Source organism: Paenibacillus sp. LjRoot56 (assembly GCF_964253335.1).
Taxonomy (GTDB): Bacteria; Bacillota; Bacilli; order Paenibacillales; family NBRC-103111; genus Paenibacillus_E; species Paenibacillus_E allorhizoplanae.
The window spans coordinates 1,440,686-1,482,195 of sequence record NZ_CAXURV020000003.1 but is presented as its reverse complement, the minus strand read 5'-3'; the positions used below and the strand labels follow the sequence as shown (position 1 = coordinate 1,482,195).

Below are 41,510 nucleotides of genomic sequence, written 5' to 3'. Positions count from 1 at the left end.
TATCTTTTCAGAAGAAAGTTAGGATGTCTTGGATTTTCTCTGGGAATATTAAATATCATGCTTGTATTGTCGCGGGGTGGAGCAGCCCGGTAGCTCGTCGGGCTCATAACCCGAAGGCCGCAGGTTCAAATCCTGCCCCCGCAACCAACCTCTTACCAAGAGGAGAATTACATAGTGTGGAGCTGTGGTGTAGTGGCCCAACATGCCTGCCTGTCACGCAGGAGACCGCGGGTTCGAATCCCGTCAGCTCCGCCATTTTTTATCTATACAATATGAGTCATTAGCTCAGTTGGTAGAGCACCTGACTTTTAATCAGGGTGTCGTAGGTTCGAATCCTACATGACTCACCATTTGCCTTATTTACAGCATGCGCGTATGGCGGAATTGGCAGACGCACTAGACTTAGGATCTAGCGGGCGACCGTGGGGGTTCAAGTCCCTCTACGCGCATCCAAACAAAAAGAGCTTTCTTGTATCCTTTAACGGGGATCGAAGAAAGCTCTTTTTTTGCGTACAAGCTTTTATAAAATCTGGTTGACATTGATTATTATTATCATTAATATCAAGAGTAGTGATTGACGCGAAATGGCGGGAGGAGATCGCATTTGAAAACGATTAAATACTGCTGCAGAAATGAGAAATTCGGATCGAAACAAATATATAAGTCGTTGAAGCACGAGTACCCAGACTTGAAGCAGAAGAAGAAGGACTGTTTAGGCAATTGCCGGCATTGTAAGAAAGAATGTATCGCCATGATAGGGAAGAAGAAGCTGCTTTGCGCGGAGTCACCAGACCATTTATATGCTCAGATCAAAGAAATCATATCGGCGTCTAAGGCCAAAAGTGTGACGGCTTGAACTTAAATCTGCTGAAATTGTTACTTCCGTTTGTATTTGTATGCACAATTCTGTTAATCTTGTATGTATGGGGAACACGCAAGAGATAACCATACAGAAAGGTGTGTGCACAGATGCTAAACGATACACTAACAGAAGCGCTCAATGAGCAGATGAATTATGAGTTTTATTCCGCGCACGTCTACTTAGCTATTGCTGGTTATTGCGCTGCGGAAAGCTTGGATGGATTTTCGAACTTTTTTAAAGTACAAGCAGAAGAAGAGAAGTTCCATGCCATGAAGATTTTTAAATTTATTAATGACCGTGGGAAAAAAGTCAGCTTTGCTGGTATGAACACGCCTGTGAATCAGTACGAATCGATTTTGGATGCTTTTGAACATGCTTACCTGCATGAGCAAGAAGTAACGAAACGGATTTATCACCTATCCGATTTGGCATTGAATGATAGAGAGCATGCGACGATGCAGTTCTTGAAATGGTTCATTGACGAGCAGGTTGAAGAAGAAGCCATGTTCGATAGCATTATCAACAAGTTGAAACGTATCGATAAAGATAGCAATGCGTTCTATATGTTGGATGCGGAATTTGCACAACGTTCCTTCACGCCGCCAGCTGCGGAATAATTACATACCCTATTCATGAGACAAAAACTTACTTGTTTCGCAATTATGCGAAAGAGGTAAGTTTTTTCTGTTTGTTGACATAAGGTTGTCAGGGTTTATTTTATATAGTAATAGAAAAAGAAAGGAAGTGCATCATGGATAAATTAGATCTAGCCAAGGCCTATAAAGCTTATTACACAGCTCCAACGAAGCCAGAACTCGTTGTTTTTGAACCTATTTCTTATGTAACCATTGTAGGCAAAGGAGATCCCGATGGTGCCACCTTTGCTAACGCCACAGAAGCGCTGTATACGGTCGCGTACGGCGTTAAAGGACATTACAAGAAGCTGGAGAAAGATTTCACAGTAGCGAAGCTGGAAGGGCAATGGTGGGTTGATGGAGATCCCCGAACTGCCTTGGAGGTACCGAGGGAAGAATGGCATTGGAAGTTATTGATTCGCATGCCGACATATGTGTCAGCTGAGATTGTGGAAGAAGCGCGTACAACTGCAATGGCTAAGAAAAAGGAGCTGAAGGTGATATCTGATGTTGGCTATGAATCCTTGAATGAGGGAACCTGTGTCCAAATGCTGCATGTAGGTCCGTATGCAACAGAACCAGAGACACTTGCTCGAATGGAGCAATTCTTAGAGGACAATCAGCTAAGGTACTGTGGTCTTCATCATGAGATTTACTTATCAGATCCGAGGAAGATAGAGTCTGCCAAAATGAAAACGATTTTGCGCTATCCTGTTGAAGCGGTAGAAGTGGTGATGGGGTGAATTTTGCTGTAAAATAGAACATAATGTCGAGCAGCCAACCATGGGGAGGGATAGCGGGTGCGAATACGTAGTATATCTAGGATTGGACGGGCTATTGGTGTCTTTATCATCATCGTCGGGTTCATGTATCCAACGCCCGCTGCCCACGCTTCTTGGTTGGATCGGGTAAAAGATATCTATCAATTGCCAAGCAATGTAGAACAAATCCAGAAGGATTATGAGGCTACGAAGCAGCAATTAGAAGAGCAAAAGGACAAGTTGTCGGAAGCCGTCAGGCAGTCGCAAGAAATCGAGGATCGTCTCCTCAGTCAGAATGAGGCACTTAAGAAGGACAACGAGCAGTTACAAGAACGGTTGAAGGCGATGGAACAAGTAGCGCTGGATAAGGATAAACGAAATCGCAAAATAACCTACATGGTGATTACGGCTGCCGCGTTGGTTGTAGGCTATTTCTTGCTTGGACGTGTGTTTCGCTTCTTCGTTTGGCGTAGACAGAAACGCGGGCTGCGTTAGCAGGCTAGTGTGAGGAGGTTGTGTCATGGAGGTCATCTTTGAAAATGCGAGTTTGCAAGCTAGGATGGCTACGCTTCAGCTTGACTATGGCGAAGCCGTTTATGTCCTTCATCCCAACCAAATTGTAGCGTTTCAAGGGATGCCAGAGCTGCGCGAGGATGCTTTGATGAAGCTTCCTGGTATGTATAGGAAAAAGCGCTTGATCCAATCACGGGTGAGAGGGCCAGGCCAATTACTTATGGGACTGCCTGAAGCGTATAGTTTGGCTGTAGTACCTTTAGAAGCGGAAGATGACCTCTTGTTTGAGTTTCGTCATGTTCTCTTCTATACGGAAGGCGTGACCTTTACAACGCACCTCCAGAGCGTCAAGAATACATTGATCACGCAGGATCTTGTCAAAATGCAATTTCATGGCCCCGGAACGCTAGGTTTATTAACAGCGGGTCCTTTGCATCAGATGGCTTTAGATCCGAAGCAGCCTTTGTTTATAGATGTTAGCTGTCTGGTGGCGTATCCGCGGCAGGCGAATCTACGGCTATGTGTGTATGGCAATACAATAGCAAGCCAGCACATGAATTATCATTGGGAGATTACGGGGCATGGTCATGTACTCATGCAGCCTTGTAAGCCGGATCCTAAGTTGGACGAGCACATGAAATCGGATAGCTTGCTGCGCCGCATAGCTCGGGAAGTTCTGCCATTTGGCGGCGTTTTCATAAAATAATAAAAAAATTTAAAAAAAAGTTGCATTTGTTTTGAATACCTGATATATTATTCCTTGTCGCCTCAGAGAAACACTTGCTGAGCGAAAGAGAAATTACACCGTGCGGAAGTGGCTCAGCGGTAGAGCATCGCCTTGCCAAGGCGAGGGTCGCGGGTTCGATCCCCGTCTTCCGCTCCAATATTTGCGCCCTTAGCTCAGCTGGATAGAGTATTTGACTACGAATCAAAAGGTCGGGAGTTCGAATCTCTCAGGGCGCGCCATTTACACTTTATATTCACTACGGGACGTAGCTCAGCTTGGTAGAGCACCTGCTTTGGGAGCAGGGGGTCGCATGTTCAAATCGTGTCGTCCCGACCATTTTAGAATTTTTTATATGCGGGCGTAGTTTAATGGTAGAACTTCAGCCTTCCAAGCTGATCGCGCGGGTTCGATTCCCGCCGCCCGCTTAAGAAAGAAAGAAAGAAAGAGACCACCTTCGGGTGGTCTCTTTCTTCATAATTAGGGAATTGAACCCCTTAGGGTTCGACCGTCCCAATATACCATCTTCCCGCCGCCCGCTTACACAAGAAAGAGCCTGTCTCAAAAGTCAATTTATGAAACAGGCTCTTTTTCTTTTTTTGTTAATGACCGATGAGTAATAACCTACTTCCCACTTCCTGCAATTTAACTGGATTTTCTCCATCTATTTGAAGCGGATTTCTCGAATTCGAAAGATTAACTGTATTTCCTGTAGTTAAATTCCTTAGATTTGTTCGATTCTTTAAACTTCATACAAATTAAATGTACTTTCTCCACCTAATCACGAAAATACGTCAGATTCGAGCAAATTAGCTGTAATTTATACATCTAAACACGAATCGGCAGACTCATCGATATGGAGCATCGACGTTCCGTCTCATATTCATATTTTTCAATAGTCATACACGTGTATCTAGGTTAAAATGGGAAAAACATGCAAAGGGGACTTACCGAAATGAACGCTATTGAAAATCGTATTCATGGGTTACATCAGTATCATTCGGAGTTAACGGCGCCTGCTGATCTGGCTGCATTCTGGGAGCGCACATACGCGGAAGCTACGCAAGCAGCTTCTTATACAAGAGAGACGGTGGCATCACCTTTTGTACAAGCGGAAGTGAATAAGATCGTCTTGCAGGGCGCTGCGGAAACACCAATTCATGCTTGGTTGTTACTGCCTAATGCGGAGAGCAAGTCTAAGGTACCTTGTATTGTTACATTCCCAGGCTATACGGGCTCCAAAGGAAGACCTGAGGATCATGCAGCTTGGTTGCTTATGGGGTATGCGGTACTTGCAGTTGATGTACGCGGGCAAGGTGGCGATAGCGGTAATCTGCTGCCACAGGAGACTGGCATGACGAGGGGCTGGATTACACAGGGGATTCTCAATGCGGAGACAAGCTATTATCGAGCAGTTGCGATCGATTCTTTGCGTGCTGTGCAATGCGCGTTAGAGCAGCCAGAGATCGACAGTCAGCGTGTATTCGTATACGGTGGAAGCCAAGGCGGAGGGCTCGCCCTACTCGTAACTGCGTTAGAGAAGCGCATTCGGGCAACCATTGCCCATGTACCGAATCTTTGCCACATGGATTTAGGCCTGTTGAATTCGGTTAGTTCGCTTAGTGAGGCAGCGGATTTGGTTACCCGGTTCCCAGAATATCTGCCTGACGTACTGCGAACGGTTTCTTATTTTGATATTATGAACCTAGGTGATCGTATTCAGCAGCCTGTTCACGTTACGGTAGGATTGAAGGATACGTGTTGCTTACCAGAAGCCATTTTTGCTGCGTATAACCGAATCGAATCTTCACACAAATCTATTGAAGTGTACCCCTTCATGGGACATGCGACACCTCCTGGCTCCCATGCTGCGGCACATGCCTTTTTCTCAAAATGGTAGGGACTGAAGTAAGAAGCTTCCCGGTTGGATAACCTATAGCTAACTTGAAGGGAGGTGCTGACAGATGGAAAAAGTGGATTCATTTGAAGAGGTATTCGAGCTGATGGAAGCGGCTTTTCCTGTAACCGAAATAAGGACATATGAAGGTCAGCGGGCGCTGTTATCTCATCCTAATTACAGCATCGATGTCGAGAGAGATGCACAAGGGCAACTGCTTGGCTTCCTGGCCAGTTGGAGCTTTAGCACGTTTCGATTCGTGGAACATATCGCAGTGGGTGCTGCCACAAGAGGCGGTGGGATTGGCAAGCGAATGCTGACGACGTATATGAGCAGTGCAAGCACGCCTATCGTACTTGAAGTCGAGCCTCCGACTGCCTCAGATGCTACGCGGAGAATTGAATTCTATAAGCGCTGCGGTTTCCATTTGAACCTATTCCCTTATGCGCAGCCTCCCCTCAGAGAAGGGCAACTCACATTGCCTCTCAACATCATGAGTTATCCTAGTCCGATGACGGAAAAAGAGTTTAATCCCTGTAAGCATATCCTGTTTACCGAAGTGTATAAGCAGCTGCTCTGAGAAGAGTGGCTGTTTTTGTGTGCTTTTACATAGAAAAGGAAACACTTACCATCTCGCAAAAGTTGTCAAGGCAAAACGAACTATGCTAGTCTAACATAGACAAAAAATGCCGAATCTCAGAGCATCGAAAGCTCTGGTACGGGGGACTTCTTTACTTGGGGTGAATGAATGCTCAGTTAGCCATAGGCTAATGGGGCGTACTAGGGAAAACCTCTTCCCGAACCCGTCAACTAACCTCGGAGGCTTCAAGGAGGCACAACGTTTTGAAACTTTTTACCAAAAGCTTTATTTGTTCATGCGCTCTTGTAGGCGCAGCCATTTCTCTGTTCGCCGCTCCATCCACGCATGCTGCTGCCCCAGACACTTCTTCAGTGAAGGTTCAAGTCAATGATGAATTGGTGCAGTTCCCGGAAGTTCAGCCGTTTATTGATACGGAAGGTACACTTCAGGTGCCACTGCGTGTGTTGTCGGAGAAATTAGGTTATCAAGTGGGATGGGCAAAGCAAGGCGATGAAGTCGTCGTCACGCTTAAGAACAAGGAACAGGCAATTCAACTCACAACGGACGATGAGCAAGCGATCGTAAACAGTAAGTTAGTTGAGTTAGAGAGCAGCCCAACTTTGGTTAAGGGGAGTACTTATGTCCCTCTACGCTTCGTTACAGAGACGTTTGGATCTGCGATTGCGTGGAACGATGCGAATAAAATCGCCATCGTGGAAGAGGACGGCAAGACTCATAAGCCAGCCTGGATTGCACCGCCACCTGCAGTTCTAGCAGCCCCAGTGGCCAAGGTCGTTCAGTCATCCATTGCAGCTCAAATTATTCAAGCAGCAACGACATTTAAAGGGACACCTTACCGATGGGGAGGAACTACACCTAAGGGCTTCGATTGCTCAGGATTCGTTCGTTATGTATACGAGGCCAAAGGGATCGAGCTGCCACGCACTTCCGTGCAAATGTACGATCAAGCGGGGTCAAGAGTGACGGATTTGAAAGCGGGGGACCTCGTCTTCTTTGCTTCTGGTATCGTCAATCATGTAGGCATTTACATCGGAAATAATCAATTCATTTCCTCGACAACGTCCGTTGGTGTAACGGTTGATAGTCTCGCTAGCTCCTATTGGGGCTCAAGATATGTAGGTGCCAAACGGGTGTTATAAGATAGTTACGAAATCAAGTATAAGTACCGGTGTAAGAGCGTATGTTCGCTATGTCTTTCTGTATGGAAGGTAAAGCGGCAGATGCTCTTTTTTTTGCGCGAATTTGTGCGATTTTTATCGAATTTTTGAGAATTATAGCCTATAATGGAACAATGGTTGGAAGAAAGTAGGTGACGCGTACGACATGCAAGTCAGTGTCTGGAAAAGCTGGTTTCATAAAATTAAATTGTCGGGTCGAACAGATCGCATGTATAACGTGGAAACAGGTCCTGCCATACCGGAAGACATTCGGGTCGTAATTAAGCAATTTTTTCATACGTATAACCATTTCAAAGGGGCTAGGGAATACCAAACAGATACGTTTATTAAAGAAGTATTTTACGCAACAAAACAAGATCCAAGGGATCAGCGCTCCATAGATGAGATGGAAACTTATATTCAGAGCAAGAATGTGAATCGGTTACGACTGAAATCTTATGTCGTTGATGAATATTTACGTGTTGGTGAGAAGGTGTGTATGATCGGTGTGACGCGGGAGTTTAGCAATGCGCATCGCAATCGTGTGCTTTATTTTATCATACAAGAAGAAGGCACTTGGCGGTTCCATCATATCGTGAGATCACATCATGGCAAAATTCTTGAGAAATTTCAGGTGAAGGAACAGGTAGGATTTGTGGTTGGGGATGATAAAGTAGCACTGCTCTTTCTAACACATGCCGATTCGGCGGATGCTTCCACGTTTATGTTAGGGGATTATGTTCACTCTGAAGGCTATCTGGAAGTGGAGCAAGAGGTCAGCGGTCAGCTCTATTATCGCATTGTTCGAATGAATCGCGTACATTAAGATGGTTAATAGTCAGATCTATAAGCGGCATGAATAGGCTTTGCTCGGTCGTCGAGTAACGCTTATTTGGTGTATGTGAATACGGAAGTATGCAAGTGGACACAGCCCACCTCCATATGAAAGAATGGAACTATCATGCATGAGGTGAAAGGTTAGGTGTACATGCCTGAAAGGGAGGCAAAGATGGAGAAAGAACCGATGGAGCTGGAGGAGCAGTTTTGGAAAAAAGTAGATGGCGAGCAGTTAGGTCAGCTTCTACACATGATTACCTTGAGTAAGGGGCTGGAGCCTAGTCGGGTTGCTTTTGTATGTATAGGGACAGATCGCTCAACAGGCGATTCACTAGGTCCACTTGTGGGAAGTAGGCTTGCAGAGCTAGGCTATCCTTATGTCATTGGTACGCTTGCAGCACCGTGTGATGCTACTAATTTGGCCTTGCGCTTGCAGGAAATTCCACCGAGTGTTGTCGTTATTGCGATAGATGCGTGTTTAGGTCGGAAATTGAGTGTGGGATTGTACCAATTGTCGAACCAGCCACTGGCTCCAGGAAAATCTGTAGGTAAAGATTTACCGCCTATTGGTGATTACACGATTGCGGCGATCGTGAACGTGGATGGACCTAGACAGTATAATGTCCTGCAAACGACTTCGTTATTTCGTGTTATGCAGATGGCAGAAGAAGTAATCCGTGCAATTGTTTATGCAATTCCTTTGTAGCTGAGGGGCAGCAAAGAGGAGAAAGATCGGAGTGATTAGTGAGTGATGGGACCAGGTGGGCCAGGAGGAATGGGGCGGCTTTCCGACCGGAATCGTCCAAAGGCCAAGTTGAAGGATGTATCGATACGAAGGATTTTGTTATTGTTCAAAAGATATTGGGGGCAGCTCTTGGTTATTATCGGCTTGGCACTGCTTGCGGCAGTGATGGGGTTGATCCCGCCTCTAGTCATGAAGGAAATTATTGATACCGCAATTCCGCAGGGACGTGTTCAGCTATTGTCCGTGATGGCGCTGCTGTTAATCGTGCTGCCTGTGTTGAGCGGAATGGTAGGCGTATGGCAGAACCATCTCAATACCAAAGTAACCCAAGGGGTTATTCGGGATTTGGGGCAGTCGTTGTTTCACAATCTGCAGCGGCAATCCATGTCGTTCTTCACGGACGCGCGATCTGGTGAAATTGTTCAGCGGATCACAGGGGACGTGCAGTCGGTACAGAGTGTGGTTACGTCCATTGTCGTCTCTTCGATCACGCAAATCGTCATTGTTTTCACAACAATAGGTATCTTGTTTGCGTTAGATTGGAAGCTGGCGATCATATCAGTGCTCATTCTGCCACTTTTCGTCTTGCCTGTGAAAAAGGTATCTAAGCTGCGGAAAGAGTTACGGATCGAAACGCAAAAGGTACGTTCAGACATCACCTCGCAGTTAAATGAGAATTTCGGCATTTCGGGTGCGTTGTTGACGCGGATTTTTGGCAGAGAGAAGCAGCAAGAGCAAGAATTCACAACGATGAATCAAAAGGTGATGGATCTCGAGCTGCGGCTCAATCTTGTCGGCCGTTGGTTCGGAATGGCAACGAGCACGTTAGGGCCGTTAGGCACGGCTATTATTTATATCTATGGCGGCTACTCCGTCATTCAAGGGGATATGACATTAGGCTCGATCGTCGCGTTTACGGCGTATTTGGGACGGTTGTATATGCCAGTAGGGACCTTGCTGAATCTACATGTCGAGGTAGCGACAGCGCTGGGGGTATTCCAGCGAATTTTTGAGTATCAGGACATGGTGCCTGATGTCATGGATGCTGAGGGCGCGCGCCAGTTAGGGCCTGTGGCGGGGCATGTGAGGTATAAGCAGGTGTCTTTTGCTTATAAGGTTGGGGAGCAAAGCAGAGCGAGGGAGAAAGTGAAGCAGGAGGAGCGAGGCGGAAAAGCTGAGAAGCCGTTGGAGGCAGGCCAGAAGCGAAGAACGGTGGAACAAAGCGAAAGAGAGAGACTGGTGGATCGAGGCGAAGGAGCTGAGAGAGGGAAGCTGATAGATCGAAGCGGGGAAAGGGAGAAGGTGCAGTATGCGCTGCGCGACATCACCTTCGAGGCGCAGCCAGGTGAGATGGTTGCGCTTGTTGGACCTAGCGGCGCCGGGAAGTCGACGCTGATTGGAATGATTGCGCGGCTGTACGACCCGACAGCCGGTGTTGTTGAGGTCGACGGCGTGAACGTCCGCGACGTGGAGTTAGCGTCGCTGCGCGCGCAGATCGCGTACGTGACGCAGGAGTCTTTTCTGTTCCACGCGACGATTGGCGACAACCTGCGCTTCGCGCGGGAGGACGCTACGCGTGAGGAGATGGAGGCCGCTTGTCGGCAGGCCTACATCCACGATTTCATCGTGTCGCTCCCCGATGGGTACGACACGATGGTCGGAGAGCGCGGCCACCGGCTCTCCGGTGGTGAGCGCCAGCGGATCGCGATTGCTCGCGCGATCCTGAAGCGCCCGCGCATCCTCATCCTCGATGAGGCGACGTCGCACTTGGACTCGGAATCCGAGTCCTATGTGCAGGCGGCGCTCGAGGAGCTGATGCAAGGGCGCACGACGCTCGTGATCGCGCACCGGCTCTCCACGGTGCTGGCCGCCGATCACATTCTGGTGATCGAAGCGGGCAGCGTCGTGGAGCGGGGGACGCACAGCGAGCTGCTCGCAATGGAAGGGCTGTACGCGCGGCTGTACAGCACGCAGTTCGCGAAGGTTGCCGAGGAGGCAGCGAAGGGCGGCGTAGGCTAGCAGCCGCTGAAATGCGGGCAATAAGGCCCTAAAAGGGTCTTATTGCAGAGCGGGACGTCCTCGGCGCAGCAAATAACGCCCCAAAAGGGCGTTAAATGTGAGTATTGCCACCGAATGGGCGGAAACGCAGGAAATAAGGCCCCAAAAGGGCCTTATTTCGTAGCGGGAAGCCCTCGGCGTAGTAAATAACGCCCCAAAAGGGCGTTAAATGTGAGTATTGCCACCGAATGGGTGGAAACGCAGGAAATAAGGCCCCAAAAGGGCCTTATTTCGTAGCGGGAAGCCCTCGGCGTAGTAAATAACGCCTTAAAAGGGCGCTAAATAGAGTATCGCCCACCGAATCGGCGACACAGCACAGGCAGATCGCTAACCCGCAAAATAAAAAGGGATATTCCTCAGGTCAATTGACCTAGGGAGTATCCCTTTCTTGTTAAGTTACTAATTTGTTTAAATGATCAAGTGTGTGAGTAAGAGGACGAATTTAGGAGTAGGAGTAGGAGTAGGAGTAGGAGTAGGAGTAGGAGTAGGAGTAGGAGTAAGCTGCCGGAGGCAGAGAAACGGAACGAAGATTCGCTATCTCCGAATCTACAGCCACAAATTGGCGTATCGATCTGAAATAGTGCCCTCACGTTCCGCAACTTTACTGGAATTGGCGGAATCCTCCATTTAGTGCCCTCACGTTCCGTTACTCTACCCGAACATTCACCTGCGGACTAGAAAGCCCGGTGTCGGGAGTTCCATGGCTCCCAATCACGACATCGTCGCTATCCGCCAATCCTGCTGGATCCAGTTTGGTTCCTTCGCGCAGCAAGTAGTTGAAAAACAAAACGTAGTACGACACGATGATGAAGAAAACACCTGCAGTGACGGGATCTTTGGTAAATTGTGAGAGTTCAGCAGGGCTGAAGGTAGTCGTTGGCTCCGTAGAAATAGCCACACTGGCGTAGCGATACGCGATGCGACCTAGGAAGAGAACAAGGACGGTGACCTCAATCCAAAGATGTGTGCGATAGTACCAGCCATCACTTCGATGCTCGAAGCGGGTATGGCGAATCGCAGTTCGCCCGAGCAAGGCACCGCCAGCAAGCCCGATCAAATAACCGATGAAATGGATGGGATGAACGAAGCCCAAGAGGAAGATGACCACTCCGAAGAGGCTGAACAGCGACAGACGAAAGATGAGTCTGCCACGGGAAAGCTTTTGAAAGCCAATGGTGCGCTTCACCCGTCGATAAATAAAAAAACCAAAGATAAGAATCGGAATTACATAATGCAAAGCGTCCTGCATGGGGAAGAACCTCCAAACCTGTTATTGTATTTCCTAATTGTAGCAAATTTGGACGGCCCATCGTGAGAAATGTTATTCCGTTTACAAAATTGTGTCATACACTTAATAGTAGTTCGATAAACTTACTATTACACACTCAAAGTGCCGCAAGGAGTTGACGGTAAATGGCTATGATCACTCATGTTAATGTATGTAACACAGTTAATGAAATTTACTGTTGTCTTCGTAATAAAATCGTAAAACTGGATGCGCAGCAAAAGGAGCAATTCTGCAATGGCTGTAAAATGTTCTCAGGTGGTGCAACGGGTTACGACCACGGTGTTTCTTGTACGTGGGAGGATTTGCGAACCGTAAGTAATCCGCATGTGGTCCTAGATCCAGCCCAAGAGTTTAAACATAACCAAGTTCGCCAAGTGCCGCCCGAGGGTCCGGCCTTATTTGTATATACGCCCAGATGGTAAAACACATCCTATTTGATTTTGACGGGACACTTGTCGATTCCAGGGCGCTCCTGGTTAAGCTTTATAATGAAATGGCCACCCAATATCGTTTCCGTCCCATCCGCGATCAGGACTTGGGTCCATTACGCTCGATGTCGATTTCTGAACGCGTAGATCGATTAGGGGTACCCGTGCTCCAAATCCCTAAGCTGATGGTGGCAGGGCGGCAGCTCTACCACGAGAACATTCGATCTCTACAAATTGTGCCTGGTATGAAAGAGGTTATTGCGAAGCTTTCCACACAAGGGGTTAAGAGTTCGATTCTTTCATCCAATTCAGAGGCGAATATTCGGCTTTTTTTAAGAAAAAATAAGCTGGAAGGCGCGTTTAAAGAGATCATTTCAGCGAAGCATATTTTCGGTAAACACCACTCGATCCGCAAAGTGATGAAGCAATGGGGAACCACGCCTACACGGATGATTTATGTCGGGGATGAGTTACGGGATATTGAATCCTGTAAAAAGTTAGGTGTGCCAATCGTAGCTGTGACATGGGGATATGATTCACCTCAGCTACTCCTCAGTGGAAATCCGGACCATATGGCCAATACGCCTAGTGAGTTATACCGAACACTAATAAACCTAAGTTGAGGACTGCAGCAGAGATAGTCAAGAGCCGCCACAGGGAGGACTGAGGGGGCTTTTTACCATGCAAGAAAATCGGAAATCGCAGAATTAACAGGTTGCCATCCGTTTCAAGTAAAATAAGAGTGAAGGTGAAGTTTGAGAGTTGATGGGAGTGGTAGTATGTTATTTTATTCAATCATTGTTGTGATTACAGCCATTGATCAGTTGTCTAAGTATTGGATACGCTCGGTGATGACGGTTGGTGAATCCATGCCCTTTTATAAAGATTTCATTTCATTCACGTATTATCAAAATAGCGGGGCAGCAGGAAGTTCGCTGCAGGGATGGGCTCCTATACTCGGTGTTCTAGCCGCTCTCATTGTCGCAGGCATTTGGTGGTACCGTAAAAAAGGAGGCTTTCCGGGGACTTTAAAACAAAGTGCAGCTGCACTCCTTGTTGGTGGGGCGATTGGGAACGGAATTGAAAGGCTTCTATTCGGGAAAGTCACCGATTTCATCGTCATTAACTCCGGGAATGGGATTATGAATCTAGCGGATATTGCCATTAATCTGGGTGTTGTACTGTATGTGGTGGACATGCTTGTATCGCAGAGAGGCAGATGGAAGGGAAATAGAAAGAATCCACAAATTAACTAGGTATTTAAGCCCTTAAATGGGATGCTTATATAGATCTAAAGAACTATTTGTGGTATCCTTCAAGTAGGAATACGTCATTGGAGGGATAGTCACATGAAAACGGATCGACAAGTGCTTGTTGATGAGTTTTTTGCGATGATTCGAAAATTGAACCGCACGGGATCGGATATTATGCATGTAAGGGAGTTTTTCTGGCGATCGTCTGAAATTCGCGGATTTGTCCCGCCAAATGTTGAGTTTATGACGGTTCTCAAAACTTATAATGCGGTGCTTTTTCACGAGTTTCGGAAATCACTAGTGCCTCATACAAGCATGCATATCCTAGCCAATGTTCACATGGAAGCAGGAGATGCACTGGTTAGCTTGGGAATCACAACGTTAGAAGATCTCGAATTAGCGGTTAAAGGCAGGATATTAACCAGAGCATAAAATGTCGTCATATATGTAAAAGCCCAAGCGAAGATTCATCGCTTGGGCTTTATTCTTGGTATTAGTCTTCCTTCTTCTGCTGAAGGGCAGCGAGCAGCTTGTCTGCGAGGGAGTTCCCAACCCCGGCAGAGTCAGAGAATTGCTCGATTAGTTGGCGGTTGATTTTGGCTGTAGCTTTGCGACCGCCGCCCCCTTTAGAATCGCCGTCGATTTTCTCAACGACATTGCAGGGACGGCATTGAAAATATTTGCCTGCTTTACCCGTGTGGATTTCCATCTTCTTATGGCACTGTGGGCATCTATGGTTCGTTAATTGCCCGTCAGCTTCACGTTTATAGGAGCATTCACGACTGGAACAAACCAGATAACGTCCTCGTTTGCCTTTGACTTCCTGAAGGAATTCGCCGCAATCGGGGCACTTACTGCCCGTTAAATTATGCGGTTTATACGCTGCAGAGCTGCGTTTGACCTCATCGACTAGCTCGGCAGCTTTCTTGCGAATGCCGCTGAGGAAAGCTTCCATGCTTCCTTTACCTTTGGAGATGCGCTCAAGTTCCTGCTCCCAGCGTGCTGTAAGCTCGGGTGAACGAAGCTCCTCGGAGGCAAGCTCGATGAGCTGTGTGCCCTTGCCGGTAGGGATGAGCAAGGAGCCTTGGCGCTCAATCGTGTCAGAGGACACAAGCTTCTCGATGATATCGGCACGAGTTGCTGGTGTGCCAAGACCGAATTTCTCCATCTGCGACAGCAACGAAGCCTCGTTATGGCGAGAAGGCGGCTTCGTTTGGCGGCTAACTTGCCGAACGTTGCGAGCGGTAACCGCGTCTTTCTCTGAAGCTTGTGGCAGCAGCTGCCCTGTATCTTCCTCGGATTCATTGTCTTCCCGATCGGGATCGGTGAAATCGGTGGCGCCATAGACTTCTTTCCAGCCGGCTTGCCTCACGACTTTCCCTGAAGCATAGAGCTTCTCACCAGCGATTTCAATCGTTAACTTCGTTTCATCGTAGCGGCAAGGACCGCTGAATAGAGCTAAGAAACGGCGAAGAATCAGATCATAGAGTCGACGTTCATCTGCGCTTAGCGTAGCGAGTGAGATGGCTTCACCTGTTGGGATGATGGCATGGTGATCGCTGACTTTGGAGTCGTCGACGATTCGTTTCGTTATCGTCAGTGGCTTGCGGATAAAAGGTGCCGCAAGCGCCGCATAAGGACCAATAGCAGCTCCTTTCAAACGGCCGAGCAAGGTTGGTACCATATCTGAGGTCAAATACCGCGAATCGGTTCGCGGGTAAGTGACCAATTTGTATTGCTCATAAAGCCGTTGCAGGACATTCGATGTCTGCTTCGCGGAGAAGCCGAATTTACGGTTCGCGTCGCGCTGCAGCTCTGTCAAATCATAAGCCAGCGGATGCGGGATCTGCTTCTCAGTCTTATTCACCTGCACGATGCGGCCGCTCTGGCCTTGCAGCTTGGCTTTCAAGCTATCGGCGCGCTCGCGGTCAAAGATACGCGAGTCGCCGGTCTTCGGGTCCCGCCACTGGGCGCGGAAGGACCCGAGCTCGGCTTCGATCAACCAGTAGTCGACGGACCGGAAATCACGGATTTCCGCCTCACGGTTGATCATCATCGCCAGCGTGGGCGTCTGCACGCGCCCAGCGGATAACGACGCGCCGAACTTGCTGGTCAGCGCGCGGGTTACATTGAGGCCGATGAGCCAATCGGCCTCGGAACGACAGACGGCTGCTTGATACAGCCGGTTGTAGTCGGTGCCAGGCTTCAGCTGCGCGAAGCCTTCGCGAATCGCCTGATCCGTCTGCGACGAGATCCAAAGCCGTTTGAACGGCTTCTTCCAGCGGATCAGCTCCATAATCCAGCGCGCGACGAGCTCGCCTTCGCGCCCCGCATCGGTTGCGATGACCAGCTCCGACAGGTCACCACGGCGGCTGAGATGCTCAATAGCACGAAACTGCTGCGAGGTTTCTTTCATGACTTTGAGCTTCATTTTGCCAGGGATAATGGGCAGATCTTCCAGGTTCCATGTCTTGAACTTGGGATCGTAATCATCGGGCTCAGCAAGCGTGACGAGGTGTCCAAGTGCCCAAGTGACGACATATTTGGCACCTTCGAAGTGGTGTTTTTGCTTCTGGTTACAGCCCAGTACGCGAGCAATTTCTTTGGCTACACTTGGTTTTTCAGTCAGTACGAGAATTTTCATGGGGACATTTACCTCTTTTCTACATACCAAATAGCATAAGCGAAAGGGTCCTACTTTTCAAACGGGTAATATCTCGAAATAGTTGTACGTTTATGCCGAAAATCAGCGAAATTTGTCTATTATCACCCTAATATAAGGTATAATGGAGGTATATAGAATAAAAAGGGGGGAAACCTCGATGGGGCATATGTTTTCTCTTTTTTCTGATCACACCATTAAAACAAGACTTCAACTCTGGATAAGCGCGATTATATTGGTACTGGCTTTTTCGATCATCGTTCCTTTTTACTTTATAGAGAAGAGCAATCGGTTAGAAGAGGCTAGGGTTCAACTCAAACAAGTGATTGCGTTACAGAGCTTATATATCGAACGCTGGAATCAGGAAAAATTGGACGCGATTAAACGTTTCGCACTTTCAGATAATGCCAAGTTCCACCGCATTGGTGATTTGAAACGGGAGTTTCAGGATTATGCAAAGGTGAATTCGGAATTTTACTCGATAACCTTCGTTGAACCGGATGGTAACATTCGGACTGATACGACTTCGATTTATGTGGGAGATCGTCAGTACTACAGGCTCGGGAAGGAAAAGAAAAGCTTTGTTTCGGGTGTCGTGATGTCGAAAGACAATGGGGCACCTGTTATTACATTTTCTTCTCCGGTACTTGGCGATCACGGTGAATTCAAGGGGATTGTGCTGGGGATTATTACACTTGAAATGTTGAATAAACTGATTGCTCAGCTTAGCTTCGGGGATACGGGGGAAGTCTATGTGCTGGATGCACAAGGCAATATTGTAACGGCATCTAACCGCTCGGAGAATGATGCAATTACTCAAAGTGTGGCATCGGAAATCTATCATCGCGCTGTGTCGAATAGTACGGATCATAGTGCGTATAATGGCTTCCGTGGGGAGATCGTGTATGGTCAATACCAATGGTCCCAGGGGAAAAACTGGCTTGTTGTTGGGGAAATTACCCAGAAAGAAATTTTTCGGAAATTAAATGAATTAAGTATGACGATTATTATCATTTCCTTGATCGCACTGCTCCTCAGTGTCGCGGCTGCGGTGATGATTGCCTCCAAGATCGAGAGGCCGATTCGCTACTTGCTGCGAGCCACGAAGATCATTCAGAAGGGGAATTACGATTACCAGATCAATGTGGATAAAATTAGAAAAGCTCCCGTGGAGCTGCGACAATTAGTGGCTACATTCAATCTGATGTCCGATCGCTTGAAATCTAACATTTCGTTGCTGGAGCATTCGGCATGGATGGATCAATTGACAGATGTTCATAATCGACGCTATATGATGCTAGAAGGCAATAAGCAATTGCAGTCGTGTATTTACTCCGGACAGACCTGCTCTGTCTTGATGATGGATATTGATCATTTTAAGAAAATTAATGACACGTATGGTCACTTGGTTGGTGATGGTGTTCTCCATCATGTCGCGGGTATCCTAAGACGGTATGCAGGAGAGGATGCGATTGTGGCAAGGTATGGCGGGGAAGAGTTCATTCTCTTATTACTGCGGAAGGATGCCGAAGAGAGTGCTGCAGTAGCTGAGGAATTACGAAATATTTTAATAGATGAACCTTTTAGCAAAGAGTCGTTAACGGTCAAAATAACCGCAAGCATCGGGGTCGCGGAATACTCACCGACGTTGGAATACGGAACGATGGTGCTGGAAGATATGGTTTCTAGGGCAGACCATGCGCTGTATCGTGCAAAGTCAGGTGGAAGAAATCGTGTCGAAGTTGATACCAAAAGGTTGTATGATGAAGATGATCATGTATAACTATGACGCGGAGGTGTGCTATGAAAGGGAGAACGGCGATTGTTGCGGGAGGATCGGGCTTAGTCGGCAAGGAACTGATCAAACAGCTAGTGAACGATCCGGACTATGATAAGATTATTGCGTTAGTTCGTAAGAAAATGGATCTAGAGCTGCCGAATGGACAGGGGAAACTCGAGCAGCGAGTAATTGATTTCGCTAAGCTGAGTGAGAGTCTGAAGTCCTCGGAATTCTCGCATGCTCATGTTTACTGTACCTTAGGAACAACGATCAAAAAAGCAGGTTCGAAACAGCAATTCCGCCGAGTAGACCGAGACTATCCCCTCATGTTAGCTGAAGTGGCGAGCAAGGGACAAGCAGATAGCTTCGCCATTGTAACAGCGATGGGAGCAGACCGCACATCCTCCTTTTTCTACAATCAGGTAAAGGGAGAAGTGGAAGACAAGCTGCGGGGGATGCGACTTCGCGCTCTTCACTTGCTTCGGCCTTCTCTCATTCTTGGTAACCGTGGGGAGTTCCGATTAGGTGAGAAACTGGGAGGCGTCGTATCGCGGGCCATTGCTCCGCTGATGACGGGTCGTCTTCGCAAGTATCGTCCCATTCATGCACGAACGATTGCTACAGGCTTAATAAGAGCAGCTAAGTCGGGGAAAACGGGAGTTCACGTATTAAGCTCCGATCGGATTGCCTCTATTGCAGGTAGATGATCGGCTAGTTCAGCCGCGTGTCTGCCTCAGCTCCACGAAAATGGGAGTGGTACTCGGTTTGCGTTTTTGATAAGATTAGTGTCGTTCATTATTAATGTCCTAAATGAGTATAGAAAGAAGGTTCACATCATGATTGATCATATCGTCCTTGTAAAATTTGCTGAAACAACTACGCAAGAGCAGCTGCAAGAAGTAGTTGACCGTTTCAAAGCGCTGCGTCCCCATCTGACTGGTATCGTTGATATCCAAGCCGGTCTTAATTTTTCCGAGAAAAATCAAGGCTTCCAAGTCGTACTTTCCGTTCGTTTTGAAGATAAAGCTGCATTGGCAGCTTATGGTCCGAACCCGGAGCATCAGGCAGTAGCCGCGTATATCCGTGAAGTCGGCCGTGTAGACAGCTTAATCGTGGATATTGAGATTTAGAGGAAATGTATTGGCGTTTCCGTGGAAAGACTTAAAATAAAGAGAAAATCCAGCTATCTTCCTATTTTCGATGAAATTAGGCAGTAATAGCTGGATTTTTTTGAGTTATACACTTCTAAGCTCTTTCCGATACACAGATGGTGCATAACCGCTCCACTTGTGAAATTGCTTCGAGAAGTATAGGGCATCATTGAAGCCGACGGAGGAGGCAACTTGATCAATGGTCATGGCGGTTGTCATCAGTAGCTGCTTGGCCCGTTCCATGCGGATGTTGAATAGATACTGCATCGGAGATAATCCGGTGGATTGTTTGAACATTTTGCACAAATAGGTGCGGTGATACCCTAAGCTGCGAGCGAGATGCTCGATGGAGACCGCTTGTGTGTACTGTAATTCTAAATAGCGAATAGCTTGTCCGATCTGGCGTTGGATATCGGTTTCAATCGCTGGCTTGGCAGAAATATGGTGCGTGTTCACCCGTCCAAGCTCGCGAATAAGCAGGCGCAGCCAACCTTCAGCTTCCAGCTCTTCTAACTGGGGGAAAGAGGTCTGGCTGAAGCATGCGCGCAAATGTCGGTAAAAGTGACGAATGGTGCGCGGATTATTCCCCGATACCACGGCTTGCTGTGGGGAAACCCCGATTTGTGAAAGTAGTGAATCGACGGATCGACCCGTGGAGGCAACCCAGACATAGTGCCAAGGTGTTGTACTATCTGCTGTATACGAAAATAACTCACCTGGGTAAATAATAAAGGTATCTCCTGTAGAGCAAGAATAGGTTCGCTGACCCATTTCGAAGGTGCCTTTCCCCGAGAGAACCGTATGCATCAAGTAATAATCGTGAACGGCAGGTCCCATTTTGTGCTGGGGATACGGCTTGCCTTCGCCACTGAAAAGGACAGATAAGTCTGGATTGCTATGTAAAGGATTAATGCTGATGTCGAAGTAAGTATGATCTGGTTGCATAGTAGCCTCACTTTGCTTTTAGATGTAGCGTAATCTAAAAAACTACAAATGTCCATATTAGAGTTGTTTCAATCCATATTTTTCAAATCGGGCTTGCGCTATAGTAAGGATATGTTAATAGATGAACTATTGGAGGAGAATCTCACATGTCCAAAATTACTTTTTTAGGTGCAGGAAGCACGGTTTTTGCAAAAAATGTACTAGGTGATTGTTTGCTTACCCCCGCGTTGCAAGGCTATGAAATCGCTCTCTTTGATATTGATCATGAACGGTTACAAGATTCTGCTAATATGCTGAATAACATCAAGAAAACGAGTGGAAGTACGTCCACTATTAAAGCTTATACAAACCGTAAAGAGGCTTTGACTGGCGCCAAATTTGTGGTAAATGCGATCCAAGTAGGTGGCTATGATCCATGTACGATTACAGATTTTGAAATTCCGAAAAAGTACGGTTTGCGTCAAACGATTGCAGATACGGTTGGGATTGGCGGTATTTTCAGAAACTTGAGAACGATTCCAGTTATGCTGGATTTCGCTGCGGATATACGTGAAGTGTGTCCAGATGCGCTATTCCTTAACTACACAAATCCGATGGCTGTTTTGACTAATGTAATGAATACGTATGGCGGTGTGAATACAGTTGGTTTGTGTCATAGCGTGCAAACTTGTGTACCGGAGCTATTTAAACACTTGGAAATAGATCAAACTGGGGTCAAAGCGAAAATCGCTGGGATCAATCATATGGCATGGCTGCTTGAAGTGTCCAAGGATGGTGTCGATCTCTATCCGGAGATTAAGAAACGCGCGGCTGAGAAGCAAAAAGAGAAGCACAAAGACATGGTTCGCTACGAAATGATGCTGAAATTCGGCCATTATATTACGGAATCCTCTGAGCATAATGCTGAGTATCACCCGTATTTCATCAAACGGAACTACCCAGAGTTGGTTGACCGCTTCAACATTCCGCTGGATGAGTATCCGCGTCGTTGTATTGATCAAATCAGCCGCTGGAAGCAAATGCGTGAGGATCTCGTGAACGATGCGAATTTGACGCATGTGCGTTCTCATGAGTATGCTTCGTACATTTTCGAAGCGATTGAGACAGATGTACCATTCAAAATTGGCGGCAACGTCATGAATACCGGCTTGATCACGAACTTGCCGCGCGAAGCTGTTGTGGAAGTGCCATGTTTGGTTGACCGTAACGGTGTAACACCTACTTACGTAGGGGATCTGCCACCACAGCTGGCGGCGTTGAACCGCACGAATATCAACACGCAGTTATTGACAATTGAAGCAGCAATTACAGGTAAGCGTGAGCATATTTATCACGCAGCTATGCTGGATCCGCATACATCAGCTGAGTTGTCGATGGACGATATCATCGCAATGTGCGATGAGTTGATTGAGGCTCATGGCAAGTGGTTGCCAGAGTATAAGTAAGAAATTTGGTCGTGGGGATGATGGTCCCCGCGGCCTTTTTTAATTTGAGCATTGTAGAAACCGCTTCTAAGTGCGTTCTGCGCATTTTGACAGAAGAGCATTAATAACTCGCCGGGGCTGGGCGCCACGTTTAACTGGAAAATCTACAGATAATTTCACGTTTCAAGGGTGAAAATCACGATTAGATGGAAAATAGGTAGTTATTTTCAGCTTATTCGGTTGTTCTGATGAAAATGGTTGGAATTAACTACATATTATCCAGTTATTTGATAATAAAGTGGGATTATCGAGGATTTAACTGTACTTTTTCCCACTATTTGGCTGATCGGGGACATTAGCAGCTATAACAGCTGGTGGAAGACGAGAGAAAGAGGCGGTGGCTTGGGAAATTAAGTGGGATAGAAGTAGTGAAGGTAAATCAGTAGGCTAGGAGCAGGATGGTAGCGGGAAGTGAGTGGGTGGTCTAGGAGTAGCTAGTAGTGGGAATTAAGTGGGATACGAGTAGTAAAGGAAATCAGTAGGCTAGGAACAGAATAGTAGCAGAATACATGGTCTAGGAGTAGCTTAGAGGGGGAGGAAATGAACTTCATCAACGCAAATAAGAGCGGGTTACCGCTCTTATCACGCATGGTCGAACTGGATCAACAGATCGCTCTAGCCACCAAACGCATCGCGAAATGCTTCTTTTAAGGTTTCCAGTTCGACGTTCCATATAGGAGCGATCTCGGGGCCTACGTGTTCGCCAAACCAATCAGCGAGCAATCGACGATTGCTGCCATTCTCGACGATGAAGGGGAGATTCAGCATCACTTTTTTCACGTAGATAGTTTCAGCGGACTTGAGCTGCTCGGGGGTGAGCCAAATCTTGAGCCGCTTCACTGTTCGATATAACTCCTTGTTGCATGCTCTCCGAATGGCACGAGCATTGGGAAGTTGCTGTTTATGTCGTTCACTTTGTTTCTGATACACCATACAGGGATCGACGCTCCTCTCTCTGTTATGTGTATGCACAGAGAGGGCGGAGAGCGACTCGAGACAAGGACCTACAGCGCCCAAGTTCGTGGCAGAAGTGGAGTTGCTCGCATGGAGTGATATAAGAGCAGGCAGTTATGCAGCATGGTGTCAGTTTACATGCAGGACTACTTCTCCAACACCACAGAATGCTTCACCTCACGCGGCCCCATAGTGGTCATCAGCGCCGGAAGCAGCATGCCTCGAACGAGGAAGGTGTCGATGAGAATACCAGCAGCCATCGCAAAACCAAACAGCAGGAGCTCCTGCAACGGCTGCGTCATTAAGACACAGAAGGTCGCCGCCAGTACGATGCCGGCGGAAGAGATGACGCCGCCCGTTAACGCCGCGCCGCGTTGCACAGCCTCTCGCCAAGGATGACGCCGCGCTTCCTCTTGCACCCTAGACACCAAAATGATGTTATAGTCTACGCCTAACGAGATGAGAAAGATAAAGGTATACACGGGCAGACGGTAGCTGAAGGCATCGTGTCCAAATCCGAAATGAAACACACTCCAGACCACTCCCATTGTAGCTGCGTAAGACAGCAACATGGTAGCCATCATGGTAAGCGCCAATCGTAGGGAGCGGGCTTGCCAGATCAGCATAACGGCAATCAATAACGTAATGAGTGAGAAAATAACCAACGTATCCCGCTTATTCAGGGTACGGACATCAAGCTGCTCCGCCGTTTGGCCTGCGTAATGCAGAGTGAACTGGCCCGCCTCGAAGCCACTCTGCCCAAGCAAGGCATTGCTATCCTTACGTAAGCCGGAGATCACCTCTAGCGCAGCTTGATCATAGGGATTCATCTTCAAAATCAATTGAAACTTCATCGTATGCTTAGGTAAATTGGCATTCGCAGGAGTGAACTCAACTTGATTGCCCCCCGGTGTTAGCGAACTAATCCCCTCATGCTCCCGGATAAGCCCGGTTAGTGTATTCATTTTGCTAATAAATGCCTCATCCCAAACGATTTCTTTCTTCGACTCCAAAAGAACAGTGACTGGCGCTAATTGCCCAGGAGGAAACTGCGCCTCTAACGTGTCAAAGCCTTGTCTAGAAGAAATATCGCTAGGGAAGGATTTCATGAGATTAAACGAGTAGCGCATACCTAACGTAGATAGAGCAGGTACCACCAGAACTATAATAAGCACGAGAGCGGTTATCCGCGACTTTGAGGTAACGTGAGTACTTACCCAAGCCCAGAAGCCGCGCGGCTCCTCATTCAGATGGGCCACTTCCGAACGTGGGATAAACGGCCAGAAAGCTCTTCGCCCAATTAAGGCAAACATAGCAGGAATTAACGTCAGTCCACCGAGCAAAATAACCACCATCGCAATTGAAAAGACAGGTGCAAAGTTATGATAGGGCTTGAACACAGCTGCGAATAACGTGAGCATGGCAATGAGTACGGTGCCGCCGCTGAAGAAAATCGGTTCAGCCACGTTGGAGAAAGCCTTCGACATCGCCTCGTACTTAGAATCCGTTGTCCGCAGGGCGGAACGATAGCGCGCAATAATAAATAAGCAGTAATCGGTCAATACAGCGAAAAGCAAGATCATCATGATGGAGAGGGACTGCTTCTCGACGAAAATCCAGCCCATCTTGCCTGCTAAGCCTATGACTCTATCGACAACTGCATACACCATGCCTGCGATAATCAAGGGTAACAAGGCCAACAGGGGTGATCGATAGATGACGATTAAAATGATAAGAATGATACCGAGTGTAGCGAGCATTAGCACAAAATCGGCCTTTTTGAAGAGCATAATGGTATCGGATGAGATGCCCGCGGGACCTGTGATGTCAAGCTTCATCGTCCCTAAGCCAATCTGATCCGACGTTTGACGAATCTGTTCGAGCGTATCATAGACAGGACCAGATGCCAGATCTTTCTGGAGGGAGAGCGTTAACAAGAGCGTTGTACGATCAGCGGAAAATAAGAGCTCTTGCTGCGCGGCGGGCATTTGATGGAAGGGTATAGAATGCGTGACGTATGGCGGCTTCTGATCAGAAGACAGCCACGCACTGATACTAGTTATAGCGCCACGTTCAGCATCCGTGATAGGGTGCTCGGAATGGAACACGAGGATGGCAGTTAAGCCGTCCGAGGAAGGATAGGCCTCTTGTAATAACTGTTTAGCTTCTTCCGATAGTGTATGGCCAGCTAAGCTGCCTTCACCGCCGCTTTGGGCGACTTCTTTGGAAGATGGCGCAAATGCGCTTAATAAAAGGATGGCAGCTAGCCAGCTGATGAGTACGATTTTGACACCTTTGGCACTGCTTACGAACTGAGCAAGACGTGTTAATGCATGTTTCATGGCAGGTTCAATCCCCTCTCCTAAATCTACTTCAAATAGTAGGAGAGGAATATGAACGGATGATGAATGCAAGATTACATTCGGGGCAGGTGTACGGTGAAAGTTGTCCCTTTGCCGAGCTCACTCTGCACATGAATACTGCCACCGTGCAGTTCGATAATTTTTTGAACAATCGATAAACCAAGGCCCGTGCCCGTACTGGCGCGGTTTCGGGAGCGATCCGCTTTGTAGAAGCGGGTGAAAATATGAGGCAGCTCCGACTCCGACATGCCAATCCCTGTGTCGCTCACCACGACGGTGACCTCCATCTCGGAGGACTGAATCGCAATGTGTAATGCGTCATGAGGAAGAGTGTATTTGATACCATTCGTAATAAGGTTAAGCCAAACCTGATGCATCAATTGGTGGTCGGCCGAGACGTCAGTTTCCGGTAGATCCAGTTCGATGTCGAGCGCCTTTTCGGACCATTGCCACTCCGTATGAATGAGAATTTGGCGGATTTGTTCATCCAGCCGGTACATAGTGCGCTTAACTACATGACTCTCTTTATCTAATGAGGCTAGCGTTAGCAGCTGTTTACTGAGGGAGGACAATCGTTTGCTTTCGTCTAAAATGATATGAAGATAGCGCTCCTTCTCCTCTTCGGAGGTCGTCTGATCCAATATGGATTGGGCGAAGCCTTGAATCGAGGTTAACGGAGACTGGATTTCATGGGAGACATTGCCCACGAATTCCTGTCGCATAGCCTCTACCTGTTTGAGCGATTGCGCCATGTAGGTGAAATCTCGCGCAAGCTCCCCGATTTCATCTTGACGGGAAACATCCATCGTCATCTCGTAACTGCCGCCAACGATTCGTCGTGTGGCTTCTCGCAATCTTTTGACAGGCTTCACGATGAATTGGGAGAAAATAATGATAAGAACGATGCTGAACAGGAAGGTAAGTCCGAGCAGAAAAGCCATCAGCACGCGCACGCCGCCAATCTGCTGTTCCAGATTAGGCCGAACAAATAAGGCATACGTTTTCCCCTGCACCTGAACAGGGACACCGATGCTGTTGCGGAGGCTATTTTCAAAATAGCCGATCACCATCAGAACATGCCGTTCCTGCAGCATCCCACGGTACGTTTCTCCCGCCAAAACACGCTGAATCTGTTCCGGATCGAACTGCGTATGTTTATATGGCGTCCCATAGAAGGTCCCTGTCATCTGGTCATTCACGACATACAGCTGGAACCCCATATTGGCGATATGAGTGAAATATGTGGCAGGCTCTACGTTGGGCATTTCTTCATAAAGAGAGCGGATTTCGGTCGTGATTTTCCAAATTTGTTCCTCGTTCTGATCCCTTAATTTCGTTAGATAATACCAATTCGAAAGAAAGAGTGCGAGTACCGAGCTGACCATGGCGATGAGAATAAACGTAACAACGATGCGAAAATATAATGTTTTCACCCTTCCGTCACCTCAAGCTTGTAACCAAGTCCTCTCACTGTCGTAATCATAAAGTCACTTGTTTTCTCATAAAAACGCTCCCGCAGTCGCTTGATATGAACATCGATGGTTCGGCTGTCACCTTCATAATCCGTGCCCCACAGCATGTGAATCAGCTGCTCACGCGTGAAAATGCGCCCTGGATGACTCGCCAATTGGGCGAGCAGCTGAAATTCTTTGAGCGGCAGCAATAGCGTTTCACCTGCGATCGTGACTTCATAGCTTTTGCGGTTGATGACCGTTTGACCTAGTGTAATCATTTCCGAAGAAACCAACTGGTATCGCCGCAATAAAGCACGCGTACGGAAGAGCAGCTCTTTCGGCTCGAACGGCTTGACCACATAATCATCGGTGCCTGAGGCGAAGCCTCGCTCTTTATCTTCAATCTCACCTTTGGCGGTCACAAGAAGAACCGGAATATCGTAGTGCGCGCGGATTTCCGCACATAGCTCCAAGCCGTCACGCAGCGGCATCATGACATCAACAACGGCGAGATGGATTTGTTCGGTTTCCAGCAGCCTCGAAGCTTGCTCACCGTCACTTGCTTCAAAGACCGCATACCCTTCTTTGGAAAAAAGGAAGCGCATCAGCTCGCGAATATGGGCATCGTCATCGGCGACGAGTATATGGGTTTTCATTGGGGAAGCACCTTCTTCATTGGGAATCAATTGAGCTTGGCCTCAGTGTAAACGAAAAAAAACCTTAATGCCACTTCTGATATCGAGTCGCCTGCTGGTGACGATTCGAAGGGCAGAAGGTAGCATAAGGTTTCGCTGGAATAAAACAGAACCAGGGAGGTTTCTAGTAGACCTCGATATAGCCGATCATCGGACCATTATGCGCCATATCGGTATGCGTCATACAGATGAGGCGATACGTCCCCGCTTGGCCCGCGGTAAAATGAACGATGGTTTCTTTGCCTTTTTTGATCTCACCGCTGATATTGAGTCCTTCGATGAAAAAGGGGTGACTCTCGCCATTGATGCCAAGGATGCTAAGCTTGATACGCTCGCCTTTCTTAACGGGAATGGTGCCGGGATCCCAGCGGTAAGCCTCGATGGTTTTGCCATCAGCTGTGGTGGATTTGAACTCCCCAACAACCATGTGAATGGTGCGTTCTGATGTGGGTTCACCTAAGGTTGGCAGGATGTTTTCCCGATTTAGATACACCCAACCGATAAGAATGAGTAGAAGTGCGGCTGATAGCTGATAGAAATGTTTGCGTTTGACAATCCATACTCGGGACATAGGGTCCGCCTCCTGTACAAGGGTCTTGTACATCTTATGCGGAGGCTTGTCAGCGCATGAATTGGAATTGCACGGACCGTTTCACCACCACTTCGTGGGGTAGTGGGCTTTGGTTGCCCGGTGATACCCGCAGGCAACGAGCACGATCAGCGCTGCTCCGAGCAGCACCGGCGTGAGCAGGAAGCTCCAGCCCGCGCCGGTGAGCATCACGAGCAGCGGGTCGGCGCCTGCGGGCGGATGCAGCGTGCGCGTCAGCTGCATGAGCGTGATGGCGGCGCCGACCGCGAGGGCGAGGCTCCACGCGTGCACGCCGAACGCGGTGAGGGCGCAGAGTCCGACGAGCGTACTCAGCACGTGGCCGCCGATGAGGCTGCGGGGCTGAGCGAGCGGGCTCTGCGGGAGCGCGAAGGCGATGACGCAGGAGGCGCCGAAGGGGGCCATCAACAGCGAGGTGCGAGCAAGGTCGCCGAGTAAGCTGCACAGCAGGATGGCGATGAAGCCGCCGATGCCGGGAATGAGTTTAATGAACATGGGAGAGAGTTGCAGTCGAAGACGAGTGAACATGTGGGGTGCCTCTTTTCTTTGTTATTTTTCCCATTTTCTTTAATGGTTTTCTCATTTTCATATGGTATCATGAGAATATGTATTTGAATAACGAATGATTGCGATAATTGGCATTTGATAATCCGATGGGTGGTGCGGGGACATGTTGGAACAACTGGATGGGCGAAGTATGAAAACCTTCGTTACGGTGATGGAGGAGAAGAGCTTCAGCAAAGCCGCGCTTAAGCTTGGTTATGTACAATCCACGGTGACGATGCATATTTTGCAGCTGGAGCAAACCTTAGGACAAGCTCTCTTTACACGGTTGCCGCGTGGCGTTGAATTGACAGCGGCGGGCCGAGAGGTGGCGCCTTTTGCCTATCGATTCTTGCAGTTGGGAGAATCCTTGCAGGAGAAACTAACGGGCTTGCAGGAGCCCAAAGGTGTGGTGCGCCTGCGCGCGCTGGAATCGTTCTGCGTGCCGCATCTACCGATGATGCTGCCGACGTTGTTCGAGCAGTTTCCGCACATACAGCTGCAGCTGGAAACGGGCTTTCAACGCGACATTATTCAGGAGGTGTCGGCGTACCGTGTGGATCTAGGCATTGTGCCGCGTGATCCTAAGGTGCGGAATCTCACTTTTATCCCGCTGCTCGCGGATGAATTGGTGTGGGTAGGGGCTCCAGCGCTAGTGAAGCGCATCGAGCTGGAAGGCTGGGAAGCGATCGCACAGACACAGGTCATCGGCTTTGGCAGCCGCTGTATTTATCAATCGTTGGCTTCCCAGGTACTGATGACGGACAAAGGGCTCGCTACGTTTACCGAAATGGCCTTCGACAGTACGGAAATGCTCAAACAGACGATGATGTGCGGCATGGGCCTCTCCTTGCTGCCGGTCACTTCTGTTCAGAAAGAGCTTGAAGCGGGTCAGTTGCTTCGCGTTGCGTCAGAGACAGCGATTCCGTTGGAACATGGGCTGGTTCACCGTGCAGGCAAAGACCTAAGCGCACCTGTGGAAGCTTGCAAATCGCATATCTTGGCGTATTTCAGCAATGAGTTGCATACAAGTAGAGGATAGCGGCATGTCTATGATAGAATGTGGATGAGATTAGAATGGGCAACACGTACAAGTTAGACCTCATAGGGGAAGTAATAGGCATTTAACAGGAAAAACTACAGCTAATTATGAGGATTCCAATGGCAGAATTAGAATACATGGAAAATATCCAGCTATTTTGCGGATTATAGGTGAATTTCGAGAGGCATGGAAGGATTTAGATGGTTATAATCCAGTTATTCTCGTTCTTTTGATCCTATGGGCCCAATTAGATGTACTTTTTCCAGCTAAGTATGTAGCAATGTAAGGGAAAGTGAAACGAAGAGAGGGTTACGCATGCATGATTTGATTCAAAGTGTTTTGGTGTATTTGGAAGGCTTGGGGTACTGGGGGATTTTCCTTGGACTTATGCTTGAGGTTATTCCAAACGAATTGCTTTTAGCTTATGCAGGATACCTCGTATCCAAAGGTCAAATTAACTTCGTAGGTGCCATGCTTTGCGCGGTCGTCGGGGGAACTTTGGCCCAAATCGTGCTCTATTGGATAGGGCGTTATGGCGGCAGGCCTTTTCTGGAGAGATACGGCAAATACCTGCTGATCAGCAAACATCACATCGATGTGGCGGAGAACTGGTTTAATCGGTATGGTACGGGGATGATTTTTACAGCGAGATTTATTCCGATTGTGCGTCATGCGATCTCATTGCCAGGCGGTATGGCGAAGATGCCTTTGGGGAAATTCTCCCTGTACACGGCGTTAGCTTTAGTTCCTTACTCATTCTTGTATATTTATTTGGGCATGAAATTGAAGGACAACTGGGAGACGATTGGCGAGTACGCGGGGCCTTATATTAAACCATTGATTATCGCTGCTGTCGTGCTGACGATCCTGTATGCGGGCTATCAATTTTATCTCAAAAGAAAAACGAGAGTCTAGTAAGGTTGATTTGGCGGTTTCGCCTTGCTTTTGATACAATGAATGAGAAATAGGATGATCCTGGGAGGATGACAACGATGGGTGCAAATCTTGCTAGTAAACTGGGTACAGGCTTGAAGCCGAAACAGTTTATCGAAAGTATGGAAAAAAATAAAGAGCAATTCTTAGCGTATTATGATGGCTTTGCTTGGGACAATGAAGAGGATAAGGAATATTTCGAATCCCTTAACAATCGCGATGATCTTCGCTGCTTGATTATTGCTGCTGACTGGTGTGGCGATGTTGTTCGCAACGTACCTGTGGTTTTCAAGGCTTTGGAAGATAGCGGCATTCCAACGGAAGTTCTTATCATTGAACAAAACTATGATGTCATTGATCAGTTCCTGACAGGCGGCGGACGTGGGATTCCAATCGTCGTATTCACGGATACTGGCGGCTTCTCACTTGGACACTGGGGACCTCGTCCGAAGAACGTGCAAGCGGTTATGACGCAATTCAAGAAAGAAAATCCAGATCGCGATGCGGCAGATTATAACGAAAAAATTCAAGTAGCCAGAGCCGAAATGGGTCGTCAATATGGCGAAGGTAACGGATATCATGCTGTTATTGTGAAGGAACTTCGTTCATTGATCGAGTCGTTCTAAAAGGTGAGGGTGGCATCACGATGATCAACATTCAATCCTTCGTCCTGGGTCCGGTTCAGACGAACGCGTACTTACTGTCGAATCCAGAGACGAATCAAGGTATTATTATCGATCCTGGTATGAATCCGAAGTCGCTGATTAAGAAAATTGCCGACATGGATATTGTGGCGATTCTGCTGACGCATGCGCATTTCGATCACATCGGTGGCGTTGACGAAATTCGTAAGCTCAAGGGCTGTCCGGTGTATATTCACGACCTGGAAGCCGATTGGCTGACGAATCCGAAGAAGAATGGCTCCGCTCGCTGGCCAGAACTTGGAACTTTAGTTGAGACGGATCCAGCAGAGTTCGCGCTGGATGAGGGGCAAGTGCTGGAGTTCCTGGGCATTCAGCTTAAAGTGTTCCACACCCCTGGTCATTCGCCAGGCAGTGTAAGTTTCCTGTATGACAAACACCTGTTCAGCGGTGATGTGCTGTTTAAACTATCGGTCGGTCGTACCGACCTGCTTGGTGGAGACAACAATACCCTGCTGGATTCCATCCAGGATAAGCTGTTCCTGCTGGATGACGACGTCATCGTCTATTCGGGGCATGGCGCCAAGACGACGATTGGCTTCGAACGTGAGAATAACCCATACGTGTAATTATTTGAAGGACTGCTCCCTCTGATGAGGGGGCAGTCCTTTTTTGCATATATGGAGGGGGAAGAGGAGTAAGTCGAAATAATCGAGTTACAGGATGAGTAAGTGGAGATGTAGCTGCTGTAAGTCGAAATAATCGAGTTGCAGGATGAGTAAGTGGAGATGTAGCTGCTGTAAGTCGAAATAATCGACTATCTCCTGATTATGCTCGTTCGCCCATGACACCCACCCAATTTATTTATAAACTGGGTATTTACCGTGTGCAACGTAGGTGCTTCCCCATAGACTGATGTTGTAAGCTATTCACCCAACTCCAACAATAACCTTTGAGTTAACCGTAAGCTTGTGAAAGTCCCTTTGGGGAAAATTTGAAGGAGGTGCTCTTCCATGGAATATGTTAAAGTCCCGAATTACCCAATGCAACCAATGCCAATGCCAACCCCGATGCCAATGCCAATGCCGACGCCTACACCGCTTCCAGCGCCAGCGCCAATTATGCAACAACCGATGCACAATAATATCCACCTGCACGCGTCCTACCAACAAACTGAATTTGTGTTCCCGAAACCGGTTCACACGCAAGCTGTTGCTTGTCCTCCGAAAAACAATTCAGCCGCTAGTATCCTAGTACTTTTCATTTTGCTAGTTATTATTACACGCAGCATTTGTAGATATTAATTTACGGATTGCTCGGGTAAGAAGAGAGGTAATCCCACGAGGCCTAGGGGTCTTGGTGGGGTTGCCTTTTTGGGTTTGTGAAAAAAAGGATTGTCTATTACGATGAAGTCATGTAAAATTCGTCATGATTACAAACAATTTCATAAACTAGCTTAATAGGTGCTTTCCGCTGAATCTAGCGGAAGCTTAATAGGGAAGTTCGGTTCAATTCCGATGCGGTCCCGCCACTGTAACGCTGAGCTAACAATCATAGCCACTCTCGATAACATGAGGGGAAGGAGATTGTATAAGCGATGAAGCGAAGCCAGGAGACCTGCCTGATAAGTATTTTATTTTTTTTCTCACGAGGATGGGAGGAAGATGTTTCTTTGAATTTGCCAAAAAGAGTGGTTAGTCGTTGGATTAACACGATTCTTACAAAGACATCTTTCCTCTAGAAATCGGGGAAAGGTGTTTTTTTCGTTTATCCACTATTTTAAGGAAGATGAAGGTGATTAGTTTGTTCCGTTTGATGAAAAAAGGGATTTCTGCTCTTCTAAGTTTGGCACTTATAACTTTATTGCTCGTTCCGCAAGCTGCTAGAGCCGTTGATTCAGATCCAAGTACGAAATTGGATACCATGATCTCGGATACCGTCTCATTTTATGAGCAAAATCGGTCTGATCTCAATTCATGGTGGCAGATGGTCGCGCTATGGGGAGCAGGGGAAGATCTGCATAATAGCAAATGGACGCTGCCTTCTTGGGAACAAAGTGATCCTGGTGATTTATTAGCTACTGACAGCAGTACATACCATATCAATTTAATATTTGGCTTGTTGGCTATGAATCTTGATCCTTCCCATGCATGGGAAACGGATCGTAATTTGTACGCAGAGTTAGCAGCTCAGCAAAATTCATCAACAGGTTCCTTTGGAGGTTCTAATCGACAGATTTGGACGATGCTTGCTCTGGATACAGGTAAGAAAAGGGGACATAACGTCGGGAGCTGGAACGATGCAGCCAAAGAGAAAGCGTTAAGCTACTTACTTAGCTTACAATTGTCTGATGGCGGGTTTGCTTTCTTTGGAAGTGAATCAGATACAGATATTACAGGGATGGCGCTGCTAGCTTTAGGGAATTATCAATCGAATAGTGCTGCTGTAACTGCGGCTAACCATGCTAAGGCTTTATTAAAGCAAAGACAATTAGCTAATGCTGGCTTTGATTCCCCAGGTCAATGGGGCAATGGGGACAACTCCAACAGCTGGGCAACGTCTGTATCAGGTCTGGTGGCTATTGGAGAAGACGTTTTGTCCCCAAACTGGGTCGTCAACAATCAAACAGTTGTAGATGCCGTTTATAACTTCGTGCTTCCAGATGGCACTTTTTCCTGGCAAGTGACCGATCTAAAACAGAACTTAATGGCAACAGAACAAGTGTTAATCGCACTAACAGATATTCAGCAGGGTAAATCAGTTTGGCAACGTTTGGCGGATAAGCCAAATCTAACTACCGTACAAATAAACGTTAATGGCATTAACAGCCCGATCCTACCACAGCAGTCGATAACTGCGGCAGTCTATGGCAGTCAGCCGACGGCCATGGATGCTTTGAAACAAGTACTTGAGAAGTCCAACATCAACTTTGTCATTCAAAACAGTAGTTATGGCCCCTATCTCTCCTCAATTGCAGGTCAAACTGCAGGAACTCTTGGCGGATACGACGGTTGGATGTACAAAGTTAACGGGGTATCACCGCAAGTCGGTGCAGCAAATTATATTTTAAATGACGATGATATCGTTACGTTTTATTATGGGCGTTGGCCTTCCATTGCGATCGCTTCGAATACGAACATCGGAATACTTAACCCTAGTTTGCAGATTAAGCTAGTCGGCGATACGTTCACTTCTGGTGCCAATACGGCAGCAAATTGGAGCTTCGATTCTGGCACTACAGGATTGACGATTGATCATATAACGCAAGAAAGCAATCAACAAGATCTTGTTATTACTTTTGCAGGTCAAGGTCAAACAGGAGCTCTTAAGCTCCAAGCATTGCCAGCAGCCTTGGTTAGTAACTCGGCAAGTAATAAGTTGACCATTCATAATGTGAGCACTTCGGGTGATCAGATTGTCAATGTTGGCGCAAATGAGTCCAATGTAACCTTCTCGACAGATGAAAATGATCCAGCGACGAACAAAATTACTCTTTCATTCACGACACCATTTTTGCCAGAGGTTATTGCTAAACGAGGCAGTACGGAGTTAGACATACCGGCTTATACAGAAGTTACATCAGTTGCGTGGAATAATAAGATTCAATTGCCAAGCATTCTGAGTACAACCGATAATTCTGTAACGAATAAAGTGAGCGGAGTACTTACCGGCAGCGGTAGTAGACTAGACAGTATCGATTCACGCATTAAAGTGGGTGGTGATAGCCGCATTCAGTTTAATCAACACGTTACACTGAAATTGAAGGGGATGGGTGATCGTAACGCCGGTTTCATAGATGAAAACGGTAATTTCACTGCAATACCTAAATATGACAACAGCAACTATCGAAACGATGATGTGTATGCTTACAGTGAGAATGGCGATTTAATTATTAAAACGAAGCATTTCACGGAGTTCTTAGCCTTTAAATCGACGTTAGTAACAGCGCCTGGTCCTGGTGGTGGATCTGGACCTAGTACTACACAAAAGGTTACACTTTCTGTTGAAAAACGCTCTCTGAATGAAGGAGATATCATTGCTCCAATAACGGTTAACTTGCAATCTGGCGATACAGCGTTTACGTTGCTACAACGGGTACTTGGTACCCAAAGTACAGCTCTGTCTTATACAGGTTCAGGTGCAAGCATCTATGTACAATCGATTGATCACTTAGGGGAGTTTGATAAAGGACAGCTAAGTGGTTGGATGTACTCCGTGAACGGGGTCTTTCCAAAATACAGCGCGGGTATCTACACATTACAGAATAACGACGTTCTTCGTTGGCAGTACACGAAAGATCTTGGGAAAGACATTGGTAATGCCTATACCCCGCCAGTAGGAGGGGGTAGTGGTAACGTTGTTAACCCTAATAACCCTGGTAAGCCTGCGGAACCAAACGAAGAAACCAAAATCACGCTGGAAGCAGAATATGAAGATGCTGGTGCTATTTCCAGTTGGGCACAGGATGCTGTAGCAAAAGTCACTACCTTGGGGTACATGGAAGGAACCGGAACTAATTTCGAGCCCAAACGTGAATTAACGAGAGCAGAGTTTGCTGCGCTCATCGTCCGTTATACAGGAAGCGAGTTAGTAAGCGGTGGGTCAGATTTTGAGGATGTTAGCACAGAAGATTGGTATTTTAAGTATATCGTAACCGCGAAATCGAAGGGATTGATCACAGGGATTTCAGCCCATGCCTTCGCACCGAATCAAACGATTTCCAGACAGGAAATGGCTGTAATTCTGGGTCGTTTACAAGGTGTTGCGATGGAGGGACAGATAGCGGTTGACCTTAAAGACCAATCATTTGTTGCTGACTGGGCATTACCATACGTTAATCAAGCTATTAAATCCGGATTATTGACAGAGGATAACGGATATTTCAACCCGTTGCTTCCTGTAACCAGAGAGATGGTCGCAGTGGTTATTACGAGACTGCACGAGCAGAAAAAGTAGAACAGGCTTTAACAAAGAAGGAGAGAAATCCTCTTCTTTCCCAGTCGGATGCAATTGCGCATTTGGACATAAAAAACAGCACCCCCATGGTTAGTTATTAACCAAGGAGGTGCTGTTTTTGTTTTACGAAACCAACCCATACTTTTCTTTTATTCGATCTAATTTTTCAAGCATAGGTCGTGCTAGGATATATAGGAATATGACAGATGCTATGGCATGAATCAAATCGAATGGAACTCCTCGGATACATGCAAGTGTAAGTGCGCCTATTGTGGGTTTTGATCCTGTCATTACGACGGAAGAAAAATTCATGATCATACCATAAATGAGAAATGTCGCTGATCCTCCAAACGTACAGAGAGCAATTCTGTTTCTGCGTAGAATACCTTTTTTGAACAGTGCTCCAGCAAGAAATCCAATGATCCCGAAAGCGAACATCTGCCAGGGTGTCCAAGGCCCTTGACCAAAAAAGTAATTCGATACAAAACCTGTGACTGCACCGACTAGGAAGCCGGTTTCAGCTCCTAATGCGATACCGGAAAGAATAACAATCGCAACAACGGGTTTAAATTGAGGAACCATGAAGAATGCCATTCTGCCAGTTACACCAATCGCACATAGCACCGCTATGACTACAAGCTCTCTTGCCTGCGGCTTTCGCCCCTCGAAAATCATCATGAAAGGTAGCAAGGTTTCCAAAATGATAAGCATGCTAATAAAATAGTATTTTCTATCGTCCAAATAATAAATGCCAAACCAAATAGTTAATGGAATTAATAAAAGAATCATGAGCATGGCGGTCAATGTGCGTTTGGAGAGACTTCTTTGTTCGACTGGTGTTTGCTCATTAGGGACTGATACGGTTGAGATAGTGCTATGTTTACGGAACGATGGAGGTAGTTGCACCTTTGGTTTTGTGTCCACATTATGCATTTCTTCATTGCCATTAAAGGCCTTAATGATGTCATTGGTTGTAATGGCTTTTGGAATCAAATCTCTGGCCATTCGGCTTGCAGAAGTGGTATAAAAGCTATTTCCAGCAAAAAAATCCTGTGGATTGCCCTCGGATACGATCGCCCCGTCAAAGAACATCGCACACCTGTCAGCAAAGCTAGCGCAAAACTCGATATCATGACTGACCATAACAATGGTCGTTCCTTGTTGTTTTAAATTGATTAAAATTTCGGCAAACATCAATTTGTAATGTGCGTCTAGACCTTTCGTCGGTTCGTCCAACAGAAGAATGGCTGGCTGAAGAAGTAAGATCTTAGCAAGAGCGGCACGTTGTTGCTCCCCTCCAGACAAATCATAAGGATGTCGGTCGAGAAGTTGCTGTAACATACATAACTCCGAAACTTCATCGATACATTGTTGCCTATATGCCATGTCCAGCTTGCTTCCGGATAGCATCTCCAAAAGATCAGCTTTCACTGTTTTTTGTACAAAAAGCGCTTGCGGATTCTGAGGGAGAACACCAAGAAGTCCATTGAATTTCTCACTGTCCGAATACTTGTCAATGGGTTTCCCATTCATCAGGACAGTTCCACGATAATGTTTGCGAAGTCCAGATATCAGAGAAAGGGTGGTTGTTTTACCCGATCCATTACCACCAACAATCGCATAAATTTCACCTGGAAATGCACGTAAGCTCAGGCCTTTCACCACATCAGGGGAACTTTTTTCATATTTAAACCATACTTCGTTTAGCTCGATCGCAGGTTCATCTTTACGCACTGGATGATCAGCTGGAAGGATGTCTTTCGTGAATTCTTGCTGATGTGCAAGTACATGTAAGAATTCTCTTCCCTCACGGACTGTAATGGGGCAAGGGAGCTGGTTCTCAATTCTTGCATACACACGCATGGGAGTAGGCATTGCAACAAACATGTCGTGCTGCATATCCCGAAGTTGTTCACCGACTTCCTTCGGTGTTCCAGCTATGAGTATTTCACCATTATCCATCACAATTGCACGATCTGACAGCGGAAGGACCTCTTCGAGTCGATGCTCGGATATGAGAATCGTGACCCCAAGTTCTCGGTTGATTTTCCCAATGGCGGCTAGAAATTCCGCTGCAGCAATAGGATCGAGTTGACTGGTAGGCTCATCCAATATCAATATTTTCGGCTGCATGGTCATAATGGAAGCAAGATTCAGCAGCTGTTTCTGACCGCCTGATAATTCGGTAACTGGTTTGTGAAACCATTCCTGTATGCCGAAGAAACTTGCCATTTCAGCAACACGTCGACGAATCTCGAGGGTGTCGTAACCAAGGCTTTCAAGACCAAAAGCAAGCTCATGCCAAACCTTGTCTGTTACAATCTGGTTGTCAGGAGACTGTAGGACATAGCCTATTTGAGCGACTTGTATACGTCGGTCTAGATGTTCAAGGGGCATCCCATCAAATAAAATTTCCCCACTTCGCGCTCCGTGCGGTGTAAGATCTGTTTTCAAATGTCGTAAGAGGGTTGATTTGCCGCATCCTGACTTACCACAGATGGTAATAAATTCACCTTGTTTTATAGTCAAAGTTACGTCACGTAACGCATTCCCATGGGATCCAGGATAGGAGAATGTTAGTTGTCGGATTGTAAAGACTTCCATTTGATATCCTCCGAAATATTTATAATAAGCGGTATTGCGCATAGGAATGCATAAGTCGTAAAGACACTGATACTGTAAAATGAAAGCCCTACACCTCGCATGGAAGGGAAGTATCGGAAATACATAGCCTTCGTTACAGCTCCTATTAGGATATAACCTCCGCTTACAACTAGAGTGATTAGTGCAGTTTTATCGCGGCTATCCAATGTAAATATGGAAAATGCGGTTCTTCCCTGTAATCCGTACCCTCGGCTTTTCATCGAATCTGCTGTTTCAATGGCATTCTCAAGCATCCAGGTCACCATGATAGATAGAATCCGAATACCATGCTTGATTCTATGAATGAGACTACCTGTGGATATATCCCGACCGATACATTTTTGGGCATTAGAAACGATGGTAATCTGAGCCTTTAAGCGGGGTACAAAACGCAGCACCATCGAAAAAATGAGCGATAAAGCAGGAATGACTTTTCCAAACAAATAAATAAATTTATCAGAAGTCATCACAGCGTTATAGCAAGAAAACCAACAGATAACGGAAATGAACATGGTTGCTGCTGCAAGACCATAGGTAATAGATTCTAGGGTTAGCGGATTTCCGTTATGCAAGTACATTAATATCGTAACGCCTTCGTGATTAAAGGCAGGATTGATTAGTGCAGTTATGACAAGAAAAGGGAGCATATAGAGAAAGTTGAACTTGATTGCTTTCTTTCCGTTCAGATAGATGGAATAGGCAAAGGCAAAGCTAAGAGAAATTACTAAGCTTACTGGATGCATGAAAATCATTGAGAACAAGATTACGCATGTAAAATACAAAAAATTGACTAGGGGGTGGAAGCTTGCAAAGGAATCCCTCATTGCTTCTTACCACCGCCTGCTGAATTATAGGTGTCACCGACGTCACGTCCCAAATCACAGGTGTATACCCATTCAATGACATCTCCTTGCTTCAGTTGATAACGACTTGCTCCATAATTAGGGAACCAACCATTTACTTTGTACATCCAACCGGATAGCTCTCCACAATCAAATTCATACAGATTATGGATACCTTCAATATAGGCAGAATTGTAAATAGGGGTGTTCACAAATTCCATATGAATTTTATTCTTCTTCATCTCTCTTTGTAGGACGTTAAATACGGATTCTCCCTCATAAAAAGTAACCTGTTGGGCTTTGAAAATAATGCCGTCTTTCGGCACAAGCTCAACTTTTTCAGGATCAAGTAATTTCATATTATTGAGAATCGTTAGACAGCTTACGGAAAGCGTCACTGTCATTTGCTTGTCAGAAATTTTCGCATTCTGCGGCTCAATGGGAAGTGGTTTTCCTTCAGGAACAGGTTCGGTAAGGTATTGGTCCTTGCCCGTCTTAGGATCAAGCTCCATCGCTTTAGTTGGCGTAGGTTTGGTTTCATCAGGCGTAGTTGATTTTAGCGTTTCCTTGTTCAACGATGCAGTATCCTGAGTCGCCATAGGCACCGGTTTTTCCGTCGCTACCGAAACAGGAGGAGATTCTTGGTCTTTCTCCGACTTGGGGTTATTTTCCACAGTAGGAGTTGAAGACGGTTGAGATAGGGCAGGAGTGCTTGACGTCGTCACGGCTATATCAGAAGAATTAGTATCTTTCTGTTCTACAGGAGGTGGGGTTAGCTCGATAGCTTCAGATAATGAAGGTGAGGATGTCGTTGTCTGCTGCCGCGGCATTCCGCTACTGAAGAAAGCTGCCACCAAGACGATCAATATGATCGTCGCGGCAATGAGTTTATTTTTCGTTAATCGCATTAGTTCGCCTCTTTAATAAGTTTAGCGGTAGAGAGTAAGCGGTAGAGCATCTCGGCTATTTCAGCTCGTGTGACTGCTGTAATCGGCTCAATATTCAGCATATCTTGGGATAGAATATGTTCTCGATAGCTAAAAGCTAGCGCATCCCTCGACCACTCGGCTGTTTGTGTGTAATCTCCAAATTGAGCTAACATATCTCTCGTTTCAACTGTGTTCAAATGGGTATCCATGCCAGTGAGCTTAGCTGCATTGGCGATCATGACAGCAGCTTCCTGCCTTGTAATCGTACTGTCCGGTGTAAAAGTGGTCTCTGACGTTCCGCTTACGATGCCATAAGAATAAGCTGTGCCTACATAGTCAGCATACCAGGCTGTAGGAGGGACATCATGGAATTTAGATTGCTTTTGCATAGGTAGGCCTAAACTTTTGGTTATAATGGTTGAAAATTCGGCACGCGTCATTGTTTGATTAGGTGCGAACTGAGTGTCGGTCATACCGTTAATAATTCCTCTAGATGCAAGGGATGTAATGGCTGCTTTATTTGTATGGTTAGCGATATCAGAGAAAGTCTTATTCGCATCGATAACAGGCATTACTTGTATATCCTTGTGTTTGTTCAGTAAGCCGTTATTGTAGTCAGTTGTTGCTGAGGTAGCTTGCTTGACATCGTTCATTCTATATAGGCTGCTCTTATCCGTGAGGATTCTTTGTACATTCACAAGCCCATAAAATGCTTGCTCTGTCGACATCCCCGTTACTCCACTGCCGTCAGAAGTATGCTTAAATCCCTGTCCTTTGGAATAAAAGGATAGCAAATCATCAACAATGGTATGACCATTCTTAATAAAACGACTATCTTCAATAGTGATACCAAGCTCACATAGCGCCATCAGTACTTGCACGGTGCTCTCCGAAGTTTTCGCGCCCCAACTTGCGTAGCCGCCTTCGTTGTCCTGTAATTTGGAAAGAAGGTTAATTGCCTTTTCCGTAGCTGTTTTTACTCTCGTATCATTTTGATATTTGGCTAGTGCCTGTAAGGCCATGCCCGTAATATCGGGATCTGCCGACACACCCGAAAGTGCAAATCCGCCATCCTGAAGCTGATTCGATAAGATTTCATCTATATACATGTCTCGGGTAGCCTGCGT

Annotated in this window: 38 protein-coding genes, 8 tRNA genes and 2 riboswitches (1 of these 48 cut by a window edge); of the genes, 33 read left to right on the top strand and 13 right to left on the bottom strand. The window is 46.8% G+C overall.

Annotated features, from left to right (window positions below):
• Positions 1 to 70 precede the first annotated feature (70 nt).
• The 19 genes from ACSQ8O_RS25630 (at position 71) to ACSQ8O_RS25540 (ending at position 10,751) form a co-directional block, all read left to right on the top strand.
• Positions 71 to 147 (top strand) — tRNA-Met (locus tag ACSQ8O_RS25630).
• Positions 148 to 178: 31 nt separating this feature from the next.
• Positions 179 to 255 (top strand) — tRNA-Asp (locus ACSQ8O_RS25625).
• A 19-nt stretch (positions 256 to 274) separates the two neighbouring features.
• Positions 275 to 350, top strand: a tRNA-Lys gene (locus tag ACSQ8O_RS25620).
• A gap of 19 nt (positions 351 to 369) precedes the next feature.
• Positions 370 to 449, top strand: a tRNA-Leu gene (locus tag ACSQ8O_RS25615).
• Positions 450 to 604: 155 nt separating this feature from the next.
• The gene (locus tag ACSQ8O_RS25610; protein WP_436243914.1) at positions 605 to 856 is read left to right on the top strand and encodes a DUF1450 domain-containing protein; all 252 of its coding nucleotides are present in this window, start codon (positions 605 to 607) and stop codon (positions 854 to 856) included.
• A gap of 113 nt (positions 857 to 969) precedes the next feature.
• Positions 970 to 1,479 carry a ferritin gene (locus ACSQ8O_RS25605; protein ID WP_056620645.1) on the top strand — a complete coding sequence of 170 codons (510 nt, stop codon included), beginning with the start codon at positions 970 to 972 and terminating at the stop codon, positions 1,477 to 1,479.
• A gap of 134 nt (positions 1,480 to 1,613) precedes the next feature.
• Positions 1,614 to 2,240, top strand: a complete 627-nt coding sequence (locus ACSQ8O_RS25600) for a GyrI-like domain-containing protein (protein ID WP_436243913.1) — start codon at positions 1,614 to 1,616, stop codon at positions 2,238 to 2,240.
• Positions 2,241 to 2,297: 57 nt separating this feature from the next.
• Complete coding sequence (locus tag ACSQ8O_RS25595; RefSeq protein WP_436243912.1) at positions 2,298 to 2,753, top strand: hypothetical protein; 456 nt, start codon at positions 2,298 to 2,300, stop codon at positions 2,751 to 2,753.
• A gap of 25 nt (positions 2,754 to 2,778) precedes the next feature.
• Positions 2,779 to 3,477, top strand: a complete 699-nt coding sequence (locus ACSQ8O_RS25590) for an AIM24 family protein (protein ID WP_436243911.1) — start codon at positions 2,779 to 2,781, stop codon at positions 3,475 to 3,477.
• A 102-nt stretch (positions 3,478 to 3,579) separates the two neighbouring features.
• Positions 3,580 to 3,654: transfer RNA gene (locus ACSQ8O_RS25585), tRNA-Gly, on the top strand.
• Between the two features lie 6 nt (positions 3,655 to 3,660).
• Positions 3,661 to 3,737: transfer RNA gene (locus tag ACSQ8O_RS25580), tRNA-Arg, on the top strand.
• 20 nt (positions 3,738 to 3,757) lie between these two features.
• Positions 3,758 to 3,834: transfer RNA gene (locus ACSQ8O_RS25575), tRNA-Pro, on the top strand.
• Between the two features lie 18 nt (positions 3,835 to 3,852).
• A tRNA-Gly gene (locus ACSQ8O_RS25570) sits at positions 3,853 to 3,923 on the top strand.
• 527 nt (positions 3,924 to 4,450) lie between these two features.
• Complete coding sequence (locus ACSQ8O_RS25565) at positions 4,451 to 5,395, top strand: acetylxylan esterase (RefSeq protein ID WP_436243910.1); 945 nt, start codon at positions 4,451 to 4,453, stop codon at positions 5,393 to 5,395.
• Between the two features lie 64 nt (positions 5,396 to 5,459).
• Positions 5,460 to 5,972, top strand: coding sequence for a GNAT family N-acetyltransferase (locus ACSQ8O_RS25560; protein ID WP_436243909.1), 513 nt, complete (start codon positions 5,460 to 5,462; stop codon positions 5,970 to 5,972).
• A gap of 97 nt (positions 5,973 to 6,069) precedes the next feature.
• A riboswitch (cyclic di-AMP (ydaO/yuaA leader) is annotated at positions 6,070 to 6,232 on the top strand.
• 3 nt (positions 6,233 to 6,235) lie between these two features.
• Complete coding sequence (locus ACSQ8O_RS25555) at positions 6,236 to 7,132, top strand: C40 family peptidase (protein WP_436243908.1); 897 nt, start codon at positions 6,236 to 6,238, stop codon at positions 7,130 to 7,132.
• A 184-nt stretch (positions 7,133 to 7,316) separates the two neighbouring features.
• Positions 7,317 to 7,976, top strand: a complete 660-nt coding sequence (locus tag ACSQ8O_RS25550; RefSeq protein WP_236289086.1) for a hypothetical protein — start codon at positions 7,317 to 7,319, stop codon at positions 7,974 to 7,976.
• 183 nt (positions 7,977 to 8,159) lie between these two features.
• Positions 8,160 to 8,693, top strand: a complete 534-nt coding sequence (gene yyaC / locus ACSQ8O_RS25545; RefSeq protein WP_436243907.1) for a spore protease YyaC — start codon at positions 8,160 to 8,162, stop codon at positions 8,691 to 8,693.
• A gap of 69 nt (positions 8,694 to 8,762) precedes the next feature.
• The gene (locus ACSQ8O_RS25540) at positions 8,763 to 10,751 is read left to right on the top strand and encodes an ABC transporter ATP-binding protein (RefSeq protein ID WP_436243906.1); all 1,989 of its coding nucleotides are present in this window, start codon (positions 8,763 to 8,765) and stop codon (positions 10,749 to 10,751) included.
• A gap of 685 nt (positions 10,752 to 11,436) precedes the next feature.
• Here the strand turns inward: ACSQ8O_RS25540 and ACSQ8O_RS25535 are convergent.
• On the bottom strand, positions 11,437 to 12,039 hold the full coding sequence (locus tag ACSQ8O_RS25535) for a hypothetical protein (RefSeq protein ID WP_436243905.1): 603 nt from the start codon (positions 12,037 to 12,039) through the stop codon (positions 11,437 to 11,439).
• 164 nt (positions 12,040 to 12,203) lie between these two features.
• Here ACSQ8O_RS25535 and ACSQ8O_RS25530 point away from each other — a divergent pair, with 164 nt between their 5' ends.
• The 4 genes from ACSQ8O_RS25530 to ACSQ8O_RS25515 all read left to right on the top strand — a co-directional run bounded on the left by ACSQ8O_RS25530 (position 12,204) and on the right by ACSQ8O_RS25515 (position 14,191).
• Positions 12,204 to 12,500, top strand: a complete 297-nt coding sequence (locus tag ACSQ8O_RS25530; protein WP_436243904.1) for a hypothetical protein — start codon at positions 12,204 to 12,206, stop codon at positions 12,498 to 12,500.
• Positions 12,494 to 13,129, top strand: coding sequence for an HAD-IA family hydrolase (locus ACSQ8O_RS25525; protein ID WP_056620667.1), 636 nt, complete (start codon positions 12,494 to 12,496; stop codon positions 13,127 to 13,129). Before ACSQ8O_RS25530 ends, ACSQ8O_RS25525 begins: the two co-directional genes overlap by 7 nt.
• A 156-nt stretch (positions 13,130 to 13,285) precedes the next feature.
• A complete protein-coding gene (gene lspA / locus ACSQ8O_RS25520) occupies positions 13,286 to 13,762 on the top strand; it encodes a signal peptidase II (protein WP_236289095.1) in 477 nt (158 codons plus the stop codon).
• 93 nt (positions 13,763 to 13,855) lie between these two features.
• Positions 13,856 to 14,191, top strand: coding sequence for a hypothetical protein (locus ACSQ8O_RS25515; protein WP_056620670.1), 336 nt, complete (start codon positions 13,856 to 13,858; stop codon positions 14,189 to 14,191).
• 61 nt (positions 14,192 to 14,252) lie between these two features.
• On the opposite strand, the gene ACSQ8O_RS25510 is transcribed toward ACSQ8O_RS25515, so the two are convergent.
• Positions 14,253 to 16,403, bottom strand: coding sequence for a DNA topoisomerase III (locus tag ACSQ8O_RS25510; protein ID WP_436243903.1), 2,151 nt, complete (start codon positions 16,401 to 16,403; stop codon positions 14,253 to 14,255).
• A 178-nt stretch (positions 16,404 to 16,581) separates the two neighbouring features.
• Between ACSQ8O_RS25510 and ACSQ8O_RS25505 the strand changes: the two genes are divergently transcribed.
• The 3 genes from ACSQ8O_RS25505 (at position 16,582) to ACSQ8O_RS25495 (ending at position 19,331) form a co-directional block, all read left to right on the top strand.
• Complete coding sequence (locus tag ACSQ8O_RS25505) at positions 16,582 to 18,204, top strand: sensor domain-containing diguanylate cyclase (protein ID WP_436243902.1); 1,623 nt, start codon at positions 16,582 to 16,584, stop codon at positions 18,202 to 18,204.
• A 20-nt stretch (positions 18,205 to 18,224) separates the two neighbouring features.
• A complete protein-coding gene (locus ACSQ8O_RS25500) occupies positions 18,225 to 18,908 on the top strand; it encodes an NAD(P)H-binding protein (protein WP_436243901.1) in 684 nt (227 codons plus the stop codon).
• A gap of 129 nt (positions 18,909 to 19,037) precedes the next feature.
• Entirely contained in the window at positions 19,038 to 19,331 is a 294-nt protein-coding gene (locus ACSQ8O_RS25495) for a Dabb family protein (protein ID WP_056620678.1), read from the top strand.
• A gap of 105 nt (positions 19,332 to 19,436) precedes the next feature.
• On the opposite strand, the gene ACSQ8O_RS25490 is transcribed toward ACSQ8O_RS25495, so the two are convergent.
• Positions 19,437 to 20,297: an AraC family transcriptional regulator gene (locus tag ACSQ8O_RS25490; RefSeq protein ID WP_436243900.1), complete on the bottom strand. Its 861-nt coding sequence runs from the start codon at positions 20,295 to 20,297 to the stop codon at positions 19,437 to 19,439.
• Positions 20,298 to 20,443: 146 nt separating this feature from the next.
• On the opposite strand from ACSQ8O_RS25490, the gene ACSQ8O_RS25485 reads away from it, so the two are divergent.
• Positions 20,444 to 21,742 carry an alpha-glucosidase/alpha-galactosidase gene (locus ACSQ8O_RS25485; RefSeq protein WP_436243899.1) on the top strand — a complete coding sequence of 433 codons (1,299 nt, stop codon included), beginning with the start codon at positions 20,444 to 20,446 and terminating at the stop codon, positions 21,740 to 21,742.
• Between the two features lie 654 nt (positions 21,743 to 22,396).
• Here ACSQ8O_RS25485 and ACSQ8O_RS25480 read toward each other — a convergent pair.
• The 6 genes from ACSQ8O_RS25480 to ACSQ8O_RS25455 form a co-directional block, all read right to left on the bottom strand.
• On the bottom strand, positions 22,397 to 22,621 hold the full coding sequence (locus ACSQ8O_RS25480) for a dehydrogenase (protein ID WP_338113421.1): 225 nt from the start codon (positions 22,619 to 22,621) through the stop codon (positions 22,397 to 22,399).
• A 260-nt stretch (positions 22,622 to 22,881) separates the two neighbouring features.
• Positions 22,882 to 25,077, bottom strand: coding sequence for an MMPL family transporter (locus ACSQ8O_RS25475; protein ID WP_436243898.1), 2,196 nt, complete (start codon positions 25,075 to 25,077; stop codon positions 22,882 to 22,884).
• A gap of 74 nt (positions 25,078 to 25,151) precedes the next feature.
• Positions 25,152 to 26,531 carry a sensor histidine kinase gene (locus ACSQ8O_RS25470; RefSeq protein WP_436243897.1) on the bottom strand — a complete coding sequence of 460 codons (1,380 nt, stop codon included), beginning with the start codon at positions 26,529 to 26,531 and terminating at the stop codon, positions 25,152 to 25,154.
• Positions 26,528 to 27,208: a response regulator transcription factor gene (locus ACSQ8O_RS25465; protein ID WP_056618401.1), complete on the bottom strand. Its 681-nt coding sequence runs from the start codon at positions 27,206 to 27,208 to the stop codon at positions 26,528 to 26,530. The genes ACSQ8O_RS25470 and ACSQ8O_RS25465 overlap by 4 nt, the downstream gene beginning before the upstream one ends.
• 163 nt (positions 27,209 to 27,371) lie before the next feature.
• Entirely contained in the window at positions 27,372 to 27,818 is a 447-nt protein-coding gene (locus ACSQ8O_RS25460) for a cupredoxin domain-containing protein (RefSeq protein ID WP_436243896.1), read from the bottom strand.
• An 81-nt stretch (positions 27,819 to 27,899) separates the two neighbouring features.
• The gene (locus ACSQ8O_RS25455) at positions 27,900 to 28,382 is read right to left on the bottom strand and encodes an HPP family protein (RefSeq protein WP_436243895.1); all 483 of its coding nucleotides are present in this window, start codon (positions 28,380 to 28,382) and stop codon (positions 27,900 to 27,902) included.
• Positions 28,383 to 28,524: 142 nt separating this feature from the next.
• Between ACSQ8O_RS25455 and ACSQ8O_RS25450 the strand changes: the two genes are divergently transcribed.
• The 6 genes from ACSQ8O_RS25450 (at position 28,525) to ACSQ8O_RS25425 (ending at position 35,969) form a co-directional block, all read left to right on the top strand.
• Positions 28,525 to 29,439 (top strand): LysR family transcriptional regulator, encoded by a 915-nt coding sequence (locus ACSQ8O_RS25450; protein ID WP_436243894.1) that lies wholly within the window; start codon positions 28,525 to 28,527, stop codon positions 29,437 to 29,439.
• A gap of 315 nt (positions 29,440 to 29,754) precedes the next feature.
• Complete coding sequence (locus ACSQ8O_RS25445; protein WP_436243893.1) at positions 29,755 to 30,354, top strand: DedA family protein; 600 nt, start codon at positions 29,755 to 29,757, stop codon at positions 30,352 to 30,354.
• Between the two features lie 77 nt (positions 30,355 to 30,431).
• The gene (locus ACSQ8O_RS25440) at positions 30,432 to 30,998 is read left to right on the top strand and encodes a thioredoxin family protein (RefSeq protein WP_056618420.1); all 567 of its coding nucleotides are present in this window, start codon (positions 30,432 to 30,434) and stop codon (positions 30,996 to 30,998) included.
• Between the two features lie 20 nt (positions 30,999 to 31,018).
• Complete coding sequence (locus tag ACSQ8O_RS25435) at positions 31,019 to 31,642, top strand: MBL fold metallo-hydrolase (protein WP_436243892.1); 624 nt, start codon at positions 31,019 to 31,021, stop codon at positions 31,640 to 31,642.
• Between the two features lie 384 nt (positions 31,643 to 32,026).
• The gene (locus tag ACSQ8O_RS25430; protein ID WP_436243891.1) at positions 32,027 to 32,317 is read left to right on the top strand and encodes a hypothetical protein; all 291 of its coding nucleotides are present in this window, start codon (positions 32,027 to 32,029) and stop codon (positions 32,315 to 32,317) included.
• Positions 32,318 to 32,457: 140 nt separating this feature from the next.
• A riboswitch (cobalamin riboswitch) is annotated at positions 32,458 to 32,652 on the top strand.
• A 149-nt stretch (positions 32,653 to 32,801) separates the two neighbouring features.
• Positions 32,802 to 35,969 carry a DUF4430 domain-containing protein gene (locus ACSQ8O_RS25425; protein ID WP_436243890.1) on the top strand — a complete coding sequence of 1,056 codons (3,168 nt, stop codon included), beginning with the start codon at positions 32,802 to 32,804 and terminating at the stop codon, positions 35,967 to 35,969.
• A 123-nt stretch (positions 35,970 to 36,092) separates the two neighbouring features.
• On the opposite strand, the gene ACSQ8O_RS25420 is transcribed toward ACSQ8O_RS25425, so the two are convergent.
• The 4 genes from ACSQ8O_RS25420 to ACSQ8O_RS25405 form a co-directional block, all read right to left on the bottom strand.
• Entirely contained in the window at positions 36,093 to 38,573 is a 2,481-nt protein-coding gene (locus ACSQ8O_RS25420) for an energy-coupling factor transporter ATPase (RefSeq protein ID WP_436243889.1), read from the bottom strand.
• On the bottom strand, positions 38,546 to 39,355 hold the full coding sequence (locus ACSQ8O_RS25415; RefSeq protein ID WP_436243888.1) for an energy-coupling factor transporter transmembrane component T: 810 nt from the start codon (positions 39,353 to 39,355) through the stop codon (positions 38,546 to 38,548). Before ACSQ8O_RS25415 ends, ACSQ8O_RS25420 begins: the two co-directional genes overlap by 28 nt.
• A 77-nt stretch (positions 39,356 to 39,432) precedes the next feature.
• Positions 39,433 to 40,362: a DUF4430 domain-containing protein gene (locus ACSQ8O_RS25410; RefSeq protein WP_436243887.1), complete on the bottom strand. Its 930-nt coding sequence runs from the start codon at positions 40,360 to 40,362 to the stop codon at positions 39,433 to 39,435.
• Positions 40,362 to 41,510, bottom strand: partial view of an S-layer homology domain-containing protein gene (locus tag ACSQ8O_RS25405; protein ID WP_436243886.1) — the 3' portion only. It continues 495 nt past the right edge of the window; only the last 1,149 of its 1,644 coding nucleotides appear in the window; its start codon lies beyond the right edge, outside the window; its stop codon occupies positions 40,362 to 40,364. Before ACSQ8O_RS25405 ends, ACSQ8O_RS25410 begins: the two co-directional genes overlap by 1 nt.

Excerpts from the sequence above, each read along its gene's own strand:
- ACSQ8O_RS25440 (WP_056618420.1), top strand. The coding sequence starts at position 30,432 with ATGGGTGCAAATCTTGCTAGTAAACTGGGTACAGGCTTGAAGCCGAAA.
- ACSQ8O_RS25510 (WP_436243903.1), bottom strand. The coding sequence starts at position 16,403 with ATGAAAATTCTCGTACTGACTGAAAAACCAAGTGTAGCCAAAGAAATT.
- ACSQ8O_RS25455 (WP_436243895.1), bottom strand. The coding sequence starts at position 28,382 with ATGTTCACTCGTCTTCGACTGCAACTCTCTCCCATGTTCATTAAACTC.
- ACSQ8O_RS25430 (WP_436243891.1), top strand. The coding sequence starts at position 32,027 with ATGGAATATGTTAAAGTCCCGAATTACCCAATGCAACCAATGCCAATG.
- ACSQ8O_RS25535 (WP_436243905.1), bottom strand. The coding sequence starts at position 12,039 with ATGCAGGACGCTTTGCATTATGTAATTCCGATTCTTATCTTTGGTTTT.
- ACSQ8O_RS25425 (WP_436243890.1), top strand. The coding sequence starts at position 32,802 with ATGAAGGTGATTAGTTTGTTCCGTTTGATGAAAAAAGGGATTTCTGCT.
- lspA (WP_236289095.1), top strand. The coding sequence starts at position 13,286 with ATGTTATTTTATTCAATCATTGTTGTGATTACAGCCATTGATCAGTTG.
- ACSQ8O_RS25605 (WP_056620645.1), top strand. The coding sequence starts at position 970 with ATGCTAAACGATACACTAACAGAAGCGCTCAATGAGCAGATGAATTAT.
- ACSQ8O_RS25490 (WP_436243900.1), bottom strand. The coding sequence starts at position 20,297 with ATGCAACCAGATCATACTTACTTCGACATCAGCATTAATCCTTTACAT.
- ACSQ8O_RS25550 (WP_236289086.1), top strand. The coding sequence starts at position 7,317 with ATGCAAGTCAGTGTCTGGAAAAGCTGGTTTCATAAAATTAAATTGTCG.
- ACSQ8O_RS25515 (WP_056620670.1), top strand. The coding sequence starts at position 13,856 with ATGAAAACGGATCGACAAGTGCTTGTTGATGAGTTTTTTGCGATGATT.
- ACSQ8O_RS25410 (WP_436243887.1), bottom strand. The coding sequence starts at position 40,362 with ATGCGATTAACGAAAAATAAACTCATTGCCGCGACGATCATATTGATC.
- ACSQ8O_RS25465 (WP_056618401.1), bottom strand. The coding sequence starts at position 27,208 with ATGAAAACCCATATACTCGTCGCCGATGACGATGCCCATATTCGCGAG.
- yyaC (WP_436243907.1), top strand. The coding sequence starts at position 8,160 with ATGGAGAAAGAACCGATGGAGCTGGAGGAGCAGTTTTGGAAAAAAGTA.
- ACSQ8O_RS25485 (WP_436243899.1), top strand. The coding sequence starts at position 20,444 with ATGTCCAAAATTACTTTTTTAGGTGCAGGAAGCACGGTTTTTGCAAAA.
- ACSQ8O_RS25420 (WP_436243889.1), bottom strand. The coding sequence starts at position 38,573 with ATGGAAGTCTTTACAATCCGACAACTAACATTCTCCTATCCTGGATCC.
- ACSQ8O_RS25525 (WP_056620667.1), top strand. The coding sequence starts at position 12,494 with ATGGTAAAACACATCCTATTTGATTTTGACGGGACACTTGTCGATTCC.
- ACSQ8O_RS25560 (WP_436243909.1), top strand. The coding sequence starts at position 5,460 with ATGGAAAAAGTGGATTCATTTGAAGAGGTATTCGAGCTGATGGAAGCG.
- ACSQ8O_RS25565 (WP_436243910.1), top strand. The coding sequence starts at position 4,451 with ATGAACGCTATTGAAAATCGTATTCATGGGTTACATCAGTATCATTCG.
- ACSQ8O_RS25415 (WP_436243888.1), bottom strand. The coding sequence starts at position 39,355 with ATGCATCCAGTAAGCTTAGTAATTTCTCTTAGCTTTGCCTTTGCCTAT.
- ACSQ8O_RS25505 (WP_436243902.1), top strand. The coding sequence starts at position 16,582 with ATGGGGCATATGTTTTCTCTTTTTTCTGATCACACCATTAAAACAAGA.
- ACSQ8O_RS25435 (WP_436243892.1), top strand. The coding sequence starts at position 31,019 with ATGATCAACATTCAATCCTTCGTCCTGGGTCCGGTTCAGACGAACGCG.
- ACSQ8O_RS25445 (WP_436243893.1), top strand. The coding sequence starts at position 29,755 with ATGCATGATTTGATTCAAAGTGTTTTGGTGTATTTGGAAGGCTTGGGG.
- ACSQ8O_RS25500 (WP_436243901.1), top strand. The coding sequence starts at position 18,225 with ATGAAAGGGAGAACGGCGATTGTTGCGGGAGGATCGGGCTTAGTCGGC.
- ACSQ8O_RS25530 (WP_436243904.1), top strand. The coding sequence starts at position 12,204 with ATGGCTATGATCACTCATGTTAATGTATGTAACACAGTTAATGAAATT.
- ACSQ8O_RS25495 (WP_056620678.1), top strand. The coding sequence starts at position 19,038 with ATGATTGATCATATCGTCCTTGTAAAATTTGCTGAAACAACTACGCAA.
- ACSQ8O_RS25460 (WP_436243896.1), bottom strand. The coding sequence starts at position 27,818 with ATGTCCCGAGTATGGATTGTCAAACGCAAACATTTCTATCAGCTATCA.
- ACSQ8O_RS25590 (WP_436243911.1), top strand. The coding sequence starts at position 2,779 with ATGGAGGTCATCTTTGAAAATGCGAGTTTGCAAGCTAGGATGGCTACG.
- ACSQ8O_RS25450 (WP_436243894.1), top strand. The coding sequence starts at position 28,525 with ATGTTGGAACAACTGGATGGGCGAAGTATGAAAACCTTCGTTACGGTG.
- ACSQ8O_RS25475 (WP_436243898.1), bottom strand. The coding sequence starts at position 25,077 with ATGAAACATGCATTAACACGTCTTGCTCAGTTCGTAAGCAGTGCCAAA.
- ACSQ8O_RS25540 (WP_436243906.1), top strand. The coding sequence starts at position 8,763 with ATGGGGCGGCTTTCCGACCGGAATCGTCCAAAGGCCAAGTTGAAGGAT.
- ACSQ8O_RS25600 (WP_436243913.1), top strand. The coding sequence starts at position 1,614 with ATGGATAAATTAGATCTAGCCAAGGCCTATAAAGCTTATTACACAGCT.